General features: G+C 62.5%; 53 protein-coding genes (1 of these 53 running past the window's edge). 21 read left to right on the top strand and 32 right to left on the bottom strand.

Annotated features, from left to right (window positions below):
* Both YY7_RS0122885 and YY7_RS0122880 read right to left on the bottom strand, forming a co-directional pair.
* Positions 1–448: the 5' portion of an alpha/beta hydrolase gene (locus YY7_RS0122885; RefSeq protein WP_028165274.1), read on the bottom strand. 374 nt of this gene lie to the left of the window's left edge; only the first 448 of its 822 coding nucleotides appear in the window; its start codon is at positions 446–448; the stop codon falls past the left edge of the window.
* Complete coding sequence (locus YY7_RS0122880) at positions 445–939, bottom strand: MarR family winged helix-turn-helix transcriptional regulator (protein WP_028165273.1); 495 nt, start codon at positions 937–939, stop codon at positions 445–447. Before YY7_RS0122880 ends, YY7_RS0122885 begins: the two co-directional genes overlap by 4 nt.
* Positions 940–1,206: 267 nt before the next feature.
* Here YY7_RS0122880 and YY7_RS0122875 point away from each other — a divergent pair, with 267 nt between their 5' ends.
* Both YY7_RS0122875 and YY7_RS0122870 read left to right on the top strand, forming a co-directional pair.
* Positions 1,207–2,373 carry an ABC transporter substrate-binding protein gene (locus YY7_RS0122875; RefSeq protein WP_028165272.1) on the top strand — a complete coding sequence of 389 codons (1,167 nt, stop codon included), beginning with the start codon at positions 1,207–1,209 and terminating at the stop codon, positions 2,371–2,373.
* Positions 2,374–2,389: 16 nt separating this feature from the next.
* Complete coding sequence (locus tag YY7_RS0122870) at positions 2,390–2,842, top strand: cupin domain-containing protein (RefSeq protein WP_028165271.1); 453 nt, start codon at positions 2,390–2,392, stop codon at positions 2,840–2,842.
* Positions 2,843–3,021: 179 nt separating this feature from the next.
* Here YY7_RS0122870 and YY7_RS0122865 read toward each other — a convergent pair whose 3' ends face one another.
* The 9 genes from YY7_RS0122865 to YY7_RS0122825 all read right to left on the bottom strand — a co-directional run bounded on the left by YY7_RS0122865 (position 3,022) and on the right by YY7_RS0122825 (position 13,746).
* Entirely contained in the window at positions 3,022–4,263 is a 1,242-nt protein-coding gene (locus YY7_RS0122865; RefSeq protein ID WP_028165270.1) for a flavin-dependent oxidoreductase, read from the bottom strand.
* Positions 4,264–4,463: 200 nt separating this feature from the next.
* Complete coding sequence (locus YY7_RS0122860) at positions 4,464–4,859, bottom strand: RidA family protein (RefSeq protein ID WP_028165269.1); 396 nt, start codon at positions 4,857–4,859, stop codon at positions 4,464–4,466.
* 21 nt (positions 4,860–4,880) lie between these two features.
* Positions 4,881–5,720: an enoyl-CoA hydratase family protein gene (locus YY7_RS0122855; RefSeq protein ID WP_028165268.1), complete on the bottom strand. Its 840-nt coding sequence runs from the start codon at positions 5,718–5,720 to the stop codon at positions 4,881–4,883.
* Positions 5,721–5,743: 23 nt separating this feature from the next.
* Positions 5,744–6,526: an SDR family NAD(P)-dependent oxidoreductase gene (locus YY7_RS0122850; RefSeq protein WP_028165267.1), complete on the bottom strand. Its 783-nt coding sequence runs from the start codon at positions 6,524–6,526 to the stop codon at positions 5,744–5,746.
* Positions 6,523–8,838, bottom strand: coding sequence for a bifunctional salicylyl-CoA 5-hydroxylase/oxidoreductase (locus YY7_RS0122845; protein WP_028165266.1), 2,316 nt, complete (start codon positions 8,836–8,838; stop codon positions 6,523–6,525). Before YY7_RS0122845 ends, YY7_RS0122850 begins: the two co-directional genes overlap by 4 nt.
* A 436-nt stretch (positions 8,839–9,274) precedes the next feature.
* Entirely contained in the window at positions 9,275–10,594 is a 1,320-nt protein-coding gene (locus tag YY7_RS0122840) for a UDP-glucose dehydrogenase family protein (RefSeq protein WP_028165265.1), read from the bottom strand.
* A gap of 45 nt (positions 10,595–10,639) precedes the next feature.
* Entirely contained in the window at positions 10,640–11,431 is a 792-nt protein-coding gene (locus YY7_RS0122835) for an FkbM family methyltransferase (RefSeq protein WP_028165264.1), read from the bottom strand.
* A gap of 79 nt (positions 11,432–11,510) precedes the next feature.
* Positions 11,511–12,944 carry a mannose-1-phosphate guanylyltransferase/mannose-6-phosphate isomerase gene (locus YY7_RS0122830; RefSeq protein WP_028165263.1) on the bottom strand — a complete coding sequence of 478 codons (1,434 nt, stop codon included), beginning with the start codon at positions 12,942–12,944 and terminating at the stop codon, positions 11,511–11,513.
* Positions 12,945–12,984: 40 nt separating this feature from the next.
* On the bottom strand, positions 12,985–13,746 hold the full coding sequence (locus YY7_RS0122825) for a sugar transferase (protein WP_028165262.1): 762 nt from the start codon (positions 13,744–13,746) through the stop codon (positions 12,985–12,987).
* Positions 13,747–14,306: 560 nt separating this feature from the next.
* Between YY7_RS0122825 and YY7_RS60530 the strand changes: the two genes are divergently transcribed.
* The 10 genes from YY7_RS60530 to YY7_RS0122775 all read left to right on the top strand — a co-directional run bounded on the left by YY7_RS60530 (position 14,307) and on the right by YY7_RS0122775 (position 26,097).
* Positions 14,307–14,444, top strand: a complete 138-nt coding sequence (locus tag YY7_RS60530; protein ID WP_155255278.1) for a hypothetical protein — start codon at positions 14,307–14,309, stop codon at positions 14,442–14,444.
* An 89-nt stretch (positions 14,445–14,533) separates the two neighbouring features.
* Positions 14,534–15,268 (top strand): metallophosphoesterase family protein, encoded by a 735-nt coding sequence (locus YY7_RS0122815; protein ID WP_028165261.1) that lies wholly within the window; start codon positions 14,534–14,536, stop codon positions 15,266–15,268.
* Positions 15,269–15,406: 138 nt separating this feature from the next.
* A complete protein-coding gene (locus tag YY7_RS0122810) occupies positions 15,407–16,000 on the top strand; it encodes a polysaccharide biosynthesis/export family protein (protein WP_051396847.1) in 594 nt (197 codons plus the stop codon).
* Between the two features lie 457 nt (positions 16,001–16,457).
* Positions 16,458–17,729 (top strand): outer membrane beta-barrel protein, encoded by a 1,272-nt coding sequence (locus tag YY7_RS52465; protein WP_245287355.1) that lies wholly within the window; start codon positions 16,458–16,460, stop codon positions 17,727–17,729.
* A complete protein-coding gene (locus tag YY7_RS0122800; protein ID WP_028165259.1) occupies positions 17,710–20,028 on the top strand; it encodes a polysaccharide biosynthesis tyrosine autokinase in 2,319 nt (772 codons plus the stop codon). Before YY7_RS52465 ends, YY7_RS0122800 begins: the two co-directional genes overlap by 20 nt.
* Before the next feature lie 80 nt (positions 20,029–20,108).
* Positions 20,109–21,401 carry a VpsF family polysaccharide biosynthesis protein gene (locus YY7_RS52460; protein WP_051396845.1) on the top strand — a complete coding sequence of 431 codons (1,293 nt, stop codon included), beginning with the start codon at positions 20,109–20,111 and terminating at the stop codon, positions 21,399–21,401.
* A gap of 20 nt (positions 21,402–21,421) precedes the next feature.
* Entirely contained in the window at positions 21,422–22,495 is a 1,074-nt protein-coding gene (locus tag YY7_RS52455) for a glycosyltransferase (protein ID WP_051396844.1), read from the top strand.
* Between the two features lie 4 nt (positions 22,496–22,499).
* A complete protein-coding gene (locus tag YY7_RS0122785; protein ID WP_028165258.1) occupies positions 22,500–23,609 on the top strand; it encodes an acyltransferase family protein in 1,110 nt (369 codons plus the stop codon).
* Entirely contained in the window at positions 23,609–24,658 is a 1,050-nt protein-coding gene (locus YY7_RS0122780) for an acyltransferase family protein (RefSeq protein ID WP_028165257.1), read from the top strand. The genes YY7_RS0122785 and YY7_RS0122780 overlap by 1 nt, the downstream gene beginning before the upstream one ends.
* 2 nt (positions 24,659–24,660) lie before the next feature.
* Positions 24,661–26,097 carry a lipopolysaccharide biosynthesis protein gene (locus tag YY7_RS0122775; protein ID WP_028165256.1) on the top strand — a complete coding sequence of 479 codons (1,437 nt, stop codon included), beginning with the start codon at positions 24,661–24,663 and terminating at the stop codon, positions 26,095–26,097.
* A gap of 8 nt (positions 26,098–26,105) precedes the next feature.
* Here the strand turns inward: YY7_RS0122775 and YY7_RS0122770 are convergent, their stop codons facing one another.
* Both YY7_RS0122770 and YY7_RS63320 read right to left on the bottom strand, forming a co-directional pair.
* Positions 26,106–27,056 (bottom strand): endo-1,4-beta-xylanase, encoded by a 951-nt coding sequence (locus tag YY7_RS0122770; RefSeq protein WP_245287359.1) that lies wholly within the window; start codon positions 27,054–27,056, stop codon positions 26,106–26,108.
* Positions 27,053–27,274, bottom strand: coding sequence for a hypothetical protein (locus tag YY7_RS63320; protein WP_245287360.1), 222 nt, complete (start codon positions 27,272–27,274; stop codon positions 27,053–27,055). Before YY7_RS63320 ends, YY7_RS0122770 begins: the two co-directional genes overlap by 4 nt.
* 141 nt (positions 27,275–27,415) lie before the next feature.
* On the opposite strand from YY7_RS63320, the gene YY7_RS0122765 reads away from it, so the two are divergent.
* Genes YY7_RS0122765 through YY7_RS52445 form a run of 4 tightly spaced genes read left to right on the top strand, consistent with a single transcriptional unit; the run spans position 27,416 to position 31,079 of the window.
* A complete protein-coding gene (locus YY7_RS0122765) occupies positions 27,416–28,213 on the top strand; it encodes a WecB/TagA/CpsF family glycosyltransferase (protein ID WP_028165254.1) in 798 nt (265 codons plus the stop codon).
* Entirely contained in the window at positions 28,210–29,484 is a 1,275-nt protein-coding gene (locus YY7_RS0122760) for a glycosyltransferase (RefSeq protein WP_028165253.1), read from the top strand. The genes YY7_RS0122765 and YY7_RS0122760 overlap by 4 nt, the downstream gene beginning before the upstream one ends.
* Positions 29,485–29,493: 9 nt before the next feature.
* Positions 29,494–30,669, top strand: a complete 1,176-nt coding sequence (locus tag YY7_RS52450; RefSeq protein ID WP_051396843.1) for a glycosyltransferase family 4 protein — start codon at positions 29,494–29,496, stop codon at positions 30,667–30,669.
* Positions 30,666–31,079, top strand: coding sequence for a hypothetical protein (locus YY7_RS52445; protein WP_028165252.1), 414 nt, complete (start codon positions 30,666–30,668; stop codon positions 31,077–31,079). The genes YY7_RS52450 and YY7_RS52445 overlap by 4 nt, the downstream gene beginning before the upstream one ends.
* Before the next feature lie 4 nt (positions 31,080–31,083).
* Here YY7_RS52445 and YY7_RS52440 read toward each other — a convergent pair whose 3' ends face one another.
* Both YY7_RS52440 and YY7_RS52435 read right to left on the bottom strand, forming a co-directional pair.
* Positions 31,084–32,064: a class I SAM-dependent methyltransferase gene (locus YY7_RS52440; RefSeq protein ID WP_155255277.1), complete on the bottom strand. Its 981-nt coding sequence runs from the start codon at positions 32,062–32,064 to the stop codon at positions 31,084–31,086.
* 341 nt (positions 32,065–32,405) lie between these two features.
* Entirely contained in the window at positions 32,406–32,852 is a 447-nt protein-coding gene (locus YY7_RS52435; RefSeq protein ID WP_051396842.1) for a DUF983 domain-containing protein, read from the bottom strand.
* 46 nt (positions 32,853–32,898) lie between these two features.
* Here YY7_RS52435 and YY7_RS0122735 point away from each other — a divergent pair, with 46 nt between their 5' ends.
* Positions 32,899–34,308: a PLP-dependent aminotransferase family protein gene (locus tag YY7_RS0122735; protein WP_245287354.1), complete on the top strand. Its 1,410-nt coding sequence runs from the start codon at positions 32,899–32,901 to the stop codon at positions 34,306–34,308.
* A gap of 12 nt (positions 34,309–34,320) precedes the next feature.
* On the opposite strand, the gene YY7_RS0122730 is transcribed toward YY7_RS0122735, so the two are convergent.
* The 4 genes from YY7_RS0122730 to YY7_RS0122715 all read right to left on the bottom strand — a co-directional run bounded on the left by YY7_RS0122730 (position 34,321) and on the right by YY7_RS0122715 (position 39,160).
* On the bottom strand, positions 34,321–34,497 hold the full coding sequence (locus YY7_RS0122730; RefSeq protein ID WP_245287353.1) for a hypothetical protein: 177 nt from the start codon (positions 34,495–34,497) through the stop codon (positions 34,321–34,323).
* A 17-nt stretch (positions 34,498–34,514) separates the two neighbouring features.
* The gene (locus YY7_RS0122725; protein WP_028165249.1) at positions 34,515–35,678 is read right to left on the bottom strand and encodes a PepSY-associated TM helix domain-containing protein; all 1,164 of its coding nucleotides are present in this window, start codon (positions 35,676–35,678) and stop codon (positions 34,515–34,517) included.
* Positions 35,679–35,687: 9 nt separating this feature from the next.
* A complete protein-coding gene (locus YY7_RS0122720) occupies positions 35,688–38,024 on the bottom strand; it encodes a TonB-dependent siderophore receptor (protein WP_035690576.1) in 2,337 nt (778 codons plus the stop codon).
* Between the two features lie 212 nt (positions 38,025–38,236).
* Positions 38,237–39,160: a helix-turn-helix domain-containing protein gene (locus YY7_RS0122715; RefSeq protein ID WP_028165247.1), complete on the bottom strand. Its 924-nt coding sequence runs from the start codon at positions 39,158–39,160 to the stop codon at positions 38,237–38,239.
* 1,018 nt (positions 39,161–40,178) lie between these two features.
* On the opposite strand from YY7_RS0122715, the gene YY7_RS0122710 reads away from it, so the two are divergent.
* Positions 40,179–41,915, top strand: coding sequence for an ABC transporter permease (locus YY7_RS0122710; RefSeq protein ID WP_028165246.1), 1,737 nt, complete (start codon positions 40,179–40,181; stop codon positions 41,913–41,915).
* A 251-nt stretch (positions 41,916–42,166) separates the two neighbouring features.
* Here the strand turns inward: YY7_RS0122710 and YY7_RS0122705 are convergent, their stop codons facing one another.
* Positions 42,167–43,000 carry a DUF1194 domain-containing protein gene (locus tag YY7_RS0122705; protein WP_028165245.1) on the bottom strand — a complete coding sequence of 278 codons (834 nt, stop codon included), beginning with the start codon at positions 42,998–43,000 and terminating at the stop codon, positions 42,167–42,169.
* A 232-nt stretch (positions 43,001–43,232) separates the two neighbouring features.
* On the opposite strand from YY7_RS0122705, the gene YY7_RS0122700 reads away from it, so the two are divergent.
* Positions 43,233–44,480: a multidrug effflux MFS transporter gene (locus YY7_RS0122700; protein WP_028165244.1), complete on the top strand. Its 1,248-nt coding sequence runs from the start codon at positions 43,233–43,235 to the stop codon at positions 44,478–44,480.
* A gap of 250 nt (positions 44,481–44,730) precedes the next feature.
* Here YY7_RS0122700 and YY7_RS52430 read toward each other — a convergent pair whose 3' ends face one another.
* The 7 genes from YY7_RS52430 to glsA all read right to left on the bottom strand — a co-directional run bounded on the left by YY7_RS52430 (position 44,731) and on the right by glsA (position 52,203).
* The gene (locus YY7_RS52430) at positions 44,731–45,591 is read right to left on the bottom strand and encodes a lytic transglycosylase domain-containing protein (RefSeq protein WP_035690575.1); all 861 of its coding nucleotides are present in this window, start codon (positions 45,589–45,591) and stop codon (positions 44,731–44,733) included.
* Positions 45,592–45,604: 13 nt separating this feature from the next.
* A complete protein-coding gene (locus tag YY7_RS56705; protein WP_051396841.1) occupies positions 45,605–46,066 on the bottom strand; it encodes a hypothetical protein in 462 nt (153 codons plus the stop codon).
* A gap of 20 nt (positions 46,067–46,086) precedes the next feature.
* The gene (locus YY7_RS52420) at positions 46,087–47,118 is read right to left on the bottom strand and encodes a peptidylprolyl isomerase (protein ID WP_245287352.1); all 1,032 of its coding nucleotides are present in this window, start codon (positions 47,116–47,118) and stop codon (positions 46,087–46,089) included.
* Between the two features lie 271 nt (positions 47,119–47,389).
* Complete coding sequence (locus tag YY7_RS0122680; protein WP_155255281.1) at positions 47,390–48,700, bottom strand: amidohydrolase family protein; 1,311 nt, start codon at positions 48,698–48,700, stop codon at positions 47,390–47,392.
* Positions 48,701–48,881: 181 nt separating this feature from the next.
* Positions 48,882–49,445, bottom strand: a complete 564-nt coding sequence (locus YY7_RS0122675) for an HdeD family acid-resistance protein (protein ID WP_028165242.1) — start codon at positions 49,443–49,445, stop codon at positions 48,882–48,884.
* A gap of 42 nt (positions 49,446–49,487) precedes the next feature.
* Positions 49,488–51,137: an MFS transporter gene (locus tag YY7_RS0122670; protein ID WP_245287351.1), complete on the bottom strand. Its 1,650-nt coding sequence runs from the start codon at positions 51,135–51,137 to the stop codon at positions 49,488–49,490.
* A gap of 73 nt (positions 51,138–51,210) precedes the next feature.
* Entirely contained in the window at positions 51,211–52,203 is a 993-nt protein-coding gene (gene glsA / locus YY7_RS0122665) for a glutaminase A (protein ID WP_028165240.1), read from the bottom strand.
* A 363-nt stretch (positions 52,204–52,566) separates the two neighbouring features.
* On the opposite strand from glsA, the gene YY7_RS0122655 reads away from it, so the two are divergent.
* Complete coding sequence (locus YY7_RS0122655; RefSeq protein WP_028165239.1) at positions 52,567–52,776, top strand: hypothetical protein; 210 nt, start codon at positions 52,567–52,569, stop codon at positions 52,774–52,776.
* A gap of 330 nt (positions 52,777–53,106) precedes the next feature.
* On the opposite strand, the gene YY7_RS0122650 is transcribed toward YY7_RS0122655, so the two are convergent.
* From YY7_RS0122650 to YY7_RS0122635, 4 genes are all read right to left on the bottom strand, one after another.
* The gene (locus YY7_RS0122650; RefSeq protein ID WP_028165238.1) at positions 53,107–53,634 is read right to left on the bottom strand and encodes a hypothetical protein; all 528 of its coding nucleotides are present in this window, start codon (positions 53,632–53,634) and stop codon (positions 53,107–53,109) included.
* A 108-nt stretch (positions 53,635–53,742) separates the two neighbouring features.
* A complete protein-coding gene (locus YY7_RS0122645) occupies positions 53,743–54,237 on the bottom strand; it encodes a DUF302 domain-containing protein (RefSeq protein WP_028165237.1) in 495 nt (164 codons plus the stop codon).
* 63 nt (positions 54,238–54,300) lie between these two features.
* Entirely contained in the window at positions 54,301–55,176 is an 876-nt protein-coding gene (locus YY7_RS0122640) for an alpha/beta fold hydrolase (RefSeq protein ID WP_028165236.1), read from the bottom strand.
* Between the two features lie 108 nt (positions 55,177–55,284).
* Complete coding sequence (locus YY7_RS0122635; RefSeq protein WP_028165235.1) at positions 55,285–56,055, bottom strand: alpha/beta fold hydrolase; 771 nt, start codon at positions 56,053–56,055, stop codon at positions 55,285–55,287.
* Between the two features lie 215 nt (positions 56,056–56,270).
* On the opposite strand from YY7_RS0122635, the gene YY7_RS0122630 reads away from it, so the two are divergent.
* The gene (locus YY7_RS0122630) at positions 56,271–57,233 is read left to right on the top strand and encodes an AraC family transcriptional regulator (RefSeq protein ID WP_028165234.1); all 963 of its coding nucleotides are present in this window, start codon (positions 56,271–56,273) and stop codon (positions 57,231–57,233) included.
* A gap of 186 nt (positions 57,234–57,419) precedes the next feature.
* Here the strand turns inward: YY7_RS0122630 and YY7_RS0122625 are convergent.
* Positions 57,420–57,671 (bottom strand): transposase (locus tag YY7_RS0122625; RefSeq protein ID WP_028165233.1); only part of this gene is annotated, 252 nt, incomplete at its 5' end.

Raw genomic sequence — 57,671 nt, 5'->3', positions numbered from 1 at the left:
AATCGGTCGCGAGCATGCAGGCGGCGAGATGCCCGCCCGCGGAATGGCCGCTCACCACCAGCGGTCGGCCAAGCCGAGCCAATACGCGCGAAGCATCTCGCATCTGGCCGATGATATCGGCAATGGTGACAGTGGGACAGAGATCGTAGCTCGGCACGGCGACCGTGACCCCGTGGGCATTGAGCCCGCGCGCGCAATGGCTGAAGAAGGAGCCGTCGAGCGCCTGCCAATAGCCGCCGTGGATGAAGACGACGATCGGCCCCTCGCTGCTTTCAAACAAATCAATGGTGTGGCGATTGCCCGGGCCGTAGGCGATGCGGCGCGGCGCATGCTGCGCGCGATAGGCGGCCGCGTCCCTGGCCCAGCCTTCGATCAGCGCGGGATGTTCCGGTACCCGCGCGCGGTTGTTGTATTCGACCTCGTAGTCGACCCCAGCCACGCCGCTCATGGCGTCCGCGCCTTGGCCGATCGCTGCGCCGATGCCTTCGTCTTGGCGAGCAGCCGCATCAATTCGCTGATATCCTTGCGCGAGAGGTCGGCGAAGACATCGGCGATCCAGGTCTCGTGCTCGGCGGCCATCTTGCGGAACTCGGCGCGGCCGAGCTTTGTCAGCCGGATGAACTGCACGCGCCGATCGGTCTCCGAGGTGCGGCGATCGAGATGACCCGATTCCACCAGCCGTTCGACCAGACCGGTCACATTGCCGTTCGATACCATCATCCGCTTGGAGAGATCGGACAGCGTCATGCCATCAGGCACCTTGTCGAGCTGGGCCATCAGGTCGAAGCGCGGCAACGTAACGTCGAAGCGCTCGCGAAGGCGGCTGCGCACCTCGCCCTCGATCAGGGTGGTGCAGGTCAGGAGCCGAAGCCAGAGCCGAAGCTCGGTGCCGTGATCTTCCGGCAGTTCGACCGCTTTTGTCTCGGAATCAAGCATCATGGGTAGTCACGCCTTTCGCGGCGCCAATCGCAGCCGATCGTTTTGACCTTCAAGCAATTCGCGGCATATCGCAAGCCGAATGAGCGATGCCCCATGATATCGCGGGATCTCTTTAAGCTTCAAGCAATTTGGCGCGGCGCTTGCATACGGGCCCGCATACGATCCGCTGGCGGTCGAGACGCGGCGAGGCATTCGCTTGCGGCGTTTGCCGTCGTCAGAATAAGCTGTGGCGCGGGATTTTGATCTTTGTTGGCGCGGGGACAGACCATGAAACGGGCATTGAAGTTGGCAGGACTGGCGGCGCTGTTCGCCCTTGCTGCCGGACCTGCGCTAGCGCAGGAGAAGATCAAGATCGGCGTCATCGTGACGACGTCGGGGCCCGCCGCGGTGCTCGGCCAACAGGCGCGCGACGGCTTTGCGCTGGCGATCAAGGATCTCGGCGGCAAGATGGCGGGCCGCGAGGTCGAGGTCGTGAATGTCGACGACGAGCTCAAGCCGGATGGCGCGGTGACCAAGGTGCGCGGGCTGCTGGAACGCGACAAGGTCGACTTCGTGGTCGGGCCGATCTTCTCCAACATCCTGCAGGCGATCCATCGCCCCGTGACCGAGAACAAGACGTTCCTGATCTCGCCCAATGCCGGGCCCTCGAGCTACGCCGGCAAGGAATGCAACCCGTTCTTCTACGTCACCTCCTATCAGAACGACCAGGTGCACGAGATCCTCGGCAAGGTCGCACAGGATCGCGGCTACAAGCGGGTCTATCTCCTGGTGCCGAACTACCAGGCCGGACGCGACTCGGTGGCCGGCTTCAGGCTCGACTACAAGGGCGAGATCGTCGACGAATCCTATACGCCACTCAACACGCTCGACTTTCAGCCCGAATTGACAAAAATCTCCTCGCTGAAGCCGGATGCGCTGTTCACCTTCATGCCGGGTGGCATGGGCGTCAATCTGGTGAAGCAGTACAAGCAGGCCGGCGCCACCGTGCCCGTGCTGTCAGCCTTCACCGTCGATGAATCGACATTGCCGGCGCAGCAGGACGCCGCGGTCGGCATGTTCGGCGGCGCCAACTGGGCGCCCAACCTCGACAATCCCCAGAACAAGAAATTCGTCGCTGCCTATGAGGCCGCCTACAAGAGCGTCCCCGGCACCTACGCCATGCAGGCCTATGACGCGGCGCTCTTGATCGACAGCGCGGTGAAGGCGGTGAACGGCAACCTCTCCAACAAGGAGGCGGTCGCGGCGGCGCTGAAGAAGGCTGATTTCGTCTCGCTTCGCGGCAGCTTCAAATTCAACACCAACGGCTATCCGATCCAGGACTTCTACCTGACCCAGGTCGCCAAACGTCCTGATGGAAAGTTCCAGACCGAAATCGTACAGAAGGTGTTCGAGAACTACGGCGACCGCTACGCCAAGGATTGCTCAGCCAAGTAGACGAGGGAGTGGAACAATGAACGACGAGATCGCGGGCATCACGCGCGCCAACGAGGGCATGCAGGGCATCACCTGGAACATCCTCGGCCAGACCTATGTGCCGAAGAACCGCACCGAGCATTCGTTCTCCTGGCATGCGACGTTTCCGCCCGGCACCTTCGTGCCGCCGCACATCCATCCCGACCAGGACGAATATCTCTACATCCTCGAAGGCAAGCTCGACTTCATGCTCGACGGCGCCGATGAATCGGCGACGCCAGGCGATCTCGTGCGCCTGCCGATGGGCAAGCCGCACGGCATCTTCAACAAGTCACAGCAGGCGGCGAAGACGCTGTTCTGGGTGTCGCCGACGCGCCGGCTCTACGACCTGTTCTGGGCGATCCACAACATGCGGGAGCAGAACCCGGATGACGTGGTCCGGCTCGCGGCCGAGTACAACATCCACTTCCTGCCGCCGCCTCCGGCGTAACGCAGGATGATATTTGCTCGAATCGACGCGAGCGTGGCTTTTCACCTCTCCCGAAGGGAGAGGTCGGCGCGAAGCGCCGGGTGAGGGGTTTCGCTCCCTCATGGACACCGCCCCCTCACCCGGATCGCATCTGGCGATGCGATCCGACCTCTCCCCGCTGGGGAGAGGTGGGCACCGAGCTACTGCCGCGCCACCACGCGGGCGGCGAAGCCGGCCTTGGCGGCGTAGCCGCGCACGATTGCTTCGCGGGCCTCGTAGCTCAGGATAGCCTCGATATCAGTAAACCCCTGCGGGGCGATCTGCTCGACCGCATCGATCACGCCCTCCGGCCCGCCGCGGCGGTTGGAGGCGACGATGTCGGCGGTCATCGGCAGGCGCTGGCGTTCATAGGCGACCAGCGCCTGGCGCGGATGTTCGGAGCGCGCCAGCGCATCCGCGAGGCACCGCGCATCGAGGATGGCCTGTGAGGCGCCGTTGGAGCCGACCGGATACATCGGATGCGCCGCATCGCCGAGCAAGGTGACGCGCCCGCTCGTCCAATAGGGCAAGGGATCGCGGTCGCAGCACGGATACTCCCAGAATTCCGGCGTGGCGCCGACCAGCGCTGCAAAGTCCACCTGCGGGATCGAGAAGCCTGTGACATGCGGCATCAGCTCTTCCCGCCTGCCGAGATTCGACCAGCCCTCGCGGCGCGGCGGCGGTGACGCGCCATCGCCGATCCGCACCATCACCGCCCAATTGGTGAGACGGCTGGCCGGGCTCGAGCCTTCCGCGATCGGATAGACCACGGCCTTGGCGTTCAGGCCCCCGGCGATGATCATCGAGCGGCCGGTCAGGAACGCGGGCCAGTCGGCGGCACCGCGCCACAGCATCAGGCCGTTCCAGCACGGCGGGCCTTCGTTCGGAAACAGCGTCTCGCGCACTTTCGAGTGGATGCCGTCGGCGCCGATCAGGATATCAGCGCGAGCGTTGTGCATATGTGCCCCCGCACGATCGAAGAAATAGGCCGTGACGCCGCCTTCATCCTGCGTGAACGCGCCGAGCCGGCAGCCGGTGTGGATCGCCTCGCCGCCAAGCCGCTCGACCAAGGCCTGGTGGATGACGCCCTGCAGGCGACCGCGATGAACGGAGAATTGCGGCACGTCGTGGCCGGCGTCCAGTCCGCGCTTCTCGTGCCAGACCTGCTGGCCATGGCGCGTCAGGTAGAACAGTTCATGGGTCCGGATCGCGACCTTGTCGAGCGCGTCAAGCAGGCCAAGCCCGGCGAGTTCGCGGATTGCATGCGGCAAGGTGTTGATGCCGACCCCGAGCTCGCGGATCGTCTCCGCCTGCTCGAACAATTCGCAAGCGATGCCGCGAGCCCGCAGCATCAGCGCCGTCGTGAGCCCGCCAATCCCGCCGCCAACGATAATCGCCTTCATCGCCCTACTCCACTCGCGGCGTCATGCCCGGCCTTGTGACGGGCATCCACGCCGTCCGCGCTGAACCAAGGACGTGGATGGCCGGGACGAGCCGGCCATGACGAAAGCATTCGCTCGACGCACCAGCGTCGCATGGCCCAAGCCCGCGTCGCAAGCGGGTTTGTTGGAGGTGGAGCGCGCTTAGGTTAACGCTCTCACCGTCAATCCGGAACCACCGCGATCGCCTGGATCTCGACCTTGGCGCGATCCTCGATCAGGCCGGAGACCTGGACCGCCGTCATCGCCGGGAAGCGGCGGCCCATGATGTCGCGGTAGACGGCGCCGATCTCCTTCAGCCGCGCGGAATATTCGCGGCGGTCGAGCAGGAACCAGGTCATCGACACGATATGCTCCGGCTTTGCGCCGCCGCTGGCGGCGACCGCGACGACGTTGCGCAGGGTCTGCCCGATCTGCTCCACGAGGTCGTCAGTCTCGAACACGCATTGCGCGTTCCAGCCGATCTGGCCGGCGACAAGGATCATCTTGCCGCGCGCGGCAACGCCATTGGCATAGCCGACCGGCTGGGCCCAGCCTTCGGGCTGCAGGAGTTCGATCATGTGCTTATTCCCGTCAAAGCCTCAATTCCCCTCGAAGACCGGTTTCTTCTTGGCGGCGAATGCCTCGAAGGCGCGGCGGAAATCGCCGGTCGCCATGCAGATCGCCTGCGCCTGCGCTTCCGACTCCACCATCTCGTCGATGCCCATCGCCCATTCCTGGCTGAACATCGTCTTGGTCATGCCATGCGCGAACCACGGACCATCGGCGAGCGAACGGGCGAGTTCATAGGCCGCGGTCGGCAGTTCCGCCGGCGGCACCAGGCGATTGTGAAAGCCCCAGGCAAATCCCTCCTCCGCGCTCATGGCCCGACCGGTATAGAGCAGCTCGGCCGCGCGGCCCTGCCCGATCACCCGCGGCAACAATCCGCACGCGCCCATGTCGGCGCCGGCGAGGCCCACGCGCGTGAACAGGAAGGCGGTCTTGGCCTGCGGCGTCGCCAGCCGCAGATCGGAGGCGAGCGCCAGCATCGCGCCGGCGCCGGCGCAGATGCCGTCGATCGCGGCGACGATCTGCTGCGGGCATTTTCGCATCGCCTTCACGACATCGCCGGTCATGCGCGTGAATGCGATCAGGTCGGGCATCGCCATCCGCGTCAGCGGCTCGATGATCTCGAACACGTCGCCGCCGGAGCAGAAATTGCCGCTGTCCCCGGTCAGCACGATGGCGCGGACATCTGAGGCGTAGGCGAGATCGCGGAAGAGATCGCGCAGTTCCTCGTAGGACTGGAACGTCAGCGGATTCTTCTTGTCCGGCCGATTCAGCGTGATCGTGGCGACGCGGGCATCATCATCGGTTGCCCATTTGAAATGGCGCGCCTGATAGTCCTTGAACGGCCGGAGCTTTGCTTTCATCTCAGACATGATTTTTTCCTTGGGCGTTTCTTTTATCCCGTGAAGACCTCGCCGCCTGCGACGGCAATGGCCTGTCCATTGATGGACGATGAGCTAGAGGAAGCGAGCCAAAGAATGGTGTCCGCGACTTCCTCAGGCGTGACCAGCCGCTGCATCGGATTGACTTTCGCCAGGGCTGCGCGTGCTTCGGCTTCGCTGCGGCCGGTCTTGGCGACGATGTTGGCGGCCGCATCCGCCACTAACGGAGTATCCGTATAGCCCGGACAGATCGCATTCACGGTGACGCCGCGGCGCGCATATTCGAGCGCAAGCGCGCGCGTCAGCCCGACCACGCCGTGCTTGGCGGCGACATAGGCCGAGACGTAAGCGTAGCCGGTCAGGCCCGCCGTGGACGATACGTTGACGACGCGCCCGCGGCCACGTTGCGCCATGCCGGGCAGCACCGCATGAGTCACCAGGAACACGCTGGAGAGATTACTCGCCAGCATGTCCGACCACAGAGCGGCATCCGTCTTCTCGAACGGCGCGCTCAATGCCCTGCCTGCATTGTTGACGAGAATGTCGATCGGGCCGGCCTCGGCCTCAATCCGCTTGATGCCCTCGGCGACCGCGACTTCATCGGTCACATCGACAGGCAGAACCGCGCCGGCACGCGCCCCAATGGACGCCGCAGTCCCGGCAAGCGCATCCGGCCTCCTGCCTGCAACGCTCACGCGTACGCCGGCTTCGGCCAGCGCTCGTGCCGTGGCCGCGCCGATGCCGGAGCCGCCACCGGTGACGAGCGCATGTGCGTCGGGCCAGAAATTCCGGGTCATGCTTTCGCTCCCGCTGCCGCGCGCTCCAGATTGGCCTCATATTGCGGCTTGCCGGAGAGATACTGCTTCGGCCAGGCAATCGACTTCACCCCGATCTTAGCGGCCTCGTGCAGCGTCCAGGCCGCATCCGCAAGATGCGGGCGCGCGATAGCGCAGAGATCGGCGCGGCCGGCGGCGATGATGGAATTGGCGTGATCGGCCTCGGAAATCGCGCCGACCGCAATGGTCGCAATGCCGACCTCGTTGCGGATCTTGTCGGCAAACGGCGTCTGATAGAGCCGGCCATAGACCGGATGGTCGTCAGCCCAGACCTGGCCCGAGGAGCAATCGATCAGGTCGGCGCCGGCTTGCTTGAACAGCCTTGCGAACTGAAGCGCATCATCCGGCGTGTTGCCGCCCTCGGCCCAGTCATGGCATGACAGGCGCACCGAGATCGGCTTGTCCTGCGGCCACACGTCACGTATCGCCCGAAATACCTCCAGCGGATAGCGCGCGCGGTTCTCGATGTCGCCGCCATATTCGTCCGTCCGGCGGTTGGTGAGCGGCGAGAGGAAGCTCGACAGCAGGTAACCGTGGGCGCAATGCAGTTCGAGGATGTCGAAGCCGGCCCGCACCGCACGCCGGGCCGCGGCGACGAACTGCTCGCGCACCTCAACCAGTTCGGCGCGCGTCATCGGCTCCGGCGTCTGACCATCGGGCAGATAGGGAACAGCGGAGGCTGACACCAGCGGCCAGTTTCCTTCGGCAAGCGGCTCGTCCATTCCCTCCCAGGCCACGCGGGTCGAACCCTTGCGTCCGGAGTGGCCAAGCTGGATGCCGATCCTGGCCGCGCTATTGCCGTGGACGAAATCGACGATGCGCTTGTAGGCCTTCGCCTGCTCGTCGTTCCACAATCCGCAGCAGCCCGGCGTGATCCGCGCCTCCGGCGACACGCAGGTCATCTCGGTGAAGATCAGCCCGGCGCCGCCGAGCGCGCGGGCGCCGAAATGCACCAGATGGAAATCGTTCGGCACGCCCTCTTCTGCCGAATACATTGCCATCGGCGAGCAGATGATGCGGTTGGGCAATGATAAGCCGCGGATGCGGAACGGCGTCAACATCGGCGGCGCCACGCGATCATTAGAATCCGGCAGCCCGGCGCGTTCGGCGAACCAGCGCTCATAGCCTTCGAGCCATGTCTTGTCGCGAAGCCGCAAATTCTCGTGGCTGATGCGCTGCGAACGCGTCAGCAGCGAATACATGAACTGCTCTGGCTCCAGCGTATCGGCATAGCGCGCGCCGACCACCTCGAACCACTCCATCGCATTGCGCGCGGCATTCTGGATCCGCGCGACATCGACGCGGCGAAGTTCCTCGTAGGCCGCGAGTACCGCGGGAATCTTGTCCGGCGTCGCGCCGAGCTGCTTGAACTGGTTGGTCAGTTCGATCGCATCCTCGAGCGCAAGCTTGGTCCCCGATCCGATCGCAAAGTGCGCGGTATGCGCGGCATCGCCCATCACCACGACATGGCTGTTGCCGTTGAACGCGGTCCACTTGCCGCAGATCAATCGCGGGAAGCAAAGCCAGGCCGAGCCACGCAGATGCCGCGAATTGGAGACCAGCGAATGGCCATCGAGAATTTCGGCGAAGATCTTCTCACAGAACGCGATGGAGTCGTCCTGATCGAGCTTGTCGAGACCATGCGCAAGGAACGCCTCCTCCGTGGTCTCGACAATGAAGGTCGCCGCGCCCTCCTCGAACTTGTAGATATGCGCCTGGAACCAGCCGTGCTCGGTCTTGCGGAAGTCGAAGGTGAAGGCATCAAAGCGCTTGTTGGTGCCGAGCCAGATATAGCGGTTCGGCCGCATCAGGATGTCGGGCTGGAAGCTTTCGGCATAGCGCGTGCGGATCTTCGAGTTCACGCCGTCGGCGGCAACGATCAGGTCGGCATCCGGAAATTCGAGATCGGACTCGACCTCGTGCTCAAAGACCAGTTCAACGCCGAGTTCCTCGGCGCGCGCCTGCAATATGTTGAGCAGGCGCTTGCGGCCGATGCCGACAAAGCCGTGGCCGGTGGTGCGCATCCGGCGCCCCTTGATCAGGACCTCGATATCGTCCCAGTGGTTGAAAGCCTGCTCGATCGCATCCGCCGTGACCGGATCCCATTTGCGCATGTTGTCCATGGTCGCATCCGAAAACACGACGCCGAAACCGAAAGTGTCGTAGGGGCGGTTGCGCTCGACCACCGAAATCCGGTGCGCCGGATCGAGCATCTTCATCAGGATGCCGAAATAGAGCCCGGCCGGCCCGCCCCCGATGCAGACGATGCGCATGGCTGTCTCCTCACCTTCGGCCGTCGGAGGATCTGAGCGTTCCCAGGAGCCGAAGTCAGGAGATATTTTATGCTTAAAATAGTTTTGTCAAGCGAGAGTGAGACACCACCAGCCCGGCAAACGGGTGATCGTGCCGTTCTTTTCGCCCAGGAACGGCGATTTTGGCGCGACTTGGGGCTGGAGATGAAGACGGAGGAGTGACTTGGGAGTCAGGCCCGCAGCCGAAAGCAAAACGCCGGCCTCCACGGATTGGAGGCCGGCGCTGAATCTTCACCTCTCCCGCTTGCGGGAGAGGTCGGCGCGTAGCGCCGGGTGAGGGCTCTCTCCCACTCGGAGAGCCCCAATGCGGAGGCACCCCCACCCCCGCCCTCCCCCGCAAGCCGGAGAGGGAGCGCAGCTTCGCCGGGGCGACCTTTCAATCTGATCGGCGATTGCGCTAATACGCCAGCGGCTTCGGCCGGCCGACGCCGCAGTAATGAAAACCGTTCCGCGTCACATCCTCGGGCGAATAGATGTTGCGGAGATCGACGATCACGGGTGTTGCCATGATCGTTGCCATCTTCTTCAGGTCGAGCGCGCGGAACTGCTCCCATTCCGTCACGATCACGATCGCATGGCTTCCTCGCGCGCAATCATAAGCGTCGCGGCAGAAGGTGACGTTCTCGAACACCTTCTTGGCCTGCTCCATCCCGACCGGATCGAAGGCACGGATCGTCGCGCCCATATCCTGCAGCGCCGTGATCAACGGGATCGACGGCGCATCGCGCATGTCGTCAGTGTTCGGCTTGAACGTGACGCCGAGCACGGCGATGGTCTTGCCGCGGATGTTGCCGCCGAAGGCATTCGCCACCTTGCGCGCCATGGCGCGCTTGCGTTGGTCGTTCACCGACACCACCGTCTCGACGATCCGCAGCGGGGCCTCGTGGTCCTGGCCGGTCTTGATCAGCGCCAGCGTATCCTTGGGAAAGCAGGAGCCACCGAAGCCCGGACCGGCATGCAGGAATTTCGAGCCGATGCGGTTGTCGAGCCCGATGCCGCGGGCGACCTCCTGGACATTGGCGCCGACCTTCTCGGCAAGATCGGCGATCTCGTTGATGAAGGTGATCTTGGTCGCAAGGAATGAGTTGGCGGCATATTTCGTCAGCTCCGCAGTGCGGCGGCTGGTGTAGAGGATTGGCGATGCGTTGAGGTGCAGCGGACGATAGACTTCCGCCATCACCTCCCTCGCAAAGGCATCCTCCGTGCCGATGACGATGCGATCGGGGTGCTTGAAGTCCTGGATCGCGGCCCCTTCGCGCAGGAATTCGGGATTGGAGACGACGGCGAATTTTGCGTCCTTTTTCTCCTCGCGGATGATGCGCTCGACCTCGTCTCCGGTGCCGACCGGGACGGTCGACTTCGTCACCACGACTGCCGACTCCGGCAAGGCCGCGGCGATTTCGCGCGTCGCGGCGTAGACATGGGAAAGATCGGCGTGGCCGTCGCCGCGGCGGGACGGGGTGCCGACCGCGATGAAGATGACTTCGGAACGGCTGACCGCCCCCTTCAAGTCGGTCACGAAGGCGAGGCGGCCCTGCGCGATGTTTCTCGCCACCAGCTCCGAAAGCCCGGGCTCGTGGATCGGGATCTCGCCCTTGTTCAGCGCTGCGATCTTCTTTTCATCCTTGTCGACGCAAACGACGTAGTGCCCGAAGTCGGCGAAACACGCCCCCGACACCAGTCCGACATAACCGGCGCCGACCATCGTGATATGCATGACTTATCCTGTCTGACCAAATGATCGCAGCGGCCGCACCGGTCATCATTTGACCAGCATCGACTCGCCATCGAGATGCTGCGGGAAGAAGAAGAAATTGTTGATGTAGAACCGCCCTTCCTTGCGGCCACCATCCGCCTCGAGCGCCGCCGCATCCTGCAGCTCCTCGACATCGAACTTTTCGACGTCGACCACATCGCCTTCCTTCAGGAAGAAACCACGGTAGAACCGTTGCCGGAAGAAATCGAACACCGATTCCGTCGCGGCCGGCCGATGACGATCCTCCGCTTCCACCAGGAACACCGGCTGGCAGCGCTCCAGGAGCTCGACGGCACCGTTGAGGACGTTGAGCTCGTGCCCTTCCACGTCGATCTTCACGAAGGCGACCTCTTGATGCATCATCGAATCCAGTCGCGCCATCGGCACGTGGGCGGCGACGATCGGATCGGCCGACGCCATCACACGCCGCTCAAGCGAGGCAAGGCCGTGGACCAGACCCGTGTCGCCGCGCGGAATGAAGAGTTCCGCGTCACCTTCGTGGTCCGACAGCGCGATCTCGTGCACGCTGACGTTTGAAGCAGATGTCCGCCGCAGCAGGCGCGCCATGTCGTGCGAGGGTTCGAAGGCGTGGACCTCGCGGGACAGCCGCGCCAGCTTTCGCGTGTAGAGCCCGCAATTGGCGCCGACGTCGACCGTGACCGCATCGTCCGGGATAATCTTGTCGAGATAGGAAAGTTCCCGCTCCGCCGATTTCGGACGATGCATGAAGTGCCACTGCAGCCAGATCGATGGGAATGCATCCTTCAAGAGATCCTTGGCCTGCTGCTTGGCACCCATGTCCATTCCCTCCGTTATGTGTTGATGCGGATAGGATACTCCGAGACGCCGCCCGCCGGATTGGCTTGCGGCCGCCACGTCACACCCGGTGGTAGATATCCTGCACCCGGACGATGTCGTCCTCCCCAAGATACGTGCCCGACTGCACCTCGATCAGGTTGAGCGGAACCTTGCCCGGATTTTCCAGGCGATGCATGCAGCCGAGCGGAACGAAGATCGATTCGTTCTCGCGGAGCAGCACCTCCTCGTCGTCCCGCGTGACGATCGCGGTGCCGTTCACCACCACCCAATGCTCGGCGCGGTGAAAATGTTTTTGCAGCGACAGCTTGGCGCCCGGGTTGACAGTGATGCGCTTGACCTGGAAGCGGTCGCCGGCATGGATCGACGTGTAGTAACCCCACGGACGGTGTACGCTGTGGGTCTGCGTCGCGGCGCGATGGCCGTTGGCCTTCAACCGCTCCACCAGCTTGCCGACATCCTGGGCGCGCTCGCGTTTGGTCACCAGCACCACGTCGGGCGAAGCGGTGATGACGAGATCCTCGACGCCGAGGGCGGCAACCAGCGGGCCGTCTCCCCGCACGTAGCAGCCGGAGCTGTCCTCGGCCACCGCATCGCCGATCACGACATTGCCGGATGCGTCCTTCTCGCCCATGGTCCACAGTGCCGACCAGCTTCCGACGTCGCTCCAGTCAAAACTGGCGGGCACCACCATGGCCTTGTCGGTCTTTTCCATCACCGCGTAGTCGACCGAGATGGACGGGCAGGACTCGAATGCCTTTTCTTCCAATCGCAGGAAATCGAGATCGCGCGTCGCGCCGGCCAGCGCCGCGCGGCAGGCATCCAGAATCGCGGGCTCGTGCCGCGCCAGTTCATCGATGAAGGCGCGTGCGGGCAGCAGGAAGATTCCGCTGTTCCACAGATGATCATTGCCGGCCAGCAAGCGCTCCGCGGTCACGGCGTCGGGCTTCTCGACGAAGCCCGCGACTTTGCGGATTTCGGGGAGATCGGCGATCCCGCCGCCCATGCGGATGTAGCCATATCCGGTCGCAGGCCCGGTCGGCTTGAGGCCGAACAGAACAAACTGTCCACGGCGCGCCGCCGGTAGCCCGCTCGCGATCGCGGCGCGGAACGCCGCGTGATCGCGCACCCAGTGGTCGACCGGCGTCACCAGGATCACCGCGCCGGGATCAACCTCGCTGGCGAGAAGCGCCGCGATCGCGACCGCCGGCGCCGTATTTCGTCCGAACGGCTCCAGCACCATGGTCGGATTGGCGATCCCGGCCGCGCGCAGTTGCTCGCCAATGGCAAAGCGATGCTCGGCATTGGCGATCACCATCGGATCGGCAAACAGCGACGGCTCCGTCACACGGATCGCCGTCTGCTGCAGCAAGGTCTTCTCGCCGAGCAGCGCGAGCAGTTGCTTCGGCTGGTTCTCGCGCGACAGCGGCCAGAGCCGCGAGCCGGTTCCGCCCGACAAAAGAACTGGGACTATGCGGCCGCGTGGCTGCAGCATTCTGTCGCTCCCCTTGTTGTGATGCTTGGATGTCGGCGGGCTAGAAACCGCTGCCGGACAGGAATTCGCGGCGGACGGTGCGCACGATGATCATGACGTCCATGCGCAAGGACCAGCGCTCGATGTAGTCGAGGTCGTAGTCGATCCGCGAGATCGCGCGGCCGGCCTCAACCGTACTTCCGCGGCAGCCGCTCACCTGCGCAAGGCCGGTGATCCCGGGCCGAGCGCTGTGGCGCTGGAAGTAATACGGCACGAGGTCCTCATAAGGCAGCTCAGCGGCCAGCATGCCCGGGACATGCGGGCGCGGGCCGACCAGCGACATGTCGCCCTTGATGACATTGATCAATTGCGGGATTTCATCGAGGCTCGTCTTGCGCAGGATCCTGCCGATCGGGGTGACTCGGGAATCGCCCTGCACGGTCTGCTTGACGCCGCGCACGTCGCCGGCGTCGGTCCGCATCGAGCGGAACTTGTAGATCTTGAAGCGCCGGTTTCGATAGCCGTACCGGTATTGGTGAAACAACACTGGTCCTCGCGACGTCAGCTTGATGCCGATGGCGATCGCGATCAAGAGCGGCGCGAAGAACAACAGCGCTGCGCTTGCAACCACGATATCGAAGATGCGCTTTGAGATGGAAGAACCCGGCTCAGTCCGCACCGCGCCGCGCGGGCGCTTTGCTCGATAGGGGCTATATGAATTGCTGCCGGCATATTCGACCGGCCGCATCGAGATGGTGCTCCGCTTGTTGCGGAGCGACCTGATACTGTCCTGGTCGAAGTTGGCTGTGACGATGGCGGCCATTTGCTCTCGCTCTCTCTGTTGAACCCAAAGAGGTCACAAGCGCGACGACGCAGACCGTCACTGCCCGTCTCGCGGGCACCTTCGCAATTGCGAATTTTCCTGCGTAGCAGAGACGCGTCTCGATCGCGCGGCGGTATAACTCTACGAACTCTTTGAGCGAAATGGGGCAGCAAAACGAAAATGTTGCGCGCCGTTTTGCATCGCGGCATCGTGAGCTTTGTGCGATGCAAAGAATCCGTTTTGTTCGGAAGCGCTTAGGTTGAAGTGCACGCGAAATGCGCTGCGTGTGTTTCGATGCAGCCATGCATTAACGCAAACCTGGAACCACGCGCGAATCGGATTCGATTCAGAAATGGCCACGCAACGGCTATATCAAGCACTTAATCTGTGCGATCATTTTTGAAGGATTTCTTTCACTGCATACTAAAGCGCCACTCGTACTCTCCCCGACGCGATCATTTCAATTGATGGTCTTCTCGATGATTGCGGGACATCAACACGCGAAAACTGCCTTAACGAAGAAGCCGCTTGTCTCGGAAAGATTTTCCAGGGAGGCGCCAATGATCGCGGCGCGTTTGGATCGCCCTGAACCAAAACGACTCGATCCTGCGGGGCGTAAATTGAGGAACCGCATCATCCTGACGAACATGCTTGCCTGGATCGTGATCATTCTGCTCATCCGAATGATCTTCTTCTAGACTTTATACAGGCAAGCGAAACGGGAACAGGTGCCGCTGCGGCGGGGCCGCCGATTGACCTCATGACGGTTCCATGATCGAAGCAACCGATGATGCGGCCGCCAGTTGCATATCCTCACTACGTTGCACCTTCGGCTCCCGCAGACACGCGCATCTACGCGGTCGGCGACATTCACGGACGCGCCGACCTGCTCGCCGAGACCATTGCGCGTATCGACGACGACATAGCCCGGCGGCCGATCCGCTACGCGCTCGAGATCTATCTCGGTGACTATATCGACCGCGGCCCCGATTCCAAGACCGTGCTCGATCTGTTGGCAGTTCGCCTCGTCAGGAATCACGCAGTTTGCCTGCGCGGTAATCATGAAGAGCTGTTGCAACACTTTCTTGACGATCCGGCGGCGTTCGCGCAGTGGCGGCGGCTCGGCGGCTTGCAGACGCTCGCCTCCTATGGCGTGTTTCCGCGCGACATGCCCGTCTCCGAAGTCAACCTGCAGCGCCGTTTTCTCAACGTCTTCCCACGCACGCATGTCCTGTTCCTGCAATGCCTGCGCGACAGCTTTATCTGTGGTGACTTCTTCTTTGCCCATGCCGGGGTGCGCCCCAGCGTTCCGGTCGAGCAACAGCATCCGGAGGATCTACTTTGGATCCGCCAGGAGTTTCTCAGTTCGGATGAAGATCACGGCAAATATGTCGTGCACGGCCACACCCCGGTTCCCCATCCCGACATCAGGCATAACCGCATCAATATCGACACCGGCGCGTGGAGAAGCGGGACGCTGACCTGCATCGCCATCGAAGGAACAGCGATTCTGGTCCTGTGACAGACGATGGCGCCATTAACGCTGCGCGACCATGGAACCGCATGGAGCTGTCGCGGAACCACTACCCACATTTTTTCGCCTTGTTTGCTCACTTATGCTCCGCGCCGTTACTGACGGGACTTTCGTGGGGATGCAGTCATGCAGCAACAATCAATCCGTGTCGCCCGCGCGGCGCCACGCAATATTCTATTTGCGTTCGTTTTGGCGAGTATCGCGGGTTTTGCAACTTGCGCGTCGGCTCAAACGCAAACCGGCTCGCATGCGTTCTCGACAGGGACCTACGTGCTCGGCCCGAACGACAGAGTGCGTGTGAAGGTATATGGAGAGCCCGACATCACGGGCGAGTATGAAATCGACGCGAGTGGTCAGGTCTCGATTCCACTTGCAGGACGCATGAGGGCGTCCGGCATGACGACCAAGCAGTTGGAACGCGCGATCACATCCGCGCTATCGAAGGACATCGTGCGTGATCCGAAGGTGAACGTCGAGATCGTCGCGTACAGACCTTATTACATCCTCGGCGAGGTCAAGAAGGCCGGCGAGTATCCGTACCGCCTTGGTCTGACGGTGATGGATGCGGTCGCCAGTGCCGGCGGATTCACCTATCGCGCCAACGAGGGCAAGGTCTATCTGCGCCGATCGGGCAGTCCAGCGGAGGAGATCTACGCGCTCGATGCACCGATCCTGGTGTTCCCTGGCGACAACATCCGGGTTCCCGAGCGCTACTTCTGAGTGGCTCGTTCGACGGAGCAATCTCGCTCGCAAATCACGCGCGTAAACATTTACGTCATGCGCGCTGCCATAGTGTCGTCGATTTGCGATGAGTATTATTTTGCAATGCAGAAAACTTTTTCCCGCGACGCACGTTAATGCGCGGGAAGATGTTCTCTGATCAAACCAGCAATGCTCCGTCGTGCGCGCGTAACAAGTGCAAAGGGCTGCCATGTCAATGCGCAGTCCGCGGTGAATTTGTGAGCACGGGCAGCCGGGCCTCAGAACTTCACCGCTCCAGAGTTCCCGCAAGGGATGGATTATGGGACGCACGACTGCATTTGGCTGGTTGAACGCGATTGGAACGAGTGGGTGGCGAGCCCGTTCGCTCGTCGCGTTCGGTCGCCGCGGACTGACGATCGTACCCGCGCCGGTGACTGCGATTGTGCTTGGACTCGGATCACCGGCGGAAGCACAGGTGCTCCCCTGGCCAAATGAGGAGGTGGCGCCGCCATGGAATGCGCAACAAATCTTCGAGCCATCCCCGCTACCCAAGCTGACCGATCCTGACACCCGTGAAGACATACCGCCGGAGGACACGCCCGTGAAAGGCCGCCTACAGCCTGGCTATGAGCCAGTGGGCATTCGTTCGGGCTCGTGGATGTTCAATCCGTCGCTGATCACCGGCGGGTTCTTCGACAGCAACGTGTTCGCGTCGAACACCGACATCCGCAGTGACGTTGCGGCGGTAGTCGAGCCGCAGTTGCGCGCCCATAGCCTATGGGAGCGGCACGGTCTCGACCTTAAGCTCGATGTCCAGGAGACGGTCTACAAGCAGAACTCCAGCCTCAACCAGACCAATGCCAGCCTGAAGGGCAATGGCTGGATCGACATTGCTCATGACATGGCGCTGCTGGGCAGCTTCCAGATCGCGCATCTCAACGAGGGCGTCGGCTCGCTGAGTTCGCCCGCCAACGCCATCGCGCCGACACCTTATAACTGGTACTCAGGCGATTTGACCTTCCGCAAGGAATTCAACCGGCTGACCACCTCCGTCGGATTCAGCACCGATTCCTACGACTACGGCTCGACCGTCTCGCAGGACGGCAGGACCATCAACCAGGATGCCCGCGACGGACAGATCTACTCGCTCCATAGCCGGATCGATTATGCGTTTTCCGAGACCCTTGGCTGGTTCGGCAGCGCCGAGGGCAATGTGCGCGACCTCCGCGGCCAGCCTCTCCAGCCGCTGAGCTCCCAGGGCTATCGTGCGCTCACCGGCGTCACCCTCGGACTGGCGCGCCTGATCACCGGCGAAATCGGCTTCGGCTATGTGCAGCAACAGTTCGTCGATCCGACTATCGGCACGATCGCAGGCCCGACCTATCGCGCCAGGCTGACCTGGAGCCCGACGCGGATGATCGACGTTCACTTCAACGCCGAGCAGATCGTCACGGAGACTTCCGTCACGAGTGCGAGCGGCGTGCTCGCCAACGCCGTGCAGTTCGGGCTGGACTATGAGTTCCGTCGCAACGTCATCGTTTCGTTCTACGGCGCCTATGAGATCGACCGCTTCTTCGGGCAGCCGCGCAAGGATCAGGTCACCACGTCCGATGCCCGCGTCAAATATCTGCTGAATCGTTTCGCCGCGATCGCGGTCTACTACCGCTTCACGTCGCGCGAAAGCAACATTCCGACTTTCAGCTACGACAAACATCTGGTGGGATTGAATGTTACAACGCAGTTCTGAGCACCTGCATCGCCCTCCGGAAGAGAGGACGGAACCTGCCGCAAGTCGCTGGCAGGCTCCGACCGTCGATCTGCGCGAGATGGCGCGTATCCTGCGCCGCCGCTACAAGCTTGCCATCCTGCCCGCTGTCGTGCTGGTCGCGCTCGGGCTGACCTACTGCCTGCTGGCCACGACTTTATATACGGCAACCGCGACCGTGCTGGTCGATCCACGCCGAGCCGCCGCTGTCGAGACCAACAGCCAGACCGCGCTTTCGAACTATGGCACCGATGATGCAACCATCGAAAGCCAGTCATTGCTGATCCAGTCGATCGCGATCCTGGACCGTGTGGTCCGCAGGCTGAAGCTGACGGAAGATCCGGAATTCATCCCGACACCAGGCCTCCTCGATCCGATCAAGCGGCTGTTCGCCTCGGCTGCGCCCGAAGGCGCGGCGGATCCGCAAGACGCGGCGCGCGCGCGTTCGATCGAAATCCTGCAGAAGCGCATGAAGGTGACTCGGCAAGGCACGACCTTCCTGGTCGATATCAATGTCAGCTCGGAATCGCCGTCGAAGGCCGCTATTATCGCCAACGCGGTCGCGGACGCCTATTTCGAGGATCAGGTCCGCGCCAAGAATGACGCGACCCGCATCGCGGCTAACTGGCTCGGCGGCCAGATCAACGATCTCAAGTCGAGGGTCGTCGCCTCCGAGAAGGCGGTTGAGGATTTCCGATCCGCCAACAATCTGACGGTGTCGCAGGGCGTGACCGTCAACGACCAGCAGATCACCGACCTCAACAACAAGCTGATCGCCGCGCGGGTGCAGACCGCGGAGGCGCGCGCCAAATACGACCAGGTGCAGCAGATCGCCAAATCCGGTGGCGACCCCGGCGGCATCAATGCGGCGATTTCGTCGGATATGATCACGAAGTTGCGGACGCAATATGCCGATATTGCCAAGAACGAGGCCGATCTCTCCAGCAAATACGGCGCGCGGCATCCGCTCGTCACCAATGTGCGCGCGCAGCTCAAGGACACCCAGCGGCTGATCAACGAGGAAATCAAGCGGATCCTCGAGAGCACCAAGCACGATTACGACGTGGCGCTCTCCCGCGAAAACTCGCTGAGCCAGAGCCTGGAGCAGTTGCAGAACGTATCCAATACCTCGAGCCAGGCCCAGGTACGGCTGCATGAGTTGCAGCGCGAGGCCGAAGCCAACCGCACTCTCTATGAATCCTATCTGGCGCGCTCGAAGGAAGCGACGTCGCAGGAAAGCCTCGAATTGCCGGATTCGCGGGTGGTGACCAAAGCCAGCGTTCCGATCCGCCCCTCCTCGCCGAAGACCATGCTGATCCTGGGCCTTGCCGGGATGCTCGGCCTCGGCTTGGGAACCGTGCTCGCCTTCGGGGCCGACTATCTCGACGGCCGCATCAAGACGCTGGAGCAGGCGGAGTCGATATCGGGCGTGCCGGCGCTCGCCGCGGTGCCGTTGATCGGCACAAGGGAGCTTGCAGGATTGGCGCGGCGGCGCGGACGGGGCGAACTCGAAAATCACGATCCGAGAACGGTCAAGCTGTTGCCGGCCGCCTTGCAACCGCCTTTGATGCGCTATGCGATCGACGAGCCCGCCACATTCTTCGCGGAAGCGATTCGCTCGGTTCGCCTGGCGCTGCAACGGACGATGCGGCTGCAGCCAGTCAGGGTCGTGCTCGTCACCTCGGCCCTGGACAGCGAAGGCAAGACCACGCTTGCCGGCAATCTGGCGCAGTCGCTGGCGACGTTGGGTATCCGGACGCTTCTGATCGACGGCGATCTCCGCAACCCGCAACTCACCCGCTCGCTCTGCCCGCGCGCCGACATCGGATTGTTGGACGTGGCCCTGGGACGCGCGGCTATCGACCAGGCGATCCTGACCGACGAAAGCACCGGACTGTCCGTGCTGCCGTCGACCGCGGTCAAGCAGGCCGAGATCATTACCGAACTGATGTTCTCCGACCGCATCGTCGATGTGCTCGATCACTTACGTCATCGCTACGAATTGATCATCGTCGACTCGCCGCCGCTGGTGCCGCTGGTTGACGGCCGGGCGCTGGCCGAGCTTGCGGACCGCATCATCCTGGCGCTGGCCTGGGATCAGACCCCGCGCGAGGTCCTGGCCCACACCATCGACCTGCTCTCGCCGGTCTCCGATCGCATTCTCGGCACCGTTCTCACGCGCGTCGACCTCAGTCGCCTGCAGTTCTACGACTACTACCGCAGTTCCGCCTATCTCAAACCATACGGAACCGCGAGCCTCAGCCCCGGAGCGGCGCGGTGAACACGCGCGGCTTTGCCAGCCAACCTCTAAGTCTGCCCGGCGCGGCGTCGCACACGCCGTCCGGAGCACGGACGCATGGGATGACATTCGACACCTTTGTCGAGTGGCTGGCGACGGGCTTTCTTGTGCTCGCAGTCGTCGCGATGTTCATGCTCTCGGCGGGCATGCTCACCAACGTGAAGATCCACTATCTGACGGCGGGCGGCAATTTTTACGAGAAGCTGCATCCGACGACGTACTTCACCTTCCTCGCCTTTTTCCTGCTGCTGATGCGCAGCCGCGGGCCGATCGGCGAGATCGACCGGATGTTCTCGCAGTCGAAGCTCCTCTTGTTCTATCTGCTCTGCTGGCTGTTCCTGCTGGTGCAGATGTTCGTGCTGGAACGGCCGTTCACGGTGATCTTCGATACGTTCTTGACGCCGGTCGTGTTGTGTCTTGCGATCTGGCAGCTCTCGCCGTCGCAACGACGGCCGCTCGCCTGGGCGATCCATGTCACGATTCTCGTGAATATCGTGGTCGGCTATTATGAGTATTTCTCAGGTCACCGCCTGATTCCGCTGACAATGGGCGACATCGTCGTCCTCGGCGAATGGCGCTCCTCGGCGTTTCTCGGCCACCCCCTTACAGCATCGGGCGTGGTCGCCGGCTATGTGCTGGCGCTGCTGCTGCGGCCGGCGCTCTGCCCTCCGATTCTGATACGAGTGCCGCTGATCGCCTTCAGCCTGGCCTCGCTGATGGCGTTCGGCGGCCGGACCGCGCTGGTGACCGTGCTGATCGTGATGGGACTGCTTGTCGGGATCGAGATGCTCCACATGCTGCGGGGCAAGCGCATCCCGCTCTCGGCCGCGATCCTCGCCATCTGCCTGCTGTTCGCAGCGGGCGCAGTCGGATTTGCCGCGCTCGATCTCGGCATCTTCGACAAGATGCTCCTGCGCTTCTCCTCCGACAAGGGCAGCACGCTAGCACGCTATGCCACCTTTCACCTCCTGTCGTATTTCGACTGGCAAGAATTGCTGCTCGGCCCCAATCCGGTCCGGGTGACTTCACTGCAGAGCCAGCTCGGCCTCGACTATGGTATCGAGAATTTCTGGATCTCCTGCATCGCGCAGTTCGGCGTCATCCACACTGTTGCGCTGACGATTGGGCTCGCTTGCCTCTTCACCGAGATCATCCGACGCGCCGACCGCGGCGTCTGGGCGATGCTGCTGCTGATGTTGACGATCGCTGCGAGCTCGGTGAGCTTCTCGTCCAAGAATATCCAGCTTGCACAGTTCATCGTCCTGATCACCGTGCTGCTGCCGCGCGACGAATATCGGCGGACAGCCCCTCCGCCTCCCGTCGCTCAGCGCCGTTACCGGCCTGTTCCCGCGTAAATCCGGCGTCAGGACATCGTATGGACATTTACGTCGACAACACCCATCTCGGACGTCACGTCACCGGACTCGAGCGCATTACGCTCGAACTGTTTTCCGCGTCCGCGCTCGCTCCGCTCAATGTGGTGCCGGTCACCGCGCGCGGCACGCGCCAGATGGTGACGACCCAGACCTTTGGCTTGCCGATGCGGCTTGCGACCTCGTCGGCGATACTGCTGTGCCCCGGTTTTCCGCCGAGCCCGCTATTGCTGCCGTTCGCCTCGCGCGTGCTGCCCTACATCCACGATGATTTCCTGGTGACCAGGCCCGCCGAACTGAACGCACGTGCCCGGCTCTATATGGCGCGTCCCTTCAAGCTGGCGCTGCGGCACTATCCGCGCTTCCTTGCCAACTCCAACGATACAAGGCGCCGGATCGCCGCCTATACCCGACCCGATGCCGAGATCACGCTGTACCGTCCCTCCGTGCGCAACGTGTTCGGATTACAGTCGGAGCAGCGCGCCGGCCGCGCGACTGCGCCGCGACCGCTGCGGCTGGTCGCCCTCGGCACCGTCGAGCCGCGCAAGAATTTCAAGGCGGCGGCCGCGCTCGTTGCGGCACTGCGCGGAAGAGGTTTTGCCGACGCCACGCTGGATATCGTCGGCCGGCGCGGCTGGGGCGACGACTGGCAGGCGCTGGAAGCCATGTCGGGCGTTACGCTGCACGATTATCAACCGACCGAGCGCGTCAGGGAATTGCTTGATGCGGCCGACCTGTTCGTCTGCACCTCGCATGACGAAGGGCTCGGCCTGCCCTTGCTCGAAGCGCAATATGCCGGGCTGCCGATTGCAGCACCCGATGCGCCGATCTTCCGTGAGGTGCTCGACGCCTCCGGCATCTTCATCAATCCCGCCGAGCCCACCGCCGCCGCGGCGCAGATTGCAGCTGCGCTGTCGATCCAGAATTGGCGCACGCGCTATGTCGCGCTCGCCGAGCAGAATCTTGCTCGCTGGAACGCGCTTGCCCATGGCGACCGCGAGGCGGTGATCGACCTGATCTCGCGCCTTGCTGCCCACCCCCTCTCCTCTCGCCAGTTCAACCCGAAGCGGATCTAAACGTTTGCACAAGACCACCAACGCGATGCGGCACCTCGACAGCCTGCGGATCATCGCCGCTTGCGCCGTGGTGATTTTGCACTATTCCGATTATTTCAAGGAGCTGCCGACTGGGCGCATCATCATTGCCCATGTCTGGCATTTCAACCTGTTCGTCGACCTGTTTTTCGTGGTTTCCGGCTTCGTCATCGCGCGTCAATATCATGACGACGTCGGCGACGGCCCCGCCATCGGACGCTTCCTCTGGCGGCGCATCGCCCGCATCTATCCACTGCATCTCGCCACGCTGACATTCTATATTGGCATTGCTTTCGCGCTTTCGCTTGGCATCGCGCACACGGACAATCCCGGGCGCTATTCGTTCTCCGATCTGCCGGCGCAATTCCTGTTGCTGCATGCTTTCGTCGGTGAACGGTTGACGTTCAACTTCCCGAGCTGGTCATTGTCGGCGGAAATGTTCTGCTATCTGCTGTTTCCGCTGATCGTTGCGCTCACTTTGCAGCGCAAAGTACTGATCATCGCGCTCGTAGCGTTGTCTGCGCTTGCTAACAGCATTTGGGCAGCGACCATGGATACCCTGCCATGGTCCGAGTGGATCAACTTGGGCGGAGCCTTCCGCGCGGTTCCCGCGTTCAGCCTCGGCATTGCCTGTTCCCTCTACCGCGACCAGATCGCGCGCTGGCCCGCAACGCGCGGCGCCCTGATTTCGACGCTTGTTGCGTTCATCTTGTTCGGATCGTGGCTGACGCCAATGGCTGCGCTGGTTGCGGTCTACGTGATCGCCGTACTCGCGATCCAACTCGACTGCAGCGGCCGCGATACGTTGCTATCGATGCTCAAGCTCGATCGCTTCGCGCCACTGACTTATTCCAGCTATATGCTGCACATGCCTATCGCAACCGTCATCATCACCTTGGATTCGCGTCTGATGCTTTTCGCCTCTCCCGATGCCAAGCTGATCCTGGCGCCCGTGTCGATCATCATCCTTGGCATCGTGAGTGTGCTGTCCTACCGATACTTCGAGACGCCGTCACGGCGCTACCTGACCGACCTCTACGACCGCCGCTTCGTCAAGCCGGTGGCGGCACCGATCTCCCATCGGGAGATCGCGTGATGACGCTCGCGGCGTCGGCACAGGCAGACATCGTTCACGCCCGCACGGATGCGCGGGCGACGAGCCGCGACGCCGTGATCGATACCATGCGGGGCGTTGCCATCCTGATGGTGATCGGGATCCATTCCCTGCCGCAGCCGCTCGATCTTGCATGGACCAAGGCGATCGATGCCGCGCTGCGGCCCTGCGTACCCATCTTCCTGTTCGCGTCCGGTTACCTGACCGCGCGCGCCGGACGTGTGCCATTGTTCAAGCGGCTGAAGGCGGCGGTGATCCCCTATACGATCGCCTTCGTCGCCGCCTATCTCTACATGGCCCTGCACAATCCCGCGATGGATCATCGCGTAACCACGACATTGGCGCGGTTCGCACTCGCTTATGTCTTCGTGTACTACTACGTGTTCGTCTATGTCGGCTGCACCGTCGTGCTGTGGCTGATCTATGCTGCCGCCGGAACGGACCGGCAGAACACGGAGCAGCGGATGACAATCCTGCTCGCCCTTGCGATCGGTTTCGGGCTTGTCGCCGGAAGCTACCTCGATCCCCTGCTGTTCCATCTCGGCTTTGCCGAATCGTTCGTCGATGAAGCCCGGATGCGCGATATCCCCTTCTGGTTTTCGTTCATGGCTGTCGGCGCGCTGACGGCAACGTTCGCCGGCATGGCCGCGCGGAGCATGCGCGCGATCGTTGTCGGCGCCATGCTGTTTGCCTATTTGCTGTATCTGTCCGTGCGCCTGTCCGGAATCGGCGATGCAGCAGTCTACGACTCGACGGCGTTCTTCCTCTACGCGGCGCTGTTCAGCCTTGCGCTGCTGGTGTTGCAGCCGAGCGCAGCCTGGCTTGCGGGCCTCGGCTCGGGCAGCTATTTCATCTATCTCTGGCACATCTTCATGGTGATGTTGCTGCGTGACCACGCCGGATTGCGCCAGTTCGGCCCCGCCGTCAGCTTTGCGATCACTTTCGGACTGACAGCACTGGTCAGCATCGCTGCGCTAGGCGCGGTCAGGCAGTTCTCCTCCGCGCGCGTTGCCCGCTGGCTGGGAGCATAACGATGCTGCTGCGCCATACCCTGCTCTACCTCCCTGCGCAGTTCGTCGGGCCGCTGTTCCAGTTGATCGCGATGATCGTATGGACCCATGTGGTCAACGATCACACGCTCGGCATCATCACGCTGGTCACCGCCACACACGAATTCCTGCAGATCGCGTTCCTGGCCTGGTGGTCGCAATACGCACTGCGCTTCTCCGGCCGCTACAAGGATGGCGACGCGCCGCGCTTCTACCGCACCGAAAATGCGGTGCTGCTGGCGTCGGTCCTGCTGCAGAGCATTGTCATCGTCGTCGTGCTGCGCCTCGTCATTTCACCCGACGCGCATTTCGGCATGCTGCTTGCGGCCATCGCCTACGTGGTGACCCGTTCGCTGAACCTCTATATCGGCGAGCGCGCCCGCGCCCAGCAGCAGATCTGGGTCTACACGATCCAGCAGGTGGTCGGCCCCGCATTCGGCTTTGCCGTGGGCCTCGTGATGATCAAGCTGTTCGGCCAATCCGCCGAATGGCCGCTGGCCGGATACGCCGTCGCGCAACTCGCGGCTGCGCTGCTGGTGCTGCCGAAGATCGCCTACGGCCGCCGCCTGTGGCCGATCGATCGCGAGATCGTGGTGCACGCATTGCATTACGGCGTTCCCCTGATCATCGGTGGCGGGCTCGGCTGGGTCGGCCTCAATGCCTCGCGCTTCATCATCAACGAGATGCAGGGTGTGGCCGCCGCCGGCCTGTTCGCCGTCGGTTACGGACTGGGACAACGCGCCGCCGCGGTCGCCGCCATGCTGGTGACGGCCGCCGCCTTTCCGCTCGCAGTCAAGAGCATGGAGCAAAGCGGCAGCAAGGCGGCAATGCGGCAGCTTGCCGATAACACCGCGCTGCTCGTTGCGATTCTCGCGCCGAGCCTGACCGGCATCTTCATGCTGCGGCTCGAGATCGTACACCTTCTGATCGCGGTGCCGTTCCAGCAGGCAACGCTGAGCGTGCTGCCGCTCGCGACACTCGCCGGCGCGATCCGCAACCTTCGCGCCCATTTCGGCGACCAGGTCTTCCTGCTGCATAACCGCACGCGCTGGATGATGGCGATCTCCGCCATCGACGCCACGATGACGGTGATCCTCAGCGTGGTGTGCCTGCGCTACTGGGGACTTGCCGGCGCGGCAGGCGCCACGGTTCTCGCTGCGACTGCGGCAGCCGCCACGAGCTTCAGCATCGGCTTCTCGCTGTTCGGGTTGACGCTGCCGTTTGCGCACCTGGCGCGCATTGCCGTTGCGACCGTCGCGATGGCGGCGCTGCTCCGCGAGTTCCCGGAAGCGCGAAATGCGATCATGCTCGCGGCACATATCGCAGCCGGGGCGGCGGTCTATCTGACAATGCTGGCGCTGCTGTACGCACCGTCACTCCTGAAGATGCTGCGGGCACGCCCGCAACATTCCGGAGCATGACGATTCTGTTACGCTTTCTTCGCATTCTCGAACGCGCGCGCGATCGCAAACCACAGCGGCTTTCGCTGCATCGATGAATCATAAGGTAGTGGCCGCGGCAGGCGTTGCGCCAGCGGATCCTTCTTCTTGGCAGCATCCGTGTAGAAGGAATAATTGTCCGCCAACTCCCAGGCGATCACCATCTTGACCGCCGGCACCCGCAACGCGTTGTTGAGGAATTTCTCCGCAGTCTCGGCGATCATCGCGTCGCGGGTGGCGATATCGTCCGGGAACGTGTCGTCGCGCACATCGAATTCGGTGATATAGATGTCCACGCCGCGTGATGCGAGTTCATGCAGGAACTCGACGAACCGTCCCGGATCATGCGGATAGCGCGGCTGCAGGTGACCCTGCAAGCCGACGGCCGCGAGCGGCACGCCAGCCTGCTTCAATTCATCGACAAGACGCAGCAATCCGCTGCGCACGATGTGCCCCACCTCGTCATCGCGCTCGGTCTGCGCCTCGTTAAGAACAAACTTGGTTTTCTTGTCGACCATGGCCGCGCGTTCGTAAGCACGGCGGATGTAGCCGGTTCCGCCGAAAGCGTCATACCACGGCCCTAATCTGTAGCCGCCGGGCGCTTTGTGGCCGGGCCAGAACGGCTCGTTGACAACATCCCATGAATGCAATTTGCCGACGTAGCGGCTGACCACTTCTTCTATATAGGAGTCGAAGAACGCCTGACGCTCCGCGTTGCTCATGCTCTTGATCCACTGCGGAACCCAATCATTCCAGATCAGGCAATGACCGCGCATCGGAATGCGATTGCTCGCACAAAATTGCAGCAGACGATCCGCGCTCTCGAAACGTTTGGGGCCAGGTTGTGGCGCGATCGTGCCCATTTTCATCGCAACGTCAGTTGTGATGATGCGCGTCTGCGTTGTGTAAAGCTCGCGATACGCGAGATCCTTGTCGATCACGGGGCCAGCGGCAGCGCCAAAGGCAAATCCATGTTGTGCAGCGATTGCACCGAGACTCTGTCCTTGCGCCGGCGCCGCAGTTGAAATTCCTGCTCGCGCAGCGACGCCTGAGGCTGCGAGAATAGCGAGTGCACTTCGTCGCGACATCTGCATGGCTGCTCTCCATCAAGTGAATGCATTCGTTGCGCTGAATCATTTTTGCACAGCGGCATCGCCATCGTTGCGACGCAATAGTTCTATTTCGTGACGCTGCTCGTCGAGGAAGAGTCTTCGAGATGCGAGTTCCCATCGCACAAGCATTGAGCATGCCGACGACTTCCATCAGCGCACCTCGGCTTCTCTCGCACCTGGAGATCGACATGCCGGAAATACAGACGCAGCCTGCGACATCCAATCTCAATGTTGATGGCATCTCCATCAACATTGGTTCACTTCCCGAAGCGGTGAACTCGATCGTATCGGCTGCGCAGCAAGGCGAAAACTTCAGCGTGTGCACGTTGAATCTCGATCATGTCGTTCAACTGCAACAGCGGCCTGACTTCCGTGCTGCCTATCGTCGTGCAAAATTTGTAACGGCGGACGGGTTCCCGATCGTCGTGCTGTCGCGTTTGCTTGGCACGCATATCGAGCGGACCACCGGCGCCGATCTCGTGGAACCGCTCTGCGAGGAAGCGCGAAAGAAGGGCCTTCCTGTGTTCCTGCTTGGGTCGAATGACGCGACATTGAAGATGACCGCGCAACGTCTGTCGGAACGGTTCCAGGGCCTGCAAGTTGTGGGATGGTATGCGCCCGGCCCCAACTTCGATCCTTATTCCGCCGAGGCCGATCATGCGATCGAACTGATCCGCGAGTCCGGTGCAAGACTCTGTTTCGTTGCGCTCGGCGCGCCCCGTCAGGAAGTATTTGCCGCGCGCTGTCTCGACGAGCTCGATGGGACTGGTGTGTTGTGCATCGGCGCGGCGCTCGATTTCATCGCCGGCACGCAGAAGCGCGCGCCGTCGGTTACCCAGAAGGCCGGACTCGAATGGGCTTGGCGCATGCTGAACAACCCAAGCCGGCTCGGACCGCGCTATGCCCGCTGCATGGCCGCCGTTCCGGGACTCGTTGCGCGCACGCTGCCCCAGATCATCAACGCACGAATCCGGAAGACCGCATGACCTCGACCGTGACACTGGCGCTGCGCGCCCGCAATGCAAGCCGCGTTCGGCCACGCTATCAGATCTGCCTGCTCCATCCGTTCGATCCGCGCGGCCAAAAGGTCGGCGGGCTCGAGACCTATATCCGCGACTTCATCACCTTCCATCCTGACAACACCGACATCCTGTTCGTCGGCGTGGATTCGATCGGTGACCTCACCCTCGGCGAAGTGCACCGGGTCACGTTCCGCGGCCGCACCTTCGATTTCCTTCCGATCCTTCGCTACAGCGATGCCCAGGCGCGTGAAGCCGCGCGCACCATTCGTTCTTCGTTGACAGGCCAGTTCTTCGTGGCGCTGCTGCGTCATTTCGGCCAGATCGCACGGCTGGTACGGACACGGCGATGCTCGATCGATTTACGTCGGGTTGAGTTCTCCTGGCTGCCGGCGATCCTGCGTCTCCCCTTCGTGCAGATGCTACATGGCGAGGGCGCGCCGAAACTGCAGATGGATTCGCTGCTCCGGAAATATTCCTTCGTGCACAATACCGGCGAGCGGTTCGCCGTGACGATGAGCGAGAAGTTCCTCTGCGTTAATCCATTCATCACCGAGCGGATGCAGAAGACGTATCCGCGCAGCAAGGACAAGATCGATACGCTGTGGACCTGGGTCAATACCGACATCTTCCAGCCGCAGCCGTTCCCGGAAAGCATGTCGCCATTCCAGATCGTGTTCGCCGGCAGGCTCGACGAATTCAAGGACCCGCCGCTGATGTTCCGCACCATCGAGCGATTGCGACAGCGGCTGAACGGCCCGATCCGCTTTCACTATATCGGCACCAGCGACCCGCATCGCTTCAGCGAGTTTGCCGCGATCGAGGACATCACCATTCGCCACGGCTTCAAGGATGCCACAGGCATGGCGAAGACGCTGGCGGAGGCGCATGCGGGCATCCTCACCTCCGAATTCGAGGGCATGCCGCGCTGCGTTCTGGAAACGCTTGCGGTCGGCCGTCCCGTTGTCGCGATGCACCTGCCGCAGCTCGAGTCCGTCATCCATGACGGCCGGAGCGGCTATCTGGTGACGCGCGATGGCAGCCGCGACGAGATGGTGGAGACTCTCGCACAGCGCTTCATCGACGTCCGCGACGCCATCGACGGCGGCAAGATCACGCCCGAGCAGGTCGCCGATGCGATCCAGGACTTCACGCCGGCCACGCAACTGGCGCGCGTGTACCGCTACCATCAGGAAATTCAGGACGCCCGCGGCTTCGCCGCCGCCACGGCCTCTTGAGGCATCGACGTGAACATCCTGCTGCTGACCAGTGAGTTTGCTCCCGCCATGGGCGGGATCGGCACCTATGCAGGGGAAATCGCCGCCGCCGCGGCCCGGCTCGGCGCGCGCGTTACCGTGGTTGCGCCGGACTACGGACAGGACAATGCAGGCCGCGATCGCACGCTGCCGTTCGAGGTGGCCCGCTTTGCCGGTGGCCTGCATTCGATGAAGGAGCTGCCGGCGAAAATGCTGCTGGCACGCAACAAGGTTCGGGAGCATCCATACGATGTGATCCATGCGGCCGATTGGCCGTTCTTCATTCCCGTCGCATTGTCGCGCTGGCAGACGCCGGCACGCGTGCTGATGACCGTGCACGGCACCGAGATCAACGAAACCCAGACACCGTTGAAGCGATTTGCAATCCGCAGCGCCGGCGTGTTCGGCCCGCGGACGGAGATCGTGGCGAACAGCCGCTACACTAGGGATCTGTTCCGAGAACGGTTTGCCGTTGACGCAGGACAAATCAGCGCGATCAGTCTCGGCGTTTCCGACTTCTGGTTCGGCGAGCGACGCGATCGTGCGGACATCCGCGCCGGCCTTGGGCTGGCGCCGGAGCGGCTGGTCATAGTCACCGTCGCGCGGATCACCCACCGCAAAGGACATCATCTGACGCTCGCGGCACTGGCGCGCCTCCCCGAGCGGTTGCGCCAGCGTATCACCTGGCTCGTGATCGGCCCGAATGGCGAGGCCGACTATGTCAACGAACTCCAGCGCTTGATCGAAACCGCGAACTGCGATGTCCGCCTGCTCGGTCCGCTGCCGAATGAAGAGATCCGCGACATCTATGGCGCGGCTGATCTGTTCTGCCTGACGGGCCTTCCGGATTCCTCCGGCCGGGTCGAGGGATTCGGGCTGGTCTATCTCGAGGCCGGTGCCGGCGGCGTGCCGAGTGTTGCGACGGCTGTCGGCGGCGTTCCCGACGCTGTGCTGCCGGATCAAAGCGGCATTCTTGTTGCGCCCGATATAGACAGCATTTCCGCGGCGATCGCCAAGTTCGCCGAGAATGACGAACTGCGTGCGAGCCTTGCCGCAGGCGCGCTGGCCCATGCACGCGCGTTGTCCTGGGAACGTTGCGCTGCCGCAACCTACGGACTGGCTCGGAACGAGCGGCCTGCGCCGCAGGCCGAGGTGGTGACGGCATGAGGCGGATCGCTGCCGCGGCGATCCTGCTTGTGCTCGCCACCGGCACGGCACACGCCGGCGCCGACAACTGCCGCCGAAGCCGCGAATACTTGTTGGGTAGCCTCGGCGGCGATCTGAAGTTGCCGCCCCAATCCTACAACGATCTGTTCAAGATCTGTATGGCGGCGAGCAGCATGACGAATGTGAAGGACGCCTATATCCTCAAGGACGGCGGTATCGCGGTCGTTCCCAAGCAGGACACCGTTCCTGCCACGGCGTCGACATTGTCGCAATTCTGCGACGCCTATCCGAGCGCGACGCTGCGCTTCCTCACCAGCAAGGAAGTGCTGACGATGAAATCCGTCGTCGACATCGTGCAGCTTTCCTCGACCTCGGCGACACCTTGCAAGAAGATCAAAGGCCTCACCTGAAGCGTCACTTCTGCGCGTCGTAGTAGCGCGGCATGGCGTGCGGATCGAGCGGACGCTCCGCCCGGCGTCCGAGGAAGAAGAAGCCACTCGCCGCATCCGATCCGGGGCGGCCGCGCGTCAACGGATCGAGCAGGCGGATCCAGAAGAACGGCAGCGCGACCAGGCGCGAGAGCTTGTCGCCGGCGCCGAGCGCACGGGCGAAATAGCGGATCGACCACACCAGCGCGACGCCTGCGCCGCCGACGCGGCCCGCGCGGATTTCCGCGAACTGCTTGAACAGCCAGCGATGGCCGCTCCGCGTGAAGCGCGAGAAATCATAGCCGCGCTCATGCACTTGTTGCATGAACGGCGTTTCGGCATAGACGAGGCCTCTGCGCCGAAGCACGCGGTGAATCTCGCTGACGACGGACGCAGGCTCAAGGACATGTTCGAGCACGGCCTGGACCCAGACGCCGTCGAACACGCCGTCCTCGAACGGCAGCCGGTGCGCGTCGGCCACCAGCAGCGTGTAGGGCGACGCGTAGACATCCGTCCCGATCAACTCGAGGGAGTCATCCGCGTAGAGTTCGTCGGCGCCGTCGCCAACCGCACCTCCGCCGATGACGAGCACGACCGGCCGCTCCGATTCCTGCTTAAGGAGCTCGATGAAGCGAGCACAGTTGGATTGCGCCACCTGATTACCACCGAAGGTGAGCTGATGGAGCCGCGAGCTGATCGAGCGGCGCGAAACGTCGCGGTGAAAGACCGAACCATTGCCGCCACCATACATTCCGCGCTCGAAGACGCTGGCGGCGAAATCGATCAGCACCGGCTGGTCCTCGACCACCGGAAACCCGCTTCTAGAGTATTCACACGTCGCGTTGGAACAGAACAGCCGCGCGTCGATCTCGCGCAGCGACGCCGCACAACGGGGACAGCGAACCGCGCGCCGCCACCAATCGGTCTGCGCCCACGTGTCCAATCGGTCGGTGACAGAGGAATCCAATGAAGCCCCTTCGTTCAAGCGATGTTCCTGGGTTCCGCCCTAGGAACTAGTTGTGATTTTTTGTTGCAGATTGCGGCACGTCGGCGACGCAACAAGCAAACGCGTGCGGGGTTGGATGGTTCTGTCTGATGGGCGCATGGACTTGCCTTCAGCAAGCCACAATATGCCTGCCGCCGGTCAGGCCACGCACCGACGCAGGCCCGCGCTTTCGAACGTGAGAATGTTTCTTCAAATTGTCAGCACGATGGCCGCGCCGATTGTTGCTACGATCTTGGTGATGGGCTCATTACGTGAAAATGGCTCACGGAACTTCTCTGCCCACAGGCCAGTTCGAGCAGCGTTCAGGTGAGCGCCTGCCTCTTCAGCGAAGTGGTGTCGGTGGACGGGGTGGATTTTGCGGAGTTAGCCGACCTTCGATTCTTCGATTGCGCGAAATCATGCATTCCCGTTTGCCACTGAAGGCCAACGATCGCGCCTTTCGTCGGCTGAAGCAGCGCGAGCGATGCGAACAGCGTAAAGGGCAGCCATATCGCGAGTTGCAGCCACGCCGGCGGCGCGTAAGCCATCTCGACGGCGAGCAAAGCCGGCACGACCACATGTCCGACCACGACGATGACGAGATAGGCGGGAAAGTCATCGGCACGCTGCGGCGTGTAGTCCTCGCCGCAGACTTCGCAGTGATCCACGACCTTCAGGAACCGGCGGAAAAGGTGGCCCTTCCCGCAATTGGGGCATCGCATGGTGAAGCCGCGCAATGCGGCTTGGGCAAGCGAAACTGGCTGTGTCATCGCTGAATTCCTTGACCTGAGGCATGTCCATACAGTACGAGAATGTATGGATACAATCAAAGACAAACAGGCCTATTGTATGGATTGGGTCCCTACACTTTCCGAATGGCAAGGCCCCCTGTTCATGCGGATCGTCGATGCGCTGGCGTCCGACATCGAGAGCGGCCGGCTTGTTCGCGGACAAAGGCTGCCGACGCACCGCGCGCTCGCCACCGAGCTCGGCATCGATCTCACCACCGTCACCCGCGCCTACGGCGAAGCGCGCCGGCGCGGCCTGCTGGACGCCAGGGTCGGTCAGGGCACGTTCGTCTCGGAGACGACGGTGCGTTCGCCGTCGCACGTTCCCGCGCAAGTCACGATCGACCTTTCGATGAATCTTCCGCCTCAACCGGTGGAAGCCAATCTGGATCTTCGCATCGCGCAGGGGTTGGAGACGATTCGCAGGGAAAGCGGCTTCGGCGCGTTCCTGACCTATTCAAGACCAGGCGGCAGCGATCTCGATCTCGAGATGGCGGCAAACTGGCTGCGCCATCGCGTGACGGATGCGGATGCTGAACGTCTCGTGATCTTTCCGGGATCGCAGGCCATCGTGTTCAATGCGCTTCTCGCCCTCACCTCGCCCGGCGACGTGGTTCTGACGGAGGCACTCACCTATCCCGGCCTGAAGACAGCCGCCGCCCGATTGGGCGTTCGCCTGATCGGCTTGCCGATGGACGAACAAGGCGCGCGGCCGGATGCGCTCAAGGATGCATGCCGCAAGTACAAGCCGAAGGCCGTCTATCTGGTGCCAACGCAGCAGAATCCGACGACCGCCACCGCAGGCCCGGCGCGCCGCAAGGCCATCGCCGAAATCATCCGCCATGCCGGGACCTTCCTGATCGAGGACGACGCCTATGGTCTGCTCGAGCCGTCAGCTTCGCCGATCGCGAACCTGATTCCCGAGCGGAGCTATTTCGCCGCCAGCACGTCGAAATGCATCGCTCCGGGACTGCGCGTCGCCTATCTGCTGGCACCCGATCCCACCGCAGCGCAGACCATGCGCAGCGGATTGCAGGCGACGATGCAGATGTCACCACCCCTGATGGTCGCGCTCCTCACCCACTGGATCCGAAACGGCATCGCCGATGAGATCATCGAGGCGGTGCGCAACGAAGCCAAGGGACGACAGCAACTGGCGGGACGTATCCTGAAGGGCATCGCTTTCGCATCCCGTCCCACCAGCCATCATCTTTGGCTGGAGATCCCGCCATCCTGGAATCGGATGGACCTGCTTTCGCATCTGCTGCGCCACGGGCTTGCCGTTGTCGGCGAAGATGCCTTCGCCGTCATTGACAAGCCGCCGCGCGGGATCCGTGTCTCCCTTGGCGCGGCGCGCAACCGCGCCGATGTCAGCCAGGCCATGCAGGTGCTCGCGGCGGCCATGAAATTGTCTGTCATGGCAACACAGATCGTCTGAGGCGCCGGCCGCTCAATTCGGCTTTCGCCACCAGATGAAGAGCGAGTAGAGGACAACCGGGACGGCCAGGGTGACCCATGAGAGGGCATCCCACCAACCGTCTCCCACGAGCGCGCCGACGAGGCCGAGCGTGCTGACGATCGCGACCAGCAAGGGCGCGATAAAGATCTGTCGAAGCGTGCGATGCATGGGTTTGCGCGACGTCATCAGGACGACAATGCGGGACTTTCGAGGTTGGAGGAGCGCGCGATCACGCGATCGACGCTGACCCCTGCCCTTCGCCGCCGCACCCACAAATAGATGCCGGTGCCGAGGATGATGATCGTGAGCACGTCGAGCAGTGCCCAGAGGATCTTGAGCGGCATGCCGCCATAGTCGCCGAAATGCAGCGGCTGGGAAATGAACAGGGTCGAGACGTACCAGGGCATGTCGCGGCTGTCGGTGAGCGTGCCGGTCTCGGCGTCGACCAGGGCCGGCTTCAAAAGGCGCGAGGTGAGCGGCGTGTTGCCGCGCAGGAACACCGCGTAGTGGCTCTTGCTGCTGAAGATCGAACCGGGGAATGCGACGAAGCTTGGCGTCATCCCCGGCACCGCGTGCGCCGCCACCTCGACCGCTCCATTGACCGACGTCAGCTTCGCGGGCACCGAGCGATCGCGATATTGCGCGGTCATCTCGGCAAGCTGCCCATACTGCCACATCTTCAGGACCAGGTCGGCCCATGTGTTGATGACGCCAGTGAAGCCGACCACCAGCGTCCACGCAACGAGAAGGATGCCGGCAAGGTTGTGGACGTCGAGCCAGCGCACCACGCGCGTCCGGCCGGCGCGATACGTGCCGAAGCTCAGCTTCCGCATCGAGGGCGCATAGACGACGATGCCGGAGATGATGGCGACGCAGAACAGGATGCCCATCAGGCCAAGGAAGAGCTTGCCCGGCAGACCTGCAAACATATCCGTGTGCAGCTTGAGCATGATGTAGGTGAAACGGCCGGTGACGTCGGGCGCGTCCAAATAGGCGCCCGTATGCGCGTCCATCCGGATCAAGAGGTTCTTGCTCGGATCGGACGTGATCGAAGGCCCAACGCTGACGAACATCGCGTTCGGATCGTCCCGGTCCCAGATCAGGAAATGCGGGACCTGTCCCGCTGCATTGGCGATTGCGTTGGCGAGCAGATGGTCGAGATCCGCAAGCGGCGCATCCGCCGCCACCTCAGCCGGCTTCACCTGGCTGTGCAGGAGGTCGTCGATCTCCTCATGGAAAATCAGCAGCAGCCCCGTGATGCACAGGAGCAGCATGAACACCGTACAGATGAGGCTCGTCCATTTGTGGACGAAACCCCATCGCCGAAGAGACCTGGTTGCCGCCGTCACTTTGCCGTCCTAGTTCCAGCTATATTTCAACGTGCCGAGCACCGTACGTCCATTCCCCAAGCCACAATAGGGCAAGCCGGTCAAGCACGACGCCACGTAGAAGTGGTCGGTCAGGTTGGTCACGTTGACCTGCGCCTTCAATCCCTTCCAGTCCGGCCGCAGATAGCCGAAATCGTAGCTCACGGCGGCATCGAACAGCGTATAGGCCGGGATGACGAACGTATTGAAGCTGTCCCCGTAGGTCTCGCCGACATAGCGCACACCGAACCCGAGCCCGAGACCTGCAACCGGACCATCGTACCAGGTGTACTTGCCCCAGAGCGAGGCCTGGTCCTGGGCCGTGTTCATCATGTACTTGCCGGCATATCCGGCAATGCTTGAAGTGACCTTCGGATCGAGATGGCTGTAGCCGCCGACGATCTCCAGTTCGCGGGTGATGTTGCCTTTCGCTTCAAACTCGAAGCCGCGAACGCGCACCGCGTCGGTCTGCACGTTGAACAGCGGATTGATCGGGCTTGCGGTGAGGATGTCCTGCTGTTTGATCTCGAACACGGCGGCCGTCAGCATCAGGTTCGATCCGTTCGGCATGAATTTGACGCCGGCTTCAGTGCCTTCGCCGGTGGTCGGCCTGAACGAGTTGCCGGCGAGATCGGCGCCGAGGTTCGGCGTGAACGACGTCGCATAGCTCACATAGGGCGACAATCCGAAATCGAAGAGATAGTTGAGGCCGACGCGTCCCGTCTGCGCCCGGTCGTCGCGGGAATAGCTGCCGGCGAGCGGAAAGACTGCGAAGCTCTTGGAATCCGTGCTCACCCAATCGTTGCGGCCGCTCACCGTCAGCGTCCAGCGATCGAGCTTGATCTGGTCCTGCAGATAGAGACCGGCCTGGCTGAGCTTGTCGTTGCGCAGGATGAATGGCGCCAATGATGCGAAGGGCGGAACAGCGGTATTATATACCGGAGCGTAGGCATCGATCGGAGCGATGCCGGCAGATCGATAGTCGGTGTTGGACCAGAGATTGAAGTAGTCGAAGCCCAACAGCACCTTGTGGGCGAGCGGTCCGGTCAGGAAATCCGCCTGCAACTGGTTGTCGAGAGCGATGTTGGCGGCGCTTGCCTTCACATAATTATAGCTGCGGTTGACGAGACGGTCGGTCGCCATGCCTTCGGTGCGAACCGAAGAGAGATCGTTGGTGACATCGGTGTAGCGCAGGTTCTGCCGGAACTGCAGGTTGTTGTCGAAGCGGTGCTCGAACGCATAGCCGACCATGAACTGCTCGAGATTGTAGCCGTCAGCCCCGGGTACGCCGAGATAGCGGCTGTATGGAACGTGCCCGTTCGGGTTGGGCAGGAACGACACCTGGCCCGTCACGTATTGCTGGTAGCCTCTGTTGTCGGCCTTCTGGTACTGCGAGAGCAGCGTGAAGCTGGTGTCCGTCGTCGGGGCCCAGGTGAAGCTCGGCGCAATGAACAGCTTGTTGTCCTGCACGAAGTCGGTCTGGGTATTGCTGTCACGTGCGAGCCCGACGATGCGGTAGAGGAACTCGCCATTCTTGTCGATCGGGCCGCCGAGGTCGAACGCGCCCTGGAAGCGTTCGAACGAACCGAACGTGCCCTCGATCGTGTATTGCGGCGTCGCCGTCGGCCGCCTGCTCACCATGTTGAGCAGACCGCCCGGCTCGGACTGGCCATACACCACCGACGACGGCCCCTTCAGCACCTCGATCCGCTCGAGCCCATAGGTCTCGATCCGCGGCACGGCGAAGGTGGTGTTGTCCAGCGGCAGCCGCAGGCCATCCAGATATCTCGGCGCATCGAAGCCTCTGAGCTTGAAGTTGTCGAAGAACGCATTGGCCCCGAAGCTCTGCACCGTGACACCAGGCGTATAGCGCAACGCTTCGGCGACGTTCTGCGCGCCCTGCGCCTGGATCTGGTCCTGGGTGACGATCGAAATCGACTGCGGCGTCTCCAGGATCGGCGTGTCCGTCTTGGTCGCGGTCACGCTTTGCTTGGCGAGATAGCCGACCACCGGACCGGTACCCCTCTCGCCGCTTGAGCGTCCGGCCGCTCCGGCCGGCGCGGCGGCTTCCTGCGTCACCGGGGCCGGCGTCCGCCGCGCGACGTTGCGGCCGGATCGCGCAGCCCGCGTCGATCGCACCGGAGCCACACGGCTGCGCTGCTGGCGAGGTGCATCGACCGTGACCGGCGGCAATTCGGTGTTCGATCTCGGCTGCTCCGCGCCGGACGGACTCTGCGCCAGTGCCGGCGTGTCCGTGAACGCCATCGCAGCGAAGCCACAAATCGTCACAAGGGCGAGGCCCCACTCGCTCTTTCGCTTGAATTCCATCGCCAGATCCCCCCGTCGCGGAACGCCCGCAGACTCAAGGGGAGTGAGTGCAAGAATTGCGAAGCTGACGCCTTTGCGATTGCGCAAAAACTCTTTGATCTGTTGTCGACAAGCTCCAGATTGTCGCCGAGACGTTCCGTCGCGGTACACGCTCCGCTAGATTGGTGCATACGTCGCAATCAGCGGGCCCACTACATAGAATTATTCTTATTCTAATTCGGTGGCTGACGGCAGCGACTGGGGGCGTATCCGAAATGCTTGCGGAACGCGGTCGCAAAATTGGCGGGGTTGCCGTAGCCCGCGAGATAGGCCGCCTCGTTGATCGATATGCCCTGCTCGATGATCGCATCGCGTGCCGATTCGAGCCGGCGCGTCCGCAGATATTCGGAGGCGCTGACGCCAAACGCCCGTCGGAAATGGGTGTTGAAGGACCGGCGGCTGATGCCTGCCTCGCGCGCCAATTGGGAGACTTTCCACGGGCGCCGCAGATCCGCGTCGATCGCGTCGCGGATCGCGCGCAGCCGCCGCTGCTTGTGATCGCCGGCCATCTCCATGCTCGCGCGCTCGCCCGCGATCGATATGACCCGCGCGAGGATCTCCATGGCATGCGCGGACAGCAGCAGCTCTTCGGCGCGTCCATCCAGTGTCGGAGACAGCATTTCGGTTGCCATGGCAAGGATGCGTGGCGGCGCCTTCAGCGTGACCACGAATTCATCCGATTCCGCCGAGGAAAATAGCTCGAGGAACTCGCGCTGCAGGCCGAGCCGATCGATCGATGCCTTGGGAAACGCGAGGCCCGCGGCAAACATACGCACTCCGCCGGAGGCCTCGCCGCTCCAGAGCTGCGGTTTTCGCAAAGCCATCACGACAATCGAATTTTCCGAGTAGCGGAACCGCGTGACATCGCGATGCGGACCTCCCTGGCCTGAGCCCTTCAACACGATGGTGACGAACAGGCCGGCCTTGATCACGCCTTCGCTGCGTATCATGCGATCAAGGATGAAATTGTTTCGCTGGAACAGGCAGCCGGGAGATTCGAGCCATTGCGCAGTCCCCTCGAAGTCGTCCTCCCTTGATACTCCCTCGGAGTCGAAGACGCGGAACTGATCGAAGATGCGATGATAGATGTGCGTCACGTCCTTTGCCTGGAGCCGGCCAGCGAATCATCAGTCTATCTGCCTCTCAACCGTTGCCGAGGCAATTAGAACGCTTTCAAAGTGCCGCGCTGTGTCCGCAGTCGGTAGGATGGGTCGAACCTCGCATCGGTGTCGTCCCGTCGAAAGACGGGACCCATAACCACAGGGAGGTGTTGTGGCGCGAGCATGCGGTTGCAGCGGAGCACATTACAAGCGCTTGTGGTTATGGGTCCTGGCCTTCGCCAGGACGACGGCGTCATTGCGAGCGGAGCGAAGCAATCCATCTCGCCGCTTGCGGAAGCATGGATTGCTTCGCTTTGCTCGCAATGACGGGGTCAGGTCTGAGTTGAATGTCAAACAGCGTGGGGATGTGACTCCGCATTCTCGCGGCATGAGCTGCCCGAGCTTTGCTTCACTTTCCACCCTCTTATCGAACAGAGGGCGCAGGGAAAGCCGGGTGCTGGTTGCACCCGTGGGTCCCGTGCAACAAAAAGCACGGGGGTAGGACCACAGGTTCAACCGAGGCATTCCGGCTTTCCCTGCGCAGTGGTTTACGGCTTACTTCGTGCTCTCCCCGGTGACCGGGCTTTTTTGCCACCGTCACTCTGCGGATGCTTGATCCACAGAACTTAGCGCCAGCGTCGGGGCGCCAGGACCACACGACTTCGCCGTCCGTGATGCGCGTGCTCGTCAGTCACACACATCACGTCCACCGCATCTCACCGCAACGTTCGTGACGATCGCGACCCGCCCCTCATCCGCCGTGAGACGCGCGGAGTTAAATCACTGATTTGCCCGACGGGTTAAGCGGTTTATTTTTCGCGCCAAGGCTGGACCGGGCAAATCACATTGAAATAATTCATGAAATTCGTCCAAAAGTGACTCCGCGCACAGGCTCGGGCCGCGTCGCGAACGGCTGGACTATCGGCTCGTCGTGAACCCTGCCTATAACGGCGATCGCGGTCCGGTCTCGATCCTCTCGGCCGCGTGCACGCCGGGTTCTGACCAGAGGTGGCTCATGACGTTTCAGGATATCCGCGGCGCCGTCCTCGGGCAAAACTCGCTTCGGCCCAATGTCTGGGATCTCGTGGCGCTGCTGCTCTTGATCGGCGTCCTGGTGCTGATCGTCTATGGCGGCAAGCAGACGATTGAGCCGCTGTCGGAGCTCGAGCGTACGCCGGTTACGCTCGATCCGCGCAATCTTCCGCTCTATGCGCTGCGGACCACGATGCGGATGCTGCTGGCGATCGTTTGCTCGACGGTCTTCACCTTCATCTATGCCACGCTCGCCGCCAAGAGCCGGCGCGCTGAGATCGTGCTGATCCCGCTGCTCGATATCCTGCAATCGGTGCCGATCCTCGGCTTCCTGACCTTCACGGTCGTGTTCTTCATGAACCTGTTCCCGGGGCAGGTGCTGGGTGCCGAGCTGGCCTGCGTGTTCGCGATCTTCACCAGCCAGGCCTGGAACATGACCTTCAGCATGTATCAGTCGCTGCGCAGCCTGCCGAAGGATCTCGAGGAAGCGACGCAGAGCTTTCACCTCTCCGGCTGGCAGCGGTTCTGGCGACTGGATGTGCCCTTTGCGATGCCGGGCCTGATCTGGAACGCGATGATGTCGATGTCCGGCGGCTGGTTCTTCGTGGTGGCATCGGAGGCGATCACCGTGGGCAACACGACGGTCACCCTGCCCGGCGTCGGCTCCTATGTCGCGCTGGCCATTCAAGAGCAGAACCTGCCGGCGATCGTCTACGCGCTGATGACCATGCTTCTCGTCATCATCGCCTACGACCAGCTCTTGTTTCGCCCGATCGTGGCCTGGGCCGACAAATTCCGCTTCGAGCAGACTGCCTCCACCGAGCCACCGACGTCCTGGATGCTCGACCTCTTCAGGCGTACGCGCGCGCTGCGCGCGTTGACCTATCCGCTTGGCGCTGCGAACAAGGTCATTTCGACCCTCCGCATCAGCGTGCCTGCGGTACTGCGGACGCAAGGCAAGAGCAGCCAGCCCTCCCGCCTCGTCGACGGCATATGGGTGGCAGTGGTCGCCGCCGTGACGAGCTACGCGACCTGGAAGATCTATCAATATCTCTCCGCCACGCTCGGCTGGTCTGACGTGACCACTGCGGTTGGATATGGATTCGTCACGCTCGCGCGCGTGGTCGTGCTGATTGCGCTGGCAACGATCATATGGGTACCGATCGGCGTCTGGATCGGGCTGCGGCCGAAACTCGCCGAACGCATACAGCCGCTCGCGCAGTTCCTGGCGGCGTTCCCGGCCAACCTGGCCTTTCCGGTGTTTGTCGTGCTGATCGTGCATTTCGGATTGAACCCGAACATCTGGCTCAGCCCGCTGATGATCCTCGGCACCCAGTGGTACATCCTGTTCAACGTGATCGCCGGCGCCGCCGCCTTCCCGAGCGATTTGCGGGAAGCCGCCGGCAGCTTCCATCTGAAGGGATGGCGCTGGTGGGTGAAGGTGATCCTGCCCGGCATTTTCCCCTACTACGTCACGGGAGCGATCACCGCCTCGGGCGGATCGTGGAACGCTTCGATCGTCGCGGAAGTCGCAAGCTGGGGCGACACCCATCTGACCGCCATCGGCCTCGGCTCCTATATCGCGCGAGCGACCGAAGCCGGCGATTTTCCGAAGGTCGTGCTCGGCATCGCCGTCATGTGCGTGATGGTGACGCTGTTCAATCGCCTGCTGTGGCGGCAGCTCTATGCCTTTGGCGAGCGTCGTCTTCGTCTCGGCTGACATCCAGAGCCGTTCAGCCCCGAAGATCGGGGTTAGAGCATGATGTCATTTGGTTGAATCGGCGTGACCGCGGTTGTCCACCTCTCCCATAGGGAAAGGTCGGCGCAGCGCCGGGTGAGGGGTTACGGTTCCTCGATGGAGCTCATCCCCCTCACCCGGATCGCACCTCACGATGCGATCCGACCTCTCCCCGTCGGGGAGAGGTAAGGCACCTCCGACGTGGCGCCAATTCGACCTGATCTCATCATGCTCTAGCGTCCCCAACGGTCCTCCCAGAGCTTTTCGCCGATCTGGCAATCGATCCTTGGTTCCTTCGCGGCGGCGGGAACGACCTTCTCCTCGGGATCACGTCCGGCCACTTCGAGCACCAGCTTGGTACGAATGGCTTCCTTGAATCGTTCGCGATCCTTGATTGCCACGACGAAGGAGCCGGGCCCGCCGATGACGCAATCCTCGTAGTACCAATCGAGATTGTCGATATCCATCATTGAATGGGACGGCTCCTTGATCATGATCGGCAGGCCGTTGATGACGATGCCTTTCGCCAGCGCCTGGTCGCGAGCGGGCGTGACAGGTGGCCCGTTGTTGTTGGGACCGTCGCCGGAAACATCGATGACACGCCGAAAGCCGCGGTTAGGGTCCTCGTCAAAGAGCGGCGTCCCGAACAGGATTGCGCCCGAAATTGAGGTGCGCGACCCGCGCCGGATTGGCGCCTGCATGATTTCGCTGGCGACTGCGTCAGCCGTCTCGGGGCCGTCGATCACGCGCCAGGGAATGATCACCCGTTGGTCGCCGAACGCCGACCATTCGAAGTAGGTCAGGGCGATCCTTCCGTTCGGGCCCCCCTTCAGCGCCTGCAAAAATTGCCTGGAAACGATGGCCTCAGCATAACCTTCGCGCTGCACCGTGAGCTCGTCCGTATCCATGGAATAGGAGACGTCGGCCGCAATGATAAGCTCGATATCGACGGAAGGCGGGCCCTGCCGGTCGGCAAGTGCCGGTGGCTGACCAGGCGCTGCAGCGCCGGCGGCGCCCGCGAGCATGCCGGCGGCCAGCACCGCTGCGATCGAGATGCACCATCGCATCGCGGACCTCCTCGATCGGTAGCCCCGATATGATGGTGACACGCAAGTTTCACAGGGCAAAGCGGAGAGATTGGCGACTCGGTATCCATATTTCGGAATTCACCAAGCCATGACTGCCTAAAAGTGCGCCGCGCTGCCTATCCAGTCTGGAACCGCCGGTCCGCCATTCCGAAACACGGGATTGTGCATTGCAACACGATCGTTATGTTGCGGCTCCGCAAAAGGATGCTACGTGTCTGAAATCAATGCCGAGGCCTGGGTATCGTCAGGCCACCGCCCGATGGGCTTCCCCGAATTTGTCATTGCGATCGCATCGATCATGGCGCTGAACCCGCTGGCCATGGACATGATGCTGCCGGCGCTGCCCAGCATCGGCGCCGCATTCAACATTGCCGACGCCAACCATCCGCAGATGGTGCTGTCGACCTTCCTGATCGGCTTCGGTGTCGGACAGTTCGTGATGGGCCCGTTGTCGGATCGCTTCGGCCGCCGTCCGGTGCTGCTCGGCGGCATGGCCGTCTATGGTGTCGCAAGCCTGCTCGCGATCGCGGCGCCATCCTTCGAGACGTTGCTGCTCGCGCGTGCGCTGCAGGGCCTTGGCACGTCGGCAACGCGTGTGATCGCCACCTCGATCGTTCGCGACTGTTACGCAGGACGACGCATGGCGAGCGTGATGTCGCTCGCGATGATGGTCTTCATCGCGGTGCCTGTGGTCGCGCCGTCGTTCGGCCAGGCGGTGCTGCTGCTGACGCAGTGGCGCGGCATTTTCGTTGCACTGATGCTGTACGGCGTGATTGCGCTGATCTGGAGCGCATTGCGCATGCCGGAAACGCTACCGGTGGAGGAGCGCAAGTCGCTTCGGCTTGGCGAGGTGCTTGGCGCCTTCCGGCAGACCATCAGCAACCGCCAGACGCTGGGCTATGCGTTGGCATGCGGCGGCGTGTGGGGCGCGATGTTCGCGTTCGTGTTCTCGTCGCAGCAGGTGTTCACCGATATCTACCGGCTCGGCCACTACTTCCCGCTCGCATTCGCCGCCATCGCGACCGGCGTCGCCATCGCCGGCTTTCTCAACTCCCGCGTCGTCGGCCGCCTCGGCATGCGCGTGATCTCGCACGGCGCATTGGCGGGATTTCTGCTGGTTGCCGCCGTCATGCTGGCGGCGGTGAAGCTGCAAATGCTGCCCTTGCCGTTGTTCATGCTGCTGTCGGCGCTGATGATGTTCACCTTCGGCCTGATGATGGCGAACTTCACGGCGCTCGCCATGGAGCCGCATGGCCACATCGCAGGCACCGCGTCGTCGCTGTACGGATCGATCACGACATTGCTCGGCATCGGCGTCGGGATGGCGATCGGCCAGAGCTATGACGGCACGCTGCTGCCGTTCTCGACCGGCTTCTTTCTCTGCGCGCTGGCGGCACTCGCCATCGCGGCTGTGACGGAAAAGGGCCGCCTGTTCCGGCCGCATCATCACGCGGTGTAGCCGCGCAGGTCTGATGATTTTCTCGTATCGAGCAAATGGGTCGGATTCACCTCGCCCCGCCTGCTGGAGAGGTCGAAATTCAAGCCAACGGGTCGGCGCGAAGCGCCGCCCGATGACAGGCTCCGCTTGAATTTCGGGTGAGGGGGAGCCTCCGCAAACACAGCCGTCATCGTGTTCGCGGATAGAGCCCCTCACCCCAACCCTCTCCCCGTAAGAACGGGGAGAGGGAGGATCACCAGCATCTTCGCCCTTATTTTCCGCCGCGCACCTGGACGACGAGCGCGCTGAGGCGGGCGTTCAGGTTGGCATAGTTGATATTGGGGCCGCCCAGGCCGGCCAAGCATCTGCGCTTGCAGCCACCACCACCACCGCCGCCACCACGGGCCGGCTCGCCGAAGGTGGCGACGGGAACGCTGCCGGTAACCTGGAAGCCGCGCGCCATCAGCCGCGAGCGCACCGCGAGGCAATAGCTCACCGACAGATGGGAGAAGCGCGTCTCGCCATGGCCGGCGCGGTATTTCATCACGGCGGTGCAGAGATCGCCGCGGGCGAGCCGCCATGCCTGGGCGAGGTAGGTCACCCCATAGCGGATGTTGGTCTCGGGCACGGCGAGTTCGGCATTGGTGCCGGTGAAGCCAAGCATCCGCGCCGTCGAGGGCAACACCTGCATCAATCCGATTTCACCGACGCCGCCGATCGCGCCCGCATTGTAGCCGCTCTCCACGCCCATCACGGCTTCCGCGATCTCGGGCGCAAGGCCCGTGCCGGCGGTCTGCTTCTCGATCAGCTCGCGATAGCGGGAGCGAGGCTGGGCGCTCGAGGTCGAGGTCGCGCCGCCTCGCGTCGGGGGCAACCCGACCTTGGCATTCTCGCGCCATCGCCGTTCGATGGCCGATGGAGTTTCGGCCGGCGCAGCTTCCTTGGCTGGCGCAGCTTCGGCTGGCGCAGCTTCCTTTTCAGGCTCGCTTGCCGCCGCGGCAGCGGGGGATTCCTCCGCCGCCGCGGGTGACGTATCGGCGAACGCGAGAGCGCTTGTCAGCGCGAGGCCGACGCCGGTCGCCAGCGCAAGCAACCAACCGCGCGACAGCCTGGTCTGCCGATGCCCCCGCACGCCGCCGCCTCGCTCACTCTGTAGATCGAAGCCGCAGGCGAAGACGCAGCGGCTGAAGCATGTCGGGAGGCGGCGCGCCGGCATTGGCGGAGGCAAGCAGCGGACGCAACCGGCCGCCAAGCTCGGGATCCATGCTGCTGTCGAACGCGATGCGGTCCATCCTGCCGTCGGGCAGGATCGAGGCGCTCACGACGAATGTCAGCGGCTTGTTCTCCTTCTCTCGCCCCGCCGCGAAGGTCACAAGCCACTGCGACGTGTCGCCGTCGGCATCGATCTGCTGCTGAAAGGCACCCTGCAGCCGGGACGCATAGTCGCGCCAGGCCGCGGGCGCCTCGGATGCGGCCTTGAAGTCCGTGCTTTGCGCCGCAGCCGGCGCGCGCCCAGCGGAAAGGCCGAGCGCCACGAGACCGAAGGAACGCAGCAGACGCCGCAGCCTGCCGGGATTCCCATTCATGATCTGGGATTTCGATGCCATCGCTTCCGTGCCGAATGCTGTTAGCGGGCAGCGCCTGCCGATTGCGTCAGCTCGCCAGCGATGCGGGATAGAGCGATTTCGTTGATCGCGGGCGGATTCTGCTCGAGCGCGCGCGCAAGATAGGCGCGGCGATTGAGCTCGACACGCTGCGCCCGCAGGCGCTGGACCAGGGTGTCCCGCACGTCGGCAAGCGCCATGGTTTCGGACGGCTTAGTCTCGATCAGCTTGACGATGTGATAGCCGTCGGCAAGCTTGATCGGCTCGCTCACGCTATTGACGGCCATTCCCATCACGCGGCTCTTGATCTCGGGAACGAGCTGCGGCTCGGGCAGCCAGCCGAGATCACCGCCCTTGTCGGCGAGCTCGCGCTGGTCGGTGGTGTCCTTGGCGATCTCGGTGAAGTCCGCCTTCGGCTGCTTCAGCTTGGCCTGGATGTCCGCGACCTTCGCCTTGGCCTTCTCCTCGGCCGCGGCGTCCGCTCCTTCCGCCAACGCGACATAGATCTGGGCGAGATGAAAGCGGCGCGGCATGATCAGCGCGCCCTTGTTGGCGTCATAGGTCTTCTGGATTTCCGCCTCATCCGGATAATTCTCCGGCGGCACCGACGCCGACTGCAGATAGGTCTCGAAGATGGCCTCCTCGCGCAGCCTGGCGAGCTGAGCGACGACGGCCGGTTGGTCCTGCCACTTCTTGTCCGTGGCTTCCTTGAGGACGAGCTGCCTTGCGAACATCGCGCGGAGCGTCTGGTTGAGAAGCGCGGGATCGCGGGCAAGCGCGGCGCGCTGTTCGGGCCCGACGGCGGCGAGGAAAGCGCGGATTTCCGACGCGGAGACGTCACGTCCGCCAACGCGCGCGACCGGCTCGTTGCCCGACACCGCCGCCTCGGCCTGCGGCGCCGGGGCGGCCGGCTGGGCCGCCGCAACAGGCGCGGGTGCTGCGGCAGGCGCCTTCGGCTTCACCACCCGCTGCGGTGCCGCCGGGGGAGGATTTTGCGCGAAGGTGGGTTCAGAGCCGCTCAGTGCGCCGGCCAGTCCGATGATCGCCAAAGCCACGATGTGACGGCCGACACGATCGCGACGGTATCGCGGTGCTGGACCTTCAAACGCAGGACGATGGGCAATCATAGTGACCTCAGGGTTCGATCTTCTGGCTCAGGATCCGGTCGCTGCAATCCCGCGACAGGCCTTGGATCTCGGCGCGGCGGAAACCGAGTAGTGCTTCATCGGCGACTACTACATCACCAAATGTCACACTTTCATAACAGTCCACTAGTTCGCGACCGATCTTGGCGGGCTGCCGGTATTGCTGTACGCACCTTGTGGATCAGCGCCGAGGAGGCTCCTGAGCGAGAAGGTTCTTGTAGACCTTTCCGCCTTTCATGATGACGAGGAAATTCTTCGCCGGATCTTCCACGAGCCTGATGTTGTCGACTGGATTGCCGTCGACCAGCAGGAGGTCGGCGAGCGCGCCCTCCTCCACCACGCCCAGCTTGCCGGGATATGGGTTTCGGGGTCCGGACAGGCTGAGCAATTCGGCATTGGTCGATGTCGCCATTGTCAGCGCTTCAGCCGGCGTGTACCAGCGGGTGAGATCGGCCAGCATGGCGCCTTGCCGCTCCGCCAGCGCCTGAGAGAACAGAATGTCAGTGCCGAAGGCAGTCTTGATTCCGTATTTCTTTGCCAGCGCGTAGACTCTGTCCGTGCCGGCAACCACCTGCCGCATCTTCGCCTGCTCCGACGGCCCGAGCGCACTTGCGCCCGCCAGATCCAGGAAAGGTTGCGTGCTCAACCAGATTCCTTTCTCCGCCATGAGGCGCGCCGTAGCCTCGTCCATCAGGTGGCCGTGCTCTACGCACTTTGCTCCCGCCGCAATCGAGCGCTGGATCGAAACCGGCGTATAGGCGTGCACGGCCACATAGGTGCCCCAGTTTTCGGCAGCTTCGACGGCGGCACGCAGCTCGGGCTCGGTGAAGGTGGATACATCGAGCGGGCTGAACGGCGAAGCGACGCCACCGCCCGCGGTGAGCTTGACCTGTGAGGCCCCTTGCATGAGCTGCTCTCGCGCGCGCACACGAACCTCATCCGGACTGTCCGCGACCATGCTGCCGCCAATTCTTTCCATGCGGCTGAGCATGCCGCCGATCGTTCTTGGCAGATCGGTAAGCTGCCGGAAATCGCCATGGCCGCCGGTGATGGTGATCACGGCACCAGACGGATAGATGCGAGGGCCGGCGACGAGGCCATCGTCAATCGCGCGCTTGAGCCCGAAGCTCGGCCCGCCCATGTCGCGAACGGTGGTGAAGCCCCGCATTAGCGTGGCGGTGGCTTCCGCTGCCGCAAGGAGATTGTTGTAGCCGACGTCGTCAGCCAGAGTAGCCGCCGGCGTCGGGCGCACCAACATCGCATGCCAATGCGCGTCGATCAGCCCGGGCATCAGCACGCGTTCGCCGCCGTCGATCACCTGAGCGTCAGCCTTGATCGCTGCAACCGAAATCTTCTCGATCTTGTTGTCCCGGACCAGGACATTGGACGGCGCGGAGAGCGCGGCGTTCTTTCCGTCAAAGATGCGAACGTTCTGGAACAGCACGGCGGACGCTTGTTGAGCCTGCGCAATCGGCAAAGCCGCGAGGTTCATTCCAATTGAAGCCAGGAGCGCAGCAATGAAAGCTCGACCCGGCTTCCTCAAACCTGACATGACTGATCTCCACCAATGGCGCATAGCGCAAGGTTCGCATTCTTGTTGTGCGGGAGGGGAACGCCCGACGTGATCGCGGGCGATTAGCGACGTACTGCCAGTCTTCGTCGATCGACGGCTGCTACCCCGTTCTGACAGCCGGCAGCCAGGCAAGGGTCAGCCATCCGATGCCGTGAGACAAGAGGTCGATGCCGAGCAGCAATCCGATCACCCATGTCCCGGTGGCCGGAAATCCCGTGAGGATGATGAGACCTGCCACAACACCGAACAGCCCGGACACCAGAATGATCCAGCCGAACTGCTGCCAATGGCTGATGCCGACCAGGATGCGGATGAACCCCGAGATCAGAAGCAGCAGACCGAGGACAAGGGTCAGGATCAGCGCGCTGGTCAACGGCTGGGTCACCAGCACGATGCCGAATGCAAGATAGAGCGCGCCGAGCAGCAGTTGCCACACGAACCCTCCCCAACCCTTGGTCCAGAAAGCGTGAATGATCTCGAATCCGCCGGCGAAAATCGCCATCCAGCCGATGAAGATGGTGCTGATCACGGTGAACAGCGCGAGATCTCCCAGGACCAGCAGGCCCGCGACGATCATGACGATTCCGAGCAGGATGCACACCCATAAAGGCGGTGTCGGCAGCCCGGTCAGGCGCATCGTAGAACCATTGTCATAGGTGGTCATGTCATTCTCCTCGATTTCAAGAGCACTCGACCCCGTTGCGCATCAGCCGGTTCGCCCGCTTTCGCTCGCCGTCTCGTCGCTCGGAATCTCTCCCGGTCGATAGTTCGGCAGCCGCCCGGCCGGAATGATCGACACAAGTGCCAGCGCCGCCATGATCAGGAGGCCGATCTTCAGGGCACGCAGACGCGCCTCCGTGTTGACGCGCACCGCCTCGGCGACCTCTGCCGGGGATGCACTGGTATCGGCAAGGACAGTCTGAAGCCGGTCATTGCTGACGAAATTGATGTTGTCGAGATCGACCTGCGCTTGAAGTTCGGGCGTGAGCTTGGGGCTCGCGGCGATGCTGGCCAGCGCGATCGAACTCAACAGACCGACAAGGAGCGCACCCGCCACTGCCGTTCCGACAGCGGCAGCGAGGTTGTTGGTGGTGCCGCGCAGCGATCCGACATCCCCTGCGAGTTCCTTGGGCGAGGCCGTGACCAGCACGTTGAACAGCAGCGTGACGAGCGCGCCTTGCCCGATACCAAAGAGCACAAGCCCGAACAGCACCGGCACCTCGCTCCAGTCGCTGCGCACGACAAAAGCGAGCCACAACAGCGCGACTGTACAAAGGATGAAGCCGGCTCGCCCGATCTGCCGCGGCGTCAGCCTGTCATAGACATGCACGATCAGCATCGCGGCAAAGAATACTGTAAGGTTGAACGGCATCATCGCCACCGCAGTGGCGATCGGGCTGCGACCCTGCACGATCTGAATGTAGAGCGGGACGGAGAAGTTGAGCGCGGCCTCTAGCGCGACGACGGCGAACATCGCGTAGACGGCCGCTCGTTCTTCCGGCGAATCGATCACCTGAAGCGCAAGCAGAGGAGTCTTGCCTGCCTCCTGGCGTCTGTGTGTCCACATCAGGAACGCCTGGCCGAGCACGATGCCCACCACGATCAGGATCGGGGCGGGAGACAAGCCAAGAAAGCTGAACGGCGCGTTCGGGCTCGCCAACACGAGCCCCCATCTGTTCAGATTATTGAAGCCGAAGCTGATGAGAATGATCGCGGCTGCTGCAAGTATGACGCCGACGAGATCAATCTCCACATCCGGCCGGCCGTGATCGCGCCTGAGCCGGAAGCTGAGGAAAAACACGATGGCGGAAACGGCGATGAGAATTCCGAACACCGGCCGCCAGCCGATATAGGTGCCGAGTACGCCGCCGATGATGAAGGCGAGCACGCCGGCCGCTGCACGTGCAGAACCGAGCGCACCCACCGCAGTTGCCTGCTGGCGTCCGGTGTAGTTCTCGGCAATGAGGGCCACCAGCGAGGGCACGATGACGGCGCCGGCGGCGCCGCACAGCGCCTGCGCCGTGATCATCACGACTGCCGTCGGGCTGAACGTCATCATGACCTGAGATATGAAGAACAGCACGACGGCCGCACGGAACACCTGCAGCGCGCCGTAGCGCTGCGCGAGCTTGGCACCCAGCATGACGAAGCCGGCGACCAGCATGGAATAGGCCACGATGCCGGTCGCGACCGTGGTCGGAGGAACGCCGAAGCTTTTGACCATTCCCCCCATCGCCACCGGCAGCGAAGCGACGTTGAACGACATGATCATCTGGCCGAGCGCGATCGCGATCATGGGAATCCATGATGCGCGTTCCTCCTCGTGGATGCCGCCGATCGAGATTGTCTGTGTCACTCTGGCGTCCTCCGATTTGCCCGGGCTTTCAGGATCGGCTAGCTGGATAGGACGCCGATCCAGTCAACATTGGTCAGTCTTCCGGTTGCGAAACGAACAGATCCATGCCCAATCGCTGCGACAGGAATTTCGCGGCGAGTTGCCCTCTCACGCTGTTGCCGGCCGTATCCAGCGGCGGAGCGAACGTGCCGAAGCCACCTTTTCCGGGAGAAACCGCGACAATGCCGCCGCCGATCCCGCTCTTTCCGGGCAGGCCGATGTCATAAAGCCAGTCGCCTGACGTCTCATACAATCCGGCCGTGATCATCACGGCCAAGACGTAATGACAGACCGCAGCGTCGACCACGCGTTGCTTCGTGATCGGGTTCACTCCACCGTCCGCCAGCGTCGCGCTCATCACGGCGAGGTCTTTGGCGGTCACGTTCAGCGAACACTGCCGCGTGTAGAGATCGGTTGCCTGCTTGGCATCGCAATAGATCCGGTCGTAGCTCTCGAGCAGCCGCGCGATACTGCGATTGCGAAAATTGGTCTCTGACGCGGAGGCGTAGACCTCTTCGTTGAGTGGGAGCTTGCGGCCCGCGAAGCGCGACAGCCCGCCGTGGATGAACTCCCACTTTGCCTCGGCGGACGTTCCCGGCGCGAGGCTCGTCGTCGCGATCGCGCCCGCATTCACCATCGGATTGGTACGCCCCTCCCCGCGCTCGATCGCAGCAAGCGAGTTGAATGGGAATCCGGTGGCGTTGGCGCCGAGCTTTGCGCGTGCCTCTTCGGGGCCAATCGTCTCGCAGATCAATGCGAACACAAATGGCTTCGACACGCTCATGATGGAGAATTCGTAGTCTATGTCGCCCGCGCCGTAGACATGCCCATCGGTTCCAACGACACAAACGCCGAACAGTTCGCTGGGCACTCGGGCGAGCGCCGGGTAGACCTGCGAATTGTGGCCGTCGGCGTTCGATTTAATACGCCGGTGCGCGTCTTCCACCAGCGACTGCACCATCTCGGGATTAGGTAGATGACCGGTCGAAACGTAAGGCCGTTCATCGATCGCCGATGGTGACACCATCGCACCACTCCGCCGAACCGGGCTATGTTATTGATCTAACGCCCACGTTTAATTCGAGTCAATCTGCAACCGATGCAGCAATTTGCTGATAGACCAGCAAATGTGCCGGCTGCCATCGAGTTCTCTCACGCGCGCGCAAGGCTCCAACACTCGTTAGGTAAGGCACACTGTCGCAATCGGCATCGCACGCAATTGAATCAAAGAGCAGCCATTGACTGCAGAATCCGAGCGGCGGGAAATTTGCAAGGTGGCCGCCTGAGTGTACGATTGCGTCACTCACGCGAGCCTGCCGCTGACCTGAGAAAAAAGGACGCGACGAGAAACTGGAGAAGGCGGGACATCATCTGAACAGCGAGGCTGATCATGGTGGCAAGTACGAGTGACGGACACTTTCTGCTGGTGAAGAAGCTTGGTGGGTTGGTCGCGGTTATCATCGGATGCCTGCTGACGGCAGTTGGCGTGACGTTCGAATCCACCAGCACGACGACTGTCGGCGTTCTCTTTCTTGTTCTTGGCGCCGTCCTGCTCACCCTCAAGATCATCAGACGGAATCAAGGAAGCCCGCTCGGGTAGCTGGCTTGCGGTTGGCGTTGAGAATAAGGATGAGCCCGCAGCGATAGCGGTTCATTTCGTTCGCCACTTCGGACAATGGGCGGTTGTTGACGATCGGCAGTCCGCGTTACCAGGCGCGTGCCTCCGCACATGTGCCCTAAAGGTAAGAGCGAGTCGCTTAAGCCGATAGCGAGTCAATCAAGTCTAGGACCCTCCCCGCCTACCCGCCCTCGACTTGCTGACCTCGAAGTCCGCTTTGCCCCAAGAGCAGATGCAGGATGTAAGTCGCATTTTGACCCCGAGCGAACCTGCTGCCGGAGGCGTCGGTGCCGAACAGTCGAAGCCTTGCGCCTAGTCCTTCGCGGCCGGTACGGGCGGCACCGGCAGAATGATTTCGGAAGCGATCTTCCAATCTTTCCCGACGCGAAGCCAATTGATGATCATCAGAAACGGCCTGGCCGTTCCATCCTGCCCCGCATACGAGACCGTGATGTTCATCGGCACATAGGACTCGGCGACGTCGCGGGTCAGGCCGACAACCTTGAGCTTCGAATAATCTGGCTCGAGCACGACCGGACCGGAGCTGCCAATATCATGCAGCTTCTGATCAATCGCCTCGTTGCCCCAATAACCGGCCCAGTTCCCCTCGGACTGGATCGCGCTCTTGGCCACCAACAAGGTCGAGGGCGATTGCCAGAACATCTCATGCAGAGCCTTGAAATCGTGCTTGTTGGCCAATTCCATCAGCGTACCGAACTTCGATTTTATCGCGCTGAGGGTCGCAGCATCCAGTGGCTCTTTCCTGACGGCGGGAGCAGCCGCGACAGCCCCGGCGGAAAGAGTCCAGGCAGTGAGAGTGACGACAAGTGTCTTGTACATACAGGAATTTCCCTTCCAACGTCTGGCTCGCGTCATGACAACGCCCGTCGCATTCCGCATTGGTATGAGTTACCCACTTCCGTCGGCCGAAGACGTCATCGGGACGTCTTAGCTCGCACATTCGCGTAGCAAGGTCGTGATTTTCGTATCGAGTGCTCGGGCGACGGCAAGGGCTTCCGAGCTGCCATACTGCAGCAGATAACTCTCCATTTTGTCATAAGAGATGTGCACGCCATCGGGACGCTCATCAATGAGGACTGTGACCGGCGCGTAAGATCCAGCATCGGGCACGTGCCTGACCATTTCTTTCATGATGAGCGGATTGCCAACCACAAGCCGTATGATCTTAGGCGTCTTGGATCCAGTTTCGCGACGCAAGATGTCGCCCAAGTCGAACTCCGCGAAGAGCATAAGGTCGGTGCGGCCCACGCCGCTTTCTACAATGCGCTTTAAATCTGGGAAGGATTTTGCTGCCCTCGTCGCCTTGAAAAATTCGACAATGTCAGGCTGACCGATCGCCGACTTGAGCGCAGCAACGACAGCGTCGAACGGCTTTGAACTCGTGAGGCTGAATCGCTCAACTTCGACGTTTTCGATTGTCATTTTATCTTCCTTACCAACTCTCATGGATGAAGTGGCTCAATCGCATCAGAACGCGCCGGGGGATCACGCAGCCGACGGCCGTGCATCCAGGAAGGTGCGGACGTGGCTGACGAATATCTCGTGGTACTGAAACAGGGCGCCGTGCCCTGAATCGGGATAGAGGATCAACTGAGCGTTGCTGAGTTCCTTGAACATTGCGTAGGCGTTGTTCGCGGGCAGCATGGTGTCGTGGCTGCCACTGACCACAAGAGCGGGCTGGCGGATGGCGCGCAGAATGGCGTGCTCGGGATCAGGTGTGGCGCACCAGGTGATCAGAGCCTTGGCCTGTGGATCGGTGACCGCGTTGCCATTGTCGGTGTCGCGATCGTCCTTACGCAACTTCGTCCGCTTCAGGAAGGCCAAGCCGGACGACCGGCTGGCGGACGACTTCGTGAAGAAGAGCGGCAGGCGTGGGTCCGGAGCATCGGTTTGCGAAAACGCCTGCTTCAGAACCGCTAACAGGTGTTCCTCTCCGCCTTTCGGCGCTGTGCCGACGAGGATGAGCTTGCGGACCAGTTGTTCGTGCTCGGCAGCGATCTGTTGGGCGACGCAGCCGCCAAGAGAAAAGCCCAGCAGGTCGACCTCGGAAAGGCCGAGCAGATTGATGAAGGCGACTGCATCTTTCGCCATCGCTGCGATATTGTCAGGCGTTTGGCCGGTCGAGCGACCGACCCCGGCGTTGTCGAAGGCGATGACGGGGCGATCGGTGGCGAGAGCGTTGACGACGGCGGGATCCCACGCATCGATGTTGCCCGAGAAGTGCTGCAGAAGAACCAGCGGCGTTCCGGTAGCTGGGCCGAGCCGGCGATAGGCGAAGCGGATTCCGTTGCCTTCGACGTAACGGGTCGGCGCGGTTTCGAGCGTGGCGACGTCCTGGCGCACGATGTCGAGTTGAGTCATGTCATCCTCCGGATGCTTGGCATGAAATAATCGAGTGGGGGGATAAGTGCGGCACAGCGATGCTTTGAGCGACCCGCTCCCGGCGCGAAAACGCCGGGAGCGGTACTGTCACTTCGCGAGTGTGGCCTTCTCGATCACCTCGGCGACTTGCTTGGCATGAACGACGAGCGAAGCATGACTGCCGGCGACGTCCGTTATCTGGGCCTTCATCCTGTCGGCGAAAAACTTCTGGGCCTCGGGTGCGATCACTCTGTCCTTGGTGGTGATCACGTAGAACGTCGGCTTGTCCCGCCAGGCGGCCGTATCGACCGGAGTCTCGAACGCCTTGACGCTCAACGGCATCTGATGGTTCGCAAGGGATTCGGCAATCTTCGGGGGCAGGTCAGCCGCGACCGCCGAGGGAAATACCTTGGGATCGATGTAGAGGTTGCCCTTGTCGTCAGGATGTATCGCCGCGGCACCTTCGGTCGGAGGACCGCTGTTGGCGAGGGTCGCGAGGGATTGTCCGACGTCCGGCGCGAAAGCGGAGACGTAGACCAGCGCCGAGACCTTGGGATCGTTGCCGGCTTCCGTGATCACCACGCCGCCCCAGGAATGGCCGACGAGAACGGTCTTGCCGTCCTGCTTCGCCAGCGCCTGTTTGGCGGCATCGACGTCAGCGGCAAGGGAGGTGAGCGGATTTTCGACGAGCGTGACGTTGTAGCCCTTCTTAGTGAGGATGTCGGCAACGGGCTGCCAGCTTGATTGGTCGACGAAAGCCCCGTGAACGAGGACGATATTGTGAACAGCTCCCTTGGGCAGTTCGGCTGAATGAGCGGAGCCGACCAAAGTCGTTCCGGCCAGGAGTACGGTGGCGGCTGAGAGAAGGATATTGCGCATCGATTGTTCCTGTTGGCATGTCGGACGAACACAGTCCGGGGGAATGGACAGGCGTTTCCAACAAGGTCGCGGTTCTTCCATCTGCCGTTGGCGAAATGGTTGCCGCTCGTAACGTCGGCCCGCCGCGACATGACGTATTGCGCGGACCTTTCGGACAGTAGGGATCAATCGTCCGGATGTTGTGTCCGATCGTCCACCGGTTTAATTTCGGCGGCATGGATATACTCGCCCAAGTGCTCGATCGGGTTCGTCTCGGCGGGACGCTGCTCTTTCACTTCGAGCTCGGCCATCCCTGGCGTCTTGAGTTGCCGGTGCGCCCCTACGCTCTGTTTCACTATGTCAGCCGAGGCTCGGCGACCCTCGCGCTCGGACATGGACAGGAAATCCAGATGACCGAGGGCGATTTTGTCGTCATCACGCGCGGACAGCCCCATGCGTTTTATTCGGATCGCCGGGCCAAGCCTTTGCGGATTATGGATATCGATCGATTGTCGCCGCGTCTTGGCGTCGTTCGTCACGGCAGCCGTGCGAAGCCGCTCTCGACCATGATTTGCGGCAATTTCACGGTGTCACGGCCGCGGCTTGGCAGTGTGCTGGAGCTACTTCCGCCCGTGCTCCTCCTGAAGCCGACGGCGGACGGTGGTTGGCTTGAAGCAATCCTGCGCCGCATGGTCACCGAGTTCGCGCTCGAGCGTCCTGGCCAACGCGTCGCGCTTTCACGACTGACGGAAGTGCTCTTTGTCGAGGTGCTCCGAAGCTGGATCGCGTCTCTCAGTCCCGGGCAAGGCGGCTGGCTCGGGGCCATATCTGACCCGCATATCGGACCGGCGCTTAAGCTGATCCACGAAAATCCGGAGCGGCCCTGGACCCTGAGCGACCTTGGCCAGCGCGTGGGGCTCGGCCGCTCGGTATTTTCGGCGCGCTTTACCAAACTCGTCGGCCAGTCCATGCACCGTTATGTGATCGAACGCCGGATGGCGGAAGCGGCGTTCCTGCTGGAAACCAGCGATGAGCCCATCGCGCGGATTGCCGGCAAGGTCGGTTACGAGACAGCGGCGGCGTTTTCGAAGTTATTCCATCGACATCACGGCGTATCGCCTGGCCGGTACCGAATATCCCGTCGCTCTGACAGCGGCGAAAGGCAAGGCGACTTTCAGGAAGCAGCGGTCGCCGATTAGGTTTGTAGCGGCCATCTACGGCAGGTCCGCTTCTGGCCCTTCGCGACAGTTTCGCAGCGCGTAGACATGTCCGCAGTTGGGGATAGACCGGAAGTCTCGGGCTGAGGGGCAAATCGGCGCGATTGACCCAAGACGGACTTGGGTGGCAACCGCAGAGCACCGACCCTTTGCGCGAGCTAGAGCGTTTCACGTTTTGATGGAAGCATATCCAGCGTTGGCGAAGTAGTTGCTGCATTCGGTAGGCTGGATCGAGGTGACGAGGTCGCCGAGGTGTCGCCAAATGTCTTCGAGGGTGCGCTTCTGCGCGATGCGCATCCAGTGCTTGATCTTGGCGAAAGTCTGTTCGATCGGATTGAGGTCGGGTGAGTAAGGCGGCAGATACCAGAGTCTGGCGCCGGCGCCTCGGATGATGCGACGCAGAGCAGCCGACTTGTGGCT

This window comes from Bradyrhizobium elkanii WSM2783, from assembly GCF_000472865.1.
Classification (GTDB): Bacteria; Pseudomonadota; Alphaproteobacteria; order Rhizobiales; family Xanthobacteraceae; genus Bradyrhizobium; species Bradyrhizobium elkanii_A.
Note: the sequence above shows the minus strand (reverse complement) of the source record. Positions and strands in the feature narration are given on the sequence as shown.

What these genes read in the sequence shown, in the direction of transcription:
- YY7_RS0122880 (WP_028165273.1), bottom strand. Translation starts at nt 939, where the DNA reads ATGATGCTTGATTCCGAGACAAAAGCGGTCGAACTGCCGGAAGATCAC.
- YY7_RS0122875 (WP_028165272.1), top strand. Translation starts at nt 1,207, where the DNA reads ATGAAACGGGCATTGAAGTTGGCAGGACTGGCGGCGCTGTTCGCCCTT.
- YY7_RS0122870 (WP_028165271.1), top strand. Translation starts at nt 2,390, where the DNA reads ATGAACGACGAGATCGCGGGCATCACGCGCGCCAACGAGGGCATGCAG.
- YY7_RS0122865 (WP_028165270.1), bottom strand. Translation starts at nt 4,263, where the DNA reads ATGAAGGCGATTATCGTTGGCGGCGGGATTGGCGGGCTCACGACGGCG.
- YY7_RS0122860 (WP_028165269.1), bottom strand. Translation starts at nt 4,859, where the DNA reads ATGATCGAACTCCTGCAGCCCGAAGGCTGGGCCCAGCCGGTCGGCTAT.
- YY7_RS0122855 (WP_028165268.1), bottom strand. Translation starts at nt 5,720, where the DNA reads ATGTCTGAGATGAAAGCAAAGCTCCGGCCGTTCAAGGACTATCAGGCG.
- YY7_RS0122850 (WP_028165267.1), bottom strand. Translation starts at nt 6,526, where the DNA reads ATGACCCGGAATTTCTGGCCCGACGCACATGCGCTCGTCACCGGTGGC.
- YY7_RS0122845 (WP_028165266.1), bottom strand. Translation starts at nt 8,838, where the DNA reads ATGCGCATCGTCTGCATCGGGGGCGGGCCGGCCGGGCTCTATTTCGGC.
- YY7_RS0122840 (WP_028165265.1), bottom strand. Translation starts at nt 10,594, where the DNA reads ATGCATATCACGATGGTCGGCGCCGGTTATGTCGGACTGGTGTCGGGG.
- YY7_RS0122835 (WP_028165264.1), bottom strand. Translation starts at nt 11,431, where the DNA reads ATGGGTGCCAAGCAGCAGGCCAAGGATCTCTTGAAGGATGCATTCCCA.
- YY7_RS0122830 (WP_028165263.1), bottom strand. Translation starts at nt 12,944, where the DNA reads ATGCTGCAGCCACGCGGCCGCATAGTCCCAGTTCTTTTGTCGGGCGGA.
- YY7_RS0122825 (WP_028165262.1), bottom strand. Translation starts at nt 13,746, where the DNA reads ATGGCCGCCATCGTCACAGCCAACTTCGACCAGGACAGTATCAGGTCG.
- YY7_RS60530 (WP_155255278.1), top strand. Translation starts at nt 14,307, where the DNA reads ATGATCGCGGCGCGTTTGGATCGCCCTGAACCAAAACGACTCGATCCT.
- YY7_RS0122815 (WP_028165261.1), top strand. Translation starts at nt 14,534, where the DNA reads ATGATGCGGCCGCCAGTTGCATATCCTCACTACGTTGCACCTTCGGCT.
- YY7_RS0122810 (WP_051396847.1), top strand. Translation starts at nt 15,407, where the DNA reads ATGCAGCAACAATCAATCCGTGTCGCCCGCGCGGCGCCACGCAATATT.
- YY7_RS0122800 (WP_028165259.1), top strand. Translation starts at nt 17,710, where the DNA reads ATGTTACAACGCAGTTCTGAGCACCTGCATCGCCCTCCGGAAGAGAGG.
- YY7_RS52460 (WP_051396845.1), top strand. Translation starts at nt 20,109, where the DNA reads ATGACATTCGACACCTTTGTCGAGTGGCTGGCGACGGGCTTTCTTGTG.
- YY7_RS52455 (WP_051396844.1), top strand. Translation starts at nt 21,422, where the DNA reads ATGGACATTTACGTCGACAACACCCATCTCGGACGTCACGTCACCGGA.
- YY7_RS0122780 (WP_028165257.1), top strand. Translation starts at nt 23,609, where the DNA reads ATGACGCTCGCGGCGTCGGCACAGGCAGACATCGTTCACGCCCGCACG.
- YY7_RS0122775 (WP_028165256.1), top strand. Translation starts at nt 24,661, where the DNA reads ATGCTGCTGCGCCATACCCTGCTCTACCTCCCTGCGCAGTTCGTCGGG.
- YY7_RS63320 (WP_245287360.1), bottom strand. Translation starts at nt 27,274, where the DNA reads ATGGCGATGCCGCTGTGCAAAAATGATTCAGCGCAACGAATGCATTCA.
- YY7_RS0122765 (WP_028165254.1), top strand. Translation starts at nt 27,416, where the DNA reads ATGCCGGAAATACAGACGCAGCCTGCGACATCCAATCTCAATGTTGAT.
- YY7_RS0122760 (WP_028165253.1), top strand. Translation starts at nt 28,210, where the DNA reads ATGACCTCGACCGTGACACTGGCGCTGCGCGCCCGCAATGCAAGCCGC.
- YY7_RS52445 (WP_028165252.1), top strand. Translation starts at nt 30,666, where the DNA reads ATGAGGCGGATCGCTGCCGCGGCGATCCTGCTTGTGCTCGCCACCGGC.
- YY7_RS52435 (WP_051396842.1), bottom strand. Translation starts at nt 32,852, where the DNA reads ATGACACAGCCAGTTTCGCTTGCCCAAGCCGCATTGCGCGGCTTCACC.
- YY7_RS0122735 (WP_245287354.1), top strand. Translation starts at nt 32,899, where the DNA reads ATGGATACAATCAAAGACAAACAGGCCTATTGTATGGATTGGGTCCCT.
- YY7_RS0122730 (WP_245287353.1), bottom strand. Translation starts at nt 34,497, where the DNA reads ATGCATCGCACGCTTCGACAGATCTTTATCGCGCCCTTGCTGGTCGCG.
- YY7_RS0122720 (WP_035690576.1), bottom strand. Translation starts at nt 38,024, where the DNA reads ATGGAATTCAAGCGAAAGAGCGAGTGGGGCCTCGCCCTTGTGACGATT.
- YY7_RS0122710 (WP_028165246.1), top strand. Translation starts at nt 40,179, where the DNA reads ATGACGTTTCAGGATATCCGCGGCGCCGTCCTCGGGCAAAACTCGCTT.
- YY7_RS0122705 (WP_028165245.1), bottom strand. Translation starts at nt 43,000, where the DNA reads ATGCGATGGTGCATCTCGATCGCAGCGGTGCTGGCCGCCGGCATGCTC.
- YY7_RS56705 (WP_051396841.1), bottom strand. Translation starts at nt 46,066, where the DNA reads ATGGCATCGAAATCCCAGATCATGAATGGGAATCCCGGCAGGCTGCGG.
- YY7_RS0122680 (WP_155255281.1), bottom strand. Translation starts at nt 48,700, where the DNA reads ATGAACCTCGCGGCTTTGCCGATTGCGCAGGCTCAACAAGCGTCCGCC.
- YY7_RS0122675 (WP_028165242.1), bottom strand. Translation starts at nt 49,445, where the DNA reads ATGACCACCTATGACAATGGTTCTACGATGCGCCTGACCGGGCTGCCG.
- glsA (WP_028165240.1), bottom strand. Translation starts at nt 52,203, where the DNA reads ATGGTGTCACCATCGGCGATCGATGAACGGCCTTACGTTTCGACCGGT.
- YY7_RS0122655 (WP_028165239.1), top strand. Translation starts at nt 52,567, where the DNA reads ATGGTGGCAAGTACGAGTGACGGACACTTTCTGCTGGTGAAGAAGCTT.
- YY7_RS0122650 (WP_028165238.1), bottom strand. Translation starts at nt 53,634, where the DNA reads ATGTACAAGACACTTGTCGTCACTCTCACTGCCTGGACTCTTTCCGCC.
- YY7_RS0122645 (WP_028165237.1), bottom strand. Translation starts at nt 54,237, where the DNA reads ATGACAATCGAAAACGTCGAAGTTGAGCGATTCAGCCTCACGAGTTCA.
- YY7_RS0122640 (WP_028165236.1), bottom strand. Translation starts at nt 55,176, where the DNA reads ATGACTCAACTCGACATCGTGCGCCAGGACGTCGCCACGCTCGAAACC.
- YY7_RS0122635 (WP_028165235.1), bottom strand. Translation starts at nt 56,055, where the DNA reads ATGCGCAATATCCTTCTCTCAGCCGCCACCGTACTCCTGGCCGGAACG.
- YY7_RS0122630 (WP_028165234.1), top strand. Translation starts at nt 56,271, where the DNA reads ATGGATATACTCGCCCAAGTGCTCGATCGGGTTCGTCTCGGCGGGACG.